This window comes from Salmonella sp. SJTUF15570 (assembly GCF_043357055.1).
Taxonomy (GTDB): Bacteria; Pseudomonadota; Gammaproteobacteria; order Enterobacterales; family Enterobacteriaceae; genus Salmonella; species Salmonella enterica.
Map to the genome: position 1 here is coordinate 613273 of NZ_JBEUKJ010000001.1, position 51781 is coordinate 665053.

At 53.7% G+C, this 51781-nt stretch carries 49 protein-coding genes, 1 tRNA gene and 1 pseudogene; 23 read left to right on the forward strand and 28 right to left on the reverse strand.

Features of this window, described 5'->3' with window-relative positions; translation table 11 throughout:
• Positions 1 to 283 precede the first annotated feature (283 nt).
• From galS to folE, 3 genes are all read right to left on the reverse strand, one after another.
• Positions 284 to 1306, reverse strand: coding sequence for an HTH-type transcriptional regulator GalS (gene galS, locus ABVN44_RS03205; RefSeq protein WP_000628631.1), 1023 nt, complete (start codon positions 1304 to 1306; stop codon positions 284 to 286).
• Between the two features lie 149 nt (positions 1307 to 1455).
• Positions 1456 to 2598: a DUF418 domain-containing protein YeiB gene (yeiB, locus tag ABVN44_RS03210; protein WP_001518079.1), complete on the reverse strand. Its 1143-nt coding sequence runs from the start codon at positions 2596 to 2598 to the stop codon at positions 1456 to 1458.
• 14 nt (positions 2599 to 2612) lie between these two features.
• Positions 2613 to 3281 carry a GTP cyclohydrolase I FolE gene (folE, locus tag ABVN44_RS03215; protein ID WP_001139611.1) on the reverse strand — a complete coding sequence of 223 codons (669 nt, stop codon included), beginning with the start codon at positions 3279 to 3281 and terminating at the stop codon, positions 2613 to 2615.
• A 329-nt stretch (positions 3282 to 3610) separates the two neighbouring features.
• Between folE and fghA the strand changes: the two genes are divergently transcribed.
• Positions 3611 to 4468: an S-formylglutathione hydrolase gene (gene fghA, locus ABVN44_RS03220; RefSeq protein ID WP_023232524.1), complete on the forward strand. Its 858-nt coding sequence runs from the start codon at positions 3611 to 3613 to the stop codon at positions 4466 to 4468.
• Here fghA and ABVN44_RS03225 read toward each other — a convergent pair.
• Both ABVN44_RS03225 and ABVN44_RS03230 read right to left on the reverse strand, forming a co-directional pair.
• Positions 4457 to 4846, reverse strand: a complete 390-nt coding sequence (locus tag ABVN44_RS03225) for a helix-turn-helix domain-containing protein (protein WP_000876817.1) — start codon at positions 4844 to 4846, stop codon at positions 4457 to 4459. The genes fghA and ABVN44_RS03225 overlap by 12 nt on opposite strands.
• 4 nt (positions 4847 to 4850) lie before the next feature.
• Positions 4851 to 6218 carry an L-serine ammonia-lyase gene (locus ABVN44_RS03230; protein ID WP_021000519.1) on the reverse strand — a complete coding sequence of 456 codons (1368 nt, stop codon included), beginning with the start codon at positions 6216 to 6218 and terminating at the stop codon, positions 4851 to 4853.
• 216 nt (positions 6219 to 6434) lie between these two features.
• Between ABVN44_RS03230 and serB the strand changes: the two genes are divergently transcribed.
• The gene (gene serB, locus ABVN44_RS03235; protein ID WP_000022914.1) at positions 6435 to 7322 is read left to right on the forward strand and encodes a phosphoserine phosphatase SerB; all 888 of its coding nucleotides are present in this window, start codon (positions 6435 to 6437) and stop codon (positions 7320 to 7322) included.
• A 32-nt stretch (positions 7323 to 7354) separates the two neighbouring features.
• Positions 7355 to 8677 (forward strand): MFS transporter, encoded by a 1323-nt coding sequence (locus tag ABVN44_RS03240; protein WP_000023806.1) that lies wholly within the window; start codon positions 7355 to 7357, stop codon positions 8675 to 8677.
• Between the two features lie 43 nt (positions 8678 to 8720).
• Here the strand turns inward: ABVN44_RS03240 and cirA are convergent, their stop codons facing one another.
• The 3 genes from cirA to yieE all read right to left on the reverse strand — a co-directional run bounded on the left by cirA (position 8721) and on the right by yieE (position 13581).
• On the reverse strand, positions 8721 to 10712 hold the full coding sequence (gene cirA, locus ABVN44_RS03245; RefSeq protein ID WP_000488255.1) for a catecholate siderophore receptor CirA: 1992 nt from the start codon (positions 10710 to 10712) through the stop codon (positions 8721 to 8723).
• Positions 10713 to 11058: 346 nt separating this feature from the next.
• Positions 11059 to 12528 (reverse strand): lysine-specific permease, encoded by a 1470-nt coding sequence (gene lysP, locus ABVN44_RS03250; protein ID WP_000534999.1) that lies wholly within the window; start codon positions 12526 to 12528, stop codon positions 11059 to 11061.
• A gap of 189 nt (positions 12529 to 12717) precedes the next feature.
• On the reverse strand, positions 12718 to 13581 hold the full coding sequence (gene yieE / locus ABVN44_RS03255) for a DNA-binding transcriptional regulator YeiE (protein WP_000548316.1): 864 nt from the start codon (positions 13579 to 13581) through the stop codon (positions 12718 to 12720).
• A 120-nt stretch (positions 13582 to 13701) separates the two neighbouring features.
• Between yieE and ABVN44_RS03260 the strand changes: the two genes are divergently transcribed.
• Together ABVN44_RS03260 and nfo are read left to right on the forward strand one after the other, a co-directional pair.
• Positions 13702 to 14751 carry a YeiH family protein gene (locus ABVN44_RS03260; protein ID WP_023232525.1) on the forward strand — a complete coding sequence of 350 codons (1050 nt, stop codon included), beginning with the start codon at positions 13702 to 13704 and terminating at the stop codon, positions 14749 to 14751.
• A gap of 78 nt (positions 14752 to 14829) precedes the next feature.
• Positions 14830 to 15687 carry a deoxyribonuclease IV gene (gene nfo, locus ABVN44_RS03265; protein ID WP_023232526.1) on the forward strand — a complete coding sequence of 286 codons (858 nt, stop codon included), beginning with the start codon at positions 14830 to 14832 and terminating at the stop codon, positions 15685 to 15687.
• A gap of 64 nt (positions 15688 to 15751) precedes the next feature.
• On the opposite strand, the gene fruA is transcribed toward nfo, so the two are convergent.
• From fruA to fruB, 3 genes are read right to left on the reverse strand one after another with little or no spacing between them, the layout of a single operon-like run.
• A complete protein-coding gene (gene fruA, locus ABVN44_RS03270) occupies positions 15752 to 17440 on the reverse strand; it encodes a PTS fructose transporter subunit IIBC (protein WP_023232527.1) in 1689 nt (562 codons plus the stop codon).
• 16 nt (positions 17441 to 17456) lie between these two features.
• Positions 17457 to 18395, reverse strand: a complete 939-nt coding sequence (gene fruK / locus ABVN44_RS03275) for a 1-phosphofructokinase (RefSeq protein ID WP_000091249.1) — start codon at positions 18393 to 18395, stop codon at positions 17457 to 17459.
• Positions 18395 to 19525, reverse strand: a complete 1131-nt coding sequence (fruB, locus tag ABVN44_RS03280; protein ID WP_000487287.1) for a fused PTS fructose transporter subunit IIA/HPr protein — start codon at positions 19523 to 19525, stop codon at positions 18395 to 18397. The genes fruK and fruB overlap by 1 nt, the downstream gene beginning before the upstream one ends.
• Positions 19526 to 19894: 369 nt before the next feature.
• Here fruB and setB point away from each other — a divergent pair, with 369 nt between their 5' ends.
• Complete coding sequence (gene setB, locus ABVN44_RS03285) at positions 19895 to 21076, forward strand: sugar efflux transporter SetB (RefSeq protein ID WP_000551926.1); 1182 nt, start codon at positions 19895 to 19897, stop codon at positions 21074 to 21076.
• Positions 21077 to 21140: 64 nt separating this feature from the next.
• Here setB and ABVN44_RS03290 read toward each other — a convergent pair whose 3' ends face one another.
• The 3 genes from ABVN44_RS03290 to ABVN44_RS03300 all read right to left on the reverse strand — a co-directional run bounded on the left by ABVN44_RS03290 (position 21141) and on the right by ABVN44_RS03300 (position 22572).
• Positions 21141 to 21806, reverse strand: coding sequence for a GNVR domain-containing protein (locus ABVN44_RS03290; RefSeq protein ID WP_023231328.1), 666 nt, complete (start codon positions 21804 to 21806; stop codon positions 21141 to 21143).
• Between the two features lies 1 nt (position 21807).
• Positions 21808 to 21930: a membrane protein gene (locus tag ABVN44_RS03295; RefSeq protein WP_001519564.1), complete on the reverse strand. Its 123-nt coding sequence runs from the start codon at positions 21928 to 21930 to the stop codon at positions 21808 to 21810.
• 387 nt (positions 21931 to 22317) lie between these two features.
• Positions 22318 to 22572, reverse strand: coding sequence for a YkgJ family cysteine cluster protein (locus ABVN44_RS03300; protein WP_001523448.1), 255 nt, complete (start codon positions 22570 to 22572; stop codon positions 22318 to 22320).
• Positions 22573 to 22895: 323 nt separating this feature from the next.
• On the opposite strand from ABVN44_RS03300, the gene yeiP reads away from it, so the two are divergent.
• From yeiP to yejF, 9 genes are all read left to right on the forward strand, one after another.
• Positions 22896 to 23468, forward strand: coding sequence for an elongation factor P-like protein YeiP (gene yeiP / locus ABVN44_RS03305; protein WP_001136822.1), 573 nt, complete (start codon positions 22896 to 22898; stop codon positions 23466 to 23468).
• Positions 23469 to 23680: 212 nt separating this feature from the next.
• Positions 23681 to 24667 (forward strand): GTP-binding protein, encoded by a 987-nt coding sequence (locus tag ABVN44_RS03310; protein WP_023231329.1) that lies wholly within the window; start codon positions 23681 to 23683, stop codon positions 24665 to 24667.
• Positions 24668 to 24696: 29 nt separating this feature from the next.
• Complete coding sequence (locus ABVN44_RS03315) at positions 24697 to 25416, forward strand: phosphatase PAP2 family protein (protein ID WP_000178091.1); 720 nt, start codon at positions 24697 to 24699, stop codon at positions 25414 to 25416.
• A gap of 413 nt (positions 25417 to 25829) precedes the next feature.
• Positions 25830 to 26402 carry a bifunctional murein DD-endopeptidase/murein LD-carboxypeptidase gene (gene mepS, locus ABVN44_RS03320; RefSeq protein WP_000241015.1) on the forward strand — a complete coding sequence of 191 codons (573 nt, stop codon included), beginning with the start codon at positions 25830 to 25832 and terminating at the stop codon, positions 26400 to 26402.
• 325 nt (positions 26403 to 26727) lie between these two features.
• Positions 26728 to 28284: a cyclic di-GMP phosphodiesterase gene (locus ABVN44_RS03325; protein WP_000957746.1), complete on the forward strand. Its 1557-nt coding sequence runs from the start codon at positions 26728 to 26730 to the stop codon at positions 28282 to 28284.
• 106 nt (positions 28285 to 28390) lie between these two features.
• The gene (locus tag ABVN44_RS03330; RefSeq protein ID WP_000561742.1) at positions 28391 to 30196 is read left to right on the forward strand and encodes an extracellular solute-binding protein; all 1806 of its coding nucleotides are present in this window, start codon (positions 28391 to 28393) and stop codon (positions 30194 to 30196) included.
• A 9-nt stretch (positions 30197 to 30205) separates the two neighbouring features.
• Positions 30206 to 31300 carry a microcin C ABC transporter permease YejB gene (locus ABVN44_RS03335; protein WP_000501623.1) on the forward strand — a complete coding sequence of 365 codons (1095 nt, stop codon included), beginning with the start codon at positions 30206 to 30208 and terminating at the stop codon, positions 31298 to 31300.
• Entirely contained in the window at positions 31300 to 32325 is a 1026-nt protein-coding gene (locus tag ABVN44_RS03340) for an ABC transporter permease (RefSeq protein ID WP_001137761.1), read from the forward strand. The genes ABVN44_RS03335 and ABVN44_RS03340 overlap by 1 nt, the downstream gene beginning before the upstream one ends.
• Position 32326: 1 nt before the next feature.
• Positions 32327 to 33916, forward strand: a complete 1590-nt coding sequence (yejF, locus tag ABVN44_RS03345) for a microcin C ABC transporter ATP-binding protein YejF (RefSeq protein ID WP_000203612.1) — start codon at positions 32327 to 32329, stop codon at positions 33914 to 33916.
• A gap of 3 nt (positions 33917 to 33919) precedes the next feature.
• Here yejF and ABVN44_RS03350 read toward each other — a convergent pair whose 3' ends face one another.
• The 3 genes from ABVN44_RS03350 to rsuA form a co-directional block, all read right to left on the reverse strand.
• On the reverse strand, positions 33920 to 34264 hold the full coding sequence (locus tag ABVN44_RS03350) for a YejG family protein (protein ID WP_001094639.1): 345 nt from the start codon (positions 34262 to 34264) through the stop codon (positions 33920 to 33922).
• Between the two features lie 390 nt (positions 34265 to 34654).
• Positions 34655 to 35845 carry a Bcr/CflA family multidrug efflux MFS transporter gene (locus ABVN44_RS03355; RefSeq protein ID WP_000213349.1) on the reverse strand — a complete coding sequence of 397 codons (1191 nt, stop codon included), beginning with the start codon at positions 35843 to 35845 and terminating at the stop codon, positions 34655 to 34657.
• 27 nt (positions 35846 to 35872) lie between these two features.
• Entirely contained in the window at positions 35873 to 36568 is a 696-nt protein-coding gene (gene rsuA, locus ABVN44_RS03360) for a 16S rRNA pseudouridine(516) synthase RsuA (protein ID WP_001234841.1), read from the reverse strand.
• A gap of 151 nt (positions 36569 to 36719) precedes the next feature.
• Here rsuA and ABVN44_RS03365 point away from each other — a divergent pair, with 151 nt between their 5' ends.
• Complete coding sequence (locus ABVN44_RS03365; RefSeq protein WP_052908375.1) at positions 36720 to 38480, forward strand: DEAD/DEAH box helicase; 1761 nt, start codon at positions 36720 to 36722, stop codon at positions 38478 to 38480.
• Positions 38481 to 38604: 124 nt separating this feature from the next.
• Positions 38605 to 38889 (forward strand): 50S ribosomal protein L25, encoded by a 285-nt coding sequence (gene rplY, locus ABVN44_RS03370; protein WP_000494192.1) that lies wholly within the window; start codon positions 38605 to 38607, stop codon positions 38887 to 38889.
• 108 nt (positions 38890 to 38997) lie between these two features.
• Here rplY and ABVN44_RS03375 read toward each other — a convergent pair whose 3' ends face one another.
• Positions 38998 to 39618: a hypothetical protein gene (locus tag ABVN44_RS03375; protein WP_023232375.1), complete on the reverse strand. Its 621-nt coding sequence runs from the start codon at positions 39616 to 39618 to the stop codon at positions 38998 to 39000.
• 27 nt (positions 39619 to 39645) lie between these two features.
• A complete protein-coding gene (gene yejK, locus ABVN44_RS03380) occupies positions 39646 to 40653 on the reverse strand; it encodes a nucleoid-associated protein YejK (RefSeq protein WP_000050806.1) in 1008 nt (335 codons plus the stop codon).
• A 179-nt stretch (positions 40654 to 40832) separates the two neighbouring features.
• On the opposite strand from yejK, the gene ABVN44_RS03385 reads away from it, so the two are divergent.
• The 5 genes and pseudogenes from ABVN44_RS03385 (at position 40833) to ABVN44_RS03405 (ending at position 43246) form a co-directional block, all read left to right on the forward strand.
• Positions 40833 to 41060 (forward strand): YejL family protein, encoded by a 228-nt coding sequence (locus tag ABVN44_RS03385; RefSeq protein ID WP_001135904.1) that lies wholly within the window; start codon positions 40833 to 40835, stop codon positions 41058 to 41060.
• Positions 41061 to 41091: 31 nt separating this feature from the next.
• Positions 41092 to 42852, forward strand: a complete 1761-nt coding sequence (gene yejM, locus ABVN44_RS03390; protein WP_000256150.1) for an LPS biosynthesis-modulating metalloenzyme YejM — start codon at positions 41092 to 41094, stop codon at positions 42850 to 42852.
• Between the two features lie 73 nt (positions 42853 to 42925).
• Positions 42926 to 43002, forward strand: a tRNA-Pro gene (locus ABVN44_RS03395).
• Positions 42958 to 43049 (forward strand): annotated as a pseudogene (locus ABVN44_RS03400) (hypothetical protein); the annotation flags it as partial. The gene ABVN44_RS03395 and the pseudogene ABVN44_RS03400, both read left to right, overlap by 45 nt.
• Entirely contained in the window at positions 43043 to 43246 is a 204-nt protein-coding gene (locus ABVN44_RS03405) for a DinI-like family protein (RefSeq protein WP_023232376.1), read from the forward strand. The pseudogene ABVN44_RS03400 and the gene ABVN44_RS03405, both read left to right, overlap by 7 nt.
• A 192-nt stretch (positions 43247 to 43438) precedes the next feature.
• Here the strand turns inward: ABVN44_RS03405 and pagL are convergent, their stop codons facing one another.
• A complete protein-coding gene (pagL, locus tag ABVN44_RS03410; RefSeq protein WP_077248379.1) occupies positions 43439 to 44002 on the reverse strand; it encodes a lipid A 3-O-deacylase PagL in 564 nt (187 codons plus the stop codon).
• Between the two features lie 818 nt (positions 44003 to 44820).
• Here pagL and narP point away from each other — a divergent pair.
• Positions 44821 to 45468 carry a nitrate/nitrite response regulator protein NarP gene (gene narP / locus ABVN44_RS03415; protein WP_001115498.1) on the forward strand — a complete coding sequence of 216 codons (648 nt, stop codon included), beginning with the start codon at positions 44821 to 44823 and terminating at the stop codon, positions 45466 to 45468.
• A 43-nt stretch (positions 45469 to 45511) separates the two neighbouring features.
• Here narP and ABVN44_RS03420 read toward each other — a convergent pair whose 3' ends face one another.
• From ABVN44_RS03420 to ccmA, 8 genes are all read right to left on the reverse strand, one after another.
• Positions 45512 to 46555: a cytochrome c-type biogenesis protein CcmH gene (locus ABVN44_RS03420; RefSeq protein WP_052895192.1), complete on the reverse strand. Its 1044-nt coding sequence runs from the start codon at positions 46553 to 46555 to the stop codon at positions 45512 to 45514.
• The gene (gene dsbE, locus ABVN44_RS03425) at positions 46552 to 47109 is read right to left on the reverse strand and encodes a thiol:disulfide interchange protein DsbE (protein WP_000828304.1); all 558 of its coding nucleotides are present in this window, start codon (positions 47107 to 47109) and stop codon (positions 46552 to 46554) included. The genes ABVN44_RS03420 and dsbE overlap by 4 nt, the downstream gene beginning before the upstream one ends.
• On the reverse strand, positions 47106 to 49037 hold the full coding sequence (locus ABVN44_RS03430) for a heme lyase CcmF/NrfE family subunit (RefSeq protein WP_001522061.1): 1932 nt from the start codon (positions 49035 to 49037) through the stop codon (positions 47106 to 47108). The genes dsbE and ABVN44_RS03430 overlap by 4 nt, the downstream gene beginning before the upstream one ends.
• Positions 49034 to 49513, reverse strand: coding sequence for a cytochrome c maturation protein CcmE (ccmE, locus tag ABVN44_RS03435; RefSeq protein ID WP_001053607.1), 480 nt, complete (start codon positions 49511 to 49513; stop codon positions 49034 to 49036). Before ccmE ends, ABVN44_RS03430 begins: the two co-directional genes overlap by 4 nt.
• Positions 49510 to 49722 (reverse strand): heme exporter protein CcmD, encoded by a 213-nt coding sequence (gene ccmD, locus ABVN44_RS03440; RefSeq protein ID WP_000074113.1) that lies wholly within the window; start codon positions 49720 to 49722, stop codon positions 49510 to 49512. Before ccmD ends, ccmE begins: the two co-directional genes overlap by 4 nt.
• On the reverse strand, positions 49719 to 50456 hold the full coding sequence (locus ABVN44_RS03445) for a heme ABC transporter permease (protein ID WP_000265997.1): 738 nt from the start codon (positions 50454 to 50456) through the stop codon (positions 49719 to 49721). The genes ccmD and ABVN44_RS03445 overlap by 4 nt, the downstream gene beginning before the upstream one ends.
• A gap of 51 nt (positions 50457 to 50507) precedes the next feature.
• The gene (gene ccmB, locus ABVN44_RS03450) at positions 50508 to 51167 is read right to left on the reverse strand and encodes a heme exporter protein CcmB (protein ID WP_000990033.1); all 660 of its coding nucleotides are present in this window, start codon (positions 51165 to 51167) and stop codon (positions 50508 to 50510) included.
• Positions 51164 to 51781: cytochrome c biogenesis heme-transporting ATPase CcmA (ccmA, locus tag ABVN44_RS03455; RefSeq protein ID WP_023242830.1), on the reverse strand; the 618-nt coding region annotated here is incomplete at its 5' end. The genes ccmA and ccmB, both read right to left, overlap by 4 nt.

The following is a 51781-nucleotide window of genomic DNA, read 5'->3' on the forward strand; positions in this document are numbered from 1 at the left end:
AGCGGCGTTCAAAACGCTAACGCGTTTTGGCGAGCACTGCCCAGGACCAAAATGGCAAGTAAAATAGCCCTAATGGGATAAGCTCTTATTCAACTCTTTATTTTTGTCCGGTAGTCGCGGGATATTGTGATAACGGTTTTTATAAGCGAAATACCCCAGCAAAACTGACAACTAGCTGTTACACGTTAGTTACAGTGCGACAAACGTTGTCATCATAGCTATCACAATGTTAATAAACTGTGAATTTACTCACAGATTGAAAACGGTTACATGCGGGGCGTAATCAGTTAGTGATCAGTACCGCATTCTGTCGCCATGCCACCGAATGGCGCCGTACCAGGGTCGGCATGAAGCAGTGCGTCGCCGTGATATCCAGCGTGCCTGCAGCCCCCTGTAACGCCAGCTCGGTCGCGATTTTCGCCATAGAAGCAATAGGATAGCGCACGGTAGTCAACTGAGGATCGGTATAACGAGCAATAGGGATATCGTCGAAACCGATGACAGACAGATGCAAGGGAATGGCGATGCCGTTATCTTTTAACGCCGTCAGCGCGCCCGCCGCCATGTTATCGTTATAGGCAAATACCGCCGTCAGTTGCAGATTGCGTCCCAGCAACTCAACCATTGCCGACTCGCCGCCTTGCATGTCCGGCGTGCCGGTGCCTATCCAGCTCTCCGACGCAGCAATCCCCTGCTCTTGCAGCGCGTGTAACCACCCTTCTCTGCGCATCGCGTCATCTTCAATACGGTGGCTGGAGGCCAGGTAGCCGATGCGTTGATGTCCATTATTCAGCAACATTCGGGTCGCCATTCTGGCGCCGCTCACATTGTCGAGACAGACACAACGATGCGCATAACCCGGCACGATACGGTTAATCAGCACCATACCGGGGATCTGATCCATAAAGTCGCTCAGCTCGCGATCGGTTAAGGCTTTTGAGTGAACAATCAATGCGTTACAACGCTGACGGATCAAGACTTCAATCGCATGGCGCTCTTTTTCCGCCTCATGATAACTGTTGCCAATGAGAACATATTTCTGGTGCTGCTGCGCGACCAGATCTACGGCTTTCACCAGAGCGCCGAAAAAGGCATCGGAAACATCCATGACCACGACACCGATGGTATCGCTCACCTGGGTGGCCAGCGCTTGCGCATTCGCATTTGGCCGATATCCCAGCAGGGTGACGGCCTGCATAACGGCGTCACGGGTGTCGGGACTGACCAACGCGCTGTTATTCAGTACGCGGGAAACGGTCGCTACAGACACGCCAGCCTGGCGCGCTACATCACGAATGGTGATCATATTCACTGCCCTGTTTGAGTTCAAAAATGCTCACAAATGCCCCGTTAGCAGGCGGCTATTTTGTCAGCACCCTGCCCAGGGCTGCGTGAGAAACATCACAGGGATGGAAACGGTTACAGCCATTTTGTTAATGAATGTGATCCAGATCGTTATCTGAGCGATCCTGACGCGCGCAACGTGAGTTGACGCCATAACCACTCGACCGGTCCCTGTCGCCAGAAACGTAGCCAGATGACGGAAAAGAGAAGGTTTATTGCCCATACCGGAACGACAAAGAACAAGAGTTCCAGTCGATTGAATTTCATAAATAAGCCAAACTGATAAAACAGCGTGGTACAGATGATCGTCTGCAGCAAATAATTGGTCAGCGCCATTCGCCCTACGCAGGCAATGGCAAGCGTCAGTCTGCATCGGCTAAGCTGCGGCCAGAAGCCAAACATCAGCGCGGCATAGCCCAGCGTTTGCAACGGCGCGCTCAGTTCGCGCGGCGCCTGCAATAAGAAGGCGCACCAGCGATACGCCCAGTCCAGCCGCCATTGTAAAATGACCGCAGGCAGGTTGATCATTAGCCCTAACGCCACCAGCAGAACCCCGGTACGACGATAGTGCCGCAGACTGTACTGACCTTTCAGCCAGCCGCTACGCATTAGCGCGGCGCCCAGCAGCATCATACCTGCCAGTTGCCAGCCATACTGCGCGCCGAGCGCCAGTAAACTATTCGACAGCATCTCTGCCCGGTTGCTGATAGCCTCCATGCCGCCGTTCAGCTTCCAGTATTTTTCATACAATATTGCCGACGCATCCGGCGTCCAGGCGCGGCTGGTTTCGCTACTCGATACCACGCCCAGCAGCAGTAGCACGCCAATCCCGACCAGATAAAGGAGTATGCCGGTATTGAACAGGCTTTTTACCGAAGGCGCGTCGCGTACCAGTCGCCAGCAAATTAATCCGACCAGACCGTAGGCCAGCAGAATGTCGCCGTCCCAAAAGAATAACGCATGGATAAAACCTAACAGTACCAATAGCGTCAAGCGCGATTGAATCCACTGTTTACCACGCGGAAGCAGCATTTGTAGCCCCGCGCCAAACAACAACGCGAACAGCGTAAGAAACTTAGCCTGCGCCACAATATCGAGAATCGCCCAGGACCAGGCGTCTTCGGGAACGATCGCGCCGTACCAGGCGGGATTGAGATAAGCCGCCTTCGGCAATCCAAAGGCGCTAATGTTAAGAAGCAGGATACCGAGGATAGCGACGCCACGTACAAAATCCAGCGTGACATTACGCTCCATCGTCTCCGCCTTAATCATGGATGATGGCGAACGGCACGCAGAAACTCCTGGCGCGTATTCTGGCTGGACTTAAACAATCCACCCAGCGACGTCGTCGTCGTGGCGCTGGTTGCGTCACGAATACCGCGCGCTTTCACGCAGTAATGCACCGCATCAATCGATACCGCTACATTATTGGTGCCGAGCAAGGTTTGCAGCGCCGTCAGAATTTGTTGGGTCAAACGTTCCTGAACCTGCGGACGCTGGGCGAAGAATTGCACGATGCGGTTAATTTTCGACAGGCCGATCACGGAATCTTTGGGGATATACGCGACGGTCGCTTTGCCATCAATGGTCACGAAGTGATGTTCACAGGTGCTGGTCAGCGTGATATCGCGGACGGTGACCATTTCATCCACCTTCATTTTATTTTCAATGAGGGTAATTTTCGGGAAATTGGCATAGTCGAGGCCAGCGAAAATCTCGTCAACGTACATCTTAGCGATACGATGCGGCGTTTCCATCAGACTGTCATCGCTCAAATCGAGATTCAGCAACTGCATAATCTCAGTCATATGCCCTGCGATAAGGCTTTTTCGCGTTTCATTATCCAGTTCATCCATAGGCGGGCGCAGCGGCGTTTCCAGCCCCCGGGCAACCAGCGCGTCATGAACCAGGGCCGCTTCTTTACTGAGTGATGGCATTAATCGTGTTCTCCTGCAGGTGTGGCGCCTCTGCCCTGCATGGGGCAAAGTTTGTCAATATTGTGACAGTGTGATTATTGTGCGTGAGGTAGCGCACATAATCCAGTATTCACGCCCATAATTGTTGAAATTGTCGCTGCCTTTCATGACATCTTTTCCGGTGCGAGAATGCTGGCAGGACAAAGGGCATATTTGTTAACGCAACGTTATTTAAATGATGAAGCATGTTTATGTATTACGGAAGTGAAAGTTACTCACAACGCGGTGAATAATCTGTATTATGAAGAATCTGCATACCTTATCAGGTTCACCATAAAAGGAGCCCCCGCATGGAAATGCTCGAAGAGCACCGATGTTTTGGCGGCTGGCAGCAGCGCTGGCGTCATCATGCCGCCACGCTAAACTGCGCCATGACATTCAGCATTTTTCTTCCGCCGACTCAGGATAATGAACCGCCTCCGGTACTGTACTGGTTGTCCGGGTTGACCTGCAATGATGAGAATTTTACCACCAAAGCAGGCGCGCAGCGTATCGCAGCAGAACTGGGCATTGTATTGGTGATGCCGGATACCAGTCCACGCGGTGAACAGGTCGCCGACGATAGCGGATACGATTTAGGCCACGGCGCCGGGTTTTATCTCAATGCCACACAGCCGCCCTGGGCCAGCCATTATCGCATGTACGATTACCTGCGCGATGAGCTTCCGGCGCTTATCCAGACACAGTTTAACGTCAGCGACCGTTGCGCCATCAGCGGGCACTCGATGGGCGGCCACGGCGCATTAATCATGGCGCTGAAAAATCCGGGCAAATACACCAGCGTCTCTGCTTTTGCGCCTATCGTCAACCCCAGCCGCGTGTCGTGGGGAATCAAAGCGCTTACCGCTTATCTCGGCGAAGATGAATCAGCCTGGACTGAGTGGGATAGCTGCGAATTAATGCTGGCCAGCCAGCCGCAGGACGCCATTCCTGTGCTCATCGATCAGGGCGACAGCGATCAATTCCTCGCCGATCAGCTTCAGCCCGCCGTACTGGCGGAAGCCGCGCGGCAAACCGCCTGGCCGATGACGCTACGAATCCAGCCTGGCTACGATCATAGCTATTATTTTATTGCGTCCTTCATCGAGGACCATCTGCGCTTTCATGCCCGGTATTTACGGGACGAGCGTGAGACGTCACCAACATAATGAATTTTCCAGCGCCGCGCTGTAGTTCACCTCCTCCGACTGCGGCGCGGAAGATTTATTATTTAAATCCGCGGCCTGCTGGCGTACCTGAAGGCGGCCGCTGCCCTCTCCGCCTTCATAACTTTCGTGAAAATTACGCAGCTCGGATTCAAACAGCACCGCATCAAGATTATGCAACTTATCCAGCGCCCGCAGGAGAGAAATTAACGTATCAAGATTGAGCCCTCCCCCCTTCTCGATACGCTTGATGGTGGCAATACCAACGTGCGCGCGATCGGCAAGCTGCTGCTGGGTCATCGAAAGAGACAGACGCGTCTCCTTTAAGCGGGCGCACAACGACAGGATAATCTCGTCGTTATTCATCGTATTGTATTTCACGCTGTTACCCTCTCTTGCGCGGCTGAATTTTCCCCAGCGAACCATGATACGTTTCACGGTATTTAGCGCTCATGTCTTTACCGGTCTCGTACATCGCAGCAATGATCTCATCGAGCGAAATACAGGGTTCGCTTACGCGACTCATCGCCATCGTCGCCGCGTTTATCGCTTTCACGGCAGAGATGGCGTTTCTCTCTATGCAGGGAATTTGTACCTGCCCGCCCAGCGGATCGCAGGTCAATCCCAGATGATGTTCCATGGCAATTTCAGCGGCGCTCAGCGTTTGCTCCACGGATGCGCCCATCAGTTCAGCCAGGCCCGCCGCCGCCATTGAGCACGCCACGCCGATTTCCCCCTGACAGCCAACTTCAGATCCCAGAATAGAGGCGTTTTGTTTAAACAACATCGCGATAGCGGCGGCGGTCAGGAAGAAACGGGTCAGAGCACCGGGCTCCAGCGGCGTGACAAATTTATCATACCAGCAGAGCGCTGCCGGAATGATGCCGCACGCGCCATTGGTTGGCGCGGTAACAATCTGTCCGCCGCTGGCATTTTCTTCGCTTACCGCAATCGCGAAGGCATTGACCCAGTTCAGCGCGGTTAAAAAATCGCTGGCGGAACGGTTCGCCTGTAACGTCTTATGTAACGCACAGGCGCGCCGCGGTACCTGATAGGGACCGGGTAATACCCCCTCAGTATGCAGGCCGCGATAAACCGCCTGCTGCATCACGTCCCATATTTGCGCCAGATAATTCTGCAACGTCTGTGGCGAGTGGCGGCACAGCTCATTTTTCATCATCAGCGCCGCCACGGACAGGCCATTACGTCGGCACAGCGCCAGCAACTGCGCGGCATGACTAAATTCAAAGGGCGACACTGTACGCAAAGGAAGCGATGGCGTCAGCGGCTCGCCATGTTTGCGAACTTGTCCGGCGCCGGTCGAAAACCAGGTCTCTTCATACACCGTGAAATAATCATCTCTGGCGCGAAACGTCATGGCATAAGGATGGCCTGGATGCGCCTGGTGATTGGCGATAATCTTGACTTTTATCGTGATTCCGCCCGCGTCGGAGAGCGGGAGTTCGATTTTGTTTTCATTTTCCGCACGCTTAATCACCGCCATATGCGAACGGAGATCGACATTCTCCGGCTGGCAACCCAGCAGCCCAAGATACAGGGCGGTATCCACATTGTGGCACTTGCGGCTTAACGATAACGCGCCATACAGCTCGATTTCAATTTCCCGAATTAGCGGCAACGTCTCTTGTTCTCTGAGCAATGAAATAAAGTGACAGGCGGCGCGCATCGGCCCTACGGTACGTGAGCTGGATGGACCTATTACTATTTTGAATATATCAAGGCAACTCTCCATCGTTATATCAATCCTTTCAGTCTCATTCGCGTTCAGTAATAAATAACATCCTCGCACAGTTGGCATATCAAAAGTGATACCTTTTGTGTCTGAACTTTACCTGGTATCAAAAACAACGCTTTTTTAGCCCTTTTCTGGCTGTGATATCTGTGATAGCACGAGATTCCACGCCGCAAAAGAGCCATTATAATACCCGTAAATTAAGGGAGTTATCATATGAGCATTATTTATTTTATTACTACACAGGATATCGATACGTTTCAGAAAAAATTACAGGAAACGTTATTTAATGCCGTCACCATGCCATTTCCGCTATTATTTGATAAACGTTATGCCGCGCTTATCAATACCGCTTATTTAAAGCTTACGCTGCCAGCGGAATGTCTGACGCCTGAATTTTATCGCTATTTACGCGAACTCTCATTGCAATGGCAGTTTGATTTTTTTATTAAGCCGCAGCCACTGCCTGCTAACGGTATTATCGCGTTTGATATGGACTCGACATTTATTGCGGAAGAAGGCGTGGATGAAATTGCCCGCGAGCTTGGCATGTCGACGCAAATCACCGCCATTACCCAACAGGCGATGGAGGGCAAGCTTGATTTTAACGCCAGTTTTACCCGACGTATCGGAATGTTGAAAGGCACACCGAAAGCAGTGCTGAACGCCGTATGCGATCGCATGACCCTTTCGCCAGGCCTGTTAACTATTCTGCCAGTCATCAAGGCCAAAGGATTTAAAACCGCGATTATCTCCGGGGGACTGGATATATTCACCCAGCGTCTAAAAGAACGGTATCAACTGGATTATGCCTTTTCGAATACGGTTGAAATACGCGATAACGTTCTGACGGATAACATTACCTTGCCGATTATGAACGCCGCAAACAAAAAACAGACGCTGGTTGACCTGGCTGCCCGGTTAAATATTGCCACGGAGAATATTATTGCCTGCGGCGATGGCGCCAACGATCTGCCGATGTTAGAACATGCTGGCACCGGTATTGCCTGGAAAGCGAAGCCGGTTGTACGGGAAAAAATCCACCATCAGATTAATTATCACGGTTTCGAATTGCTTCTTTTTCTTATTGAAGATGAATTATAACGCGACTCACCTCGCCGGAAGGGAATTTTAAAATGAGTATAAAAACATTTATTTTCAGCCAGCCCGATAAGCCGATTGTAAAAGAGAAAAAAGAGATAGACCAGACCTATAAAAAATTTCGTTTTGAGATTATCGCCTCGGTCTTTATCTCTTATGCCGTCTTTTATCTTACCCGTAAAAACTTCTCCGCCGCGATGCCGGCCATGCTGACGGAAACGTCGCTGACCGCAGAAGACTTCGCCATTATGTCTTCTATTTTTTACATTCTTTATGGCGCGATGAAGTTTGTCGGCGGGATGTTGGTCGATAAAATTAACCCGAAAGCCATGACCGGCCCAGTGCTGATTGGCGTGGGGATTGTAAATATTCTGTTCGGCTTTTCCGACAGCGTGGCGGCATTCTACGTGCTGTACAGTCTCAACGCGATCTTACAGGGCACCAGCTTTCCGCCGATGGCGAAAATTATGGCCTCGTGGTTTTCGAAAAACGAACGGGGACGCTGGTGGGCTATCGTTGAAGCGGCGCACAATATCGGCGGCAGCCTCGCGCCGCTGCTGACCAGTTTTGCTATCGCCTTTAGCGGTAGCTGGAAAATGGGATTTTATGTTCCCGGCGCCATTTCGCTGCTGATGGGGATAGTGGCGCTATTTACCATTAAAGATCGTCCCGGTACGTTAGGTTTGCCCAACGTGGGGCAGTGGCGTAACGACCCGACGGAACTGGCCCAGGTCAAGGCCAGCCCGGTCAACCTGAGCTTCTGGCAGATTTTTGTGAAATATATCCTGACCAATCCACTGGTATGGATCATTATTATCGGTGATATGTCGGTTTATATTGCGCGCACTATCCTTAACGACTGGCCGCAGATTTACTATTCGCAGGTTCACGGCTGGAGCCTGATAAAAGCGAACTCGATTATTTCCTGGTTTGAGGCGGGCGGACTGGCAGGTGGGTTGCTGGCAGGCTACTTGTCTGACTTTATGTTCAAAAGTAACCGCTGGATGACCGGATTAATCTTCGCGTTAGCGCTGTGCATATGCATCGTGCTGGTGCCGCTGGTTCAGGATACCTCTTACACCCTCACCGCGATTCTGTTCACCATCATGGGCTTCGCCTTATACGGACCGCATATGCTTTTTGCCGTCGGCTGTCTGGATGTAACCCATAAGGATGCGGCGGGATCGATTACCGGCTTTCGGGGATTGTTCAGCTATGTCGGCGCGGCAATGGCCGGTGTGCCGGTAATTATGGTGAAAAATAGCTGGGCGTGGTCGGGCGTTTATATCTATGCGTTAATCGCCATTCTGCTAACGACTCTGTCGCTGGCGCTGCTCTCCAGGCTGCATCGGTTATAACATTCTGGCGACAGCGGCAAAACGCGGCTGTCGCCAGTCTCTGTCAGAAACGGTAATCCACCGCCATAAAGTAACGACGTCCGTCTTCGGTATAACCGTAGTCGTCGCGTTTGAGATCTTTATCGCCCACGTTCAGAACGCCCGCACGCAGTTTAACGTTTTTCGTCGCCTGCCATGCCGCGCCGGTATCCCAGACCACGTACCCGCCCGGCGTTTTCGCTGTTGCGCTGTCGGCCCGCTTACGCCCGGTATAATTCCCTGATACGTAGAATGACCAGTCTTCGAGCTGCACCGGTTTCCAGTCCAGCGTACCGTTCGCGGTGTGGAACGGCAGATCGGAAAGCGGCTTGTTCCCGCCATTACTGACGTCGCGTCCGTCGTTATAGGTGTAATTCAACGACAGTTTCCACGCCTCGTTAAACGGAACTTTCAACTCGGTTTCCACGCCCTGAATACGCGCTTTATTCACGTTGTAATAACGGAAGACCGGAACGCGCTGTCCCCGACTGTTGGTTTCGAAACCGACAAAGTTGGAATAGCCGGGCGCGGCGTTAACGTCAGGGGTACGACTAATGCTGATGCGATTGTCCACATCGTTACGGAACGTAGTAACGCTCGCTTCCACGCCCTCCAGTATGCCTTCTTCGCCACGGTAATAAAGGCCGAGCTCCCAGCTTTCACTGGTTTCAGGTTTCAGATCCGGGCTACCGACAATGCGGCATCCGCCACGGCAGGAGTTGGTCGCCCAGTCCGGACTTAATTGCAATAGCGACGGCGCTTTAAAGGCCGTGGCCCACCCACCTTTCACCGTCAGGGTATCCGTTGCGTTATAGACCAGATAAGCACGCGGGCTCCAGTGATCGCCATAGGTTTCATGGTCATCCATACGAATACCGGTGGTCAGCGCCAGCGGTTCGAAGATGCGCCACTCATCTTCAAGGAACAGAGCATACTGGCTGGCGGAGGTTTTAGTACTGGAACCGCCGGTCAGGTTCACCGCATCGCTCAGTTTATCGTGACGCCATTCGCCGCCGAAGGTGAGGAACTGGTTGACAGACGCTAACGGCAGAACGTATTTCCCGTCAATCGAATTGCTTTCTGACGTGATAGGGCTACTGTTGCCGGGGTTTTTGTTTTCCACTTTTTCGCCGTAGAATTTGAGCTCACTATTGCCGAGATCCCAACGTCCGTTATGGCTCAACGCGTAGTTTTGCCGTTCCAGACGGTTTTTATCCAGCGAGTCGGAGTCCCGGTCCTGGCGATCAAAACCGTAGCCTGCGGTAACGTCATGATTTTCGTTTGGTGTCCAGGCAAACTCGACGTTTCCATCCCGGCTGGTAAATCCTTCAATACGCGGCGTTTCACCCGTAGCGGTGGTGGCGGAACTCTGCTGCTCGTCTTTTTCGCGTTTCGCCAGGCTACCGTAGGCTTTCATTCCCAGCACGCCGTCGATCAGCGGACCGCTGGTAAAGAACTGACCGTTATAAGTATCGCCACGGTCGCGATGTTCCTGAATAGTGGAGTCAACCGTGACGCTGCCGTGCCATTTCTGACCAATTTTTTTGGTGATAATGTTGACCACGCCGCCCAGCGCATCGGAGCCATACAGCGAGGACATGGGGCCACGCACCACTTCAATGCGTTCGATAGCGTCAACCGGTATCCAGTTCAGATCAAAATCATTATGGCGGAAGACCGCGTTACGGGAGTTAACGCGCTTACCGTCGATCAGGATCAGCGTATAACTGCTGTCCAGACCACGAATACTCACGCCTTTACGGTTATCCCCTTCGTTAGTGAGCTGTACGCCCGGCACCTCTTTCAGGACATCTTTCAGGTTTTGCACGGGCCTGCGCTGTAAATCTTGTTGGGTAATGACGCTGATACTTGCTGGCGCATCTTTCAGATTTTGTTCGATGGCGGACGCGGTAACGACCATGGTTTCACCATCATCCGTTGCCGCGGCAACCGGCCAGGCCAACGTAACTGCGGACATACAAAGCCCTACCCGAACGAAAGGGTTAAACCTAAACATTCCATTTCTCCATGAGGTAAATACGACAAAAAAAATCGGTTATCGCTCACAACGCATTACGTTTCGCCTGCGATAACGGTTATCACGGCGAACTCTTTTTATGCAGGCGAGTCGGGCTCATGAGTGACGGTCGCGCCCGAATCTTCATCCTTTCTGATTTCGAGCGTAACGATAAAGCAAACGATAATAATTATCAATTTAATTGTTAATAATTATGTCATTTGAACCAATCATAAAGAAAAAACAAAAAACCCTCTCGAATGAGAGGGTTAGAAGGGTCAGGTTCAGGCAGTCCGTGCCGGATGGCGGCATAAAGCCTTATCCGGCCTATGACGAGAATACTACGTTACTTTTTAACGCGTTCCGGGAAGTGCATTTCGCTATAGCGCACAAAATGCGTACCTTTTATCAGCTTGTAGCCGAACCAGATAAGCAGGAACAGCGGAATACCGATATAGGTCGCCGCGACGCCGCCCCAGTCGATGGTATCTTTCAGGAACGCTTCATAGTTCTGCCCCAACGTAATAATCAGGCACAGTACAAAGGCGAAAATCGGCCCCAGCGGGAAGAACCCGGAACGGTACGGCAAATCATTCACATCATACCCTTGTATCACGTAACCGCGACGGAAGCGATAATGGCTAATGGCAATCCCCAGCCAGGCGATGAAGCCCGTCATACCGGAGGTGTTCAACAGCCACAGATAGACCGTCTGGTTGCCGAACATTGAGGTCAAAAAGCAAAGACCGGCAATCACGGTGGTGGCATAAAGCGCATTGCGCGGTACGCCGCCGCGGGACAATTTCGCAAAAATACGCGGGGCCTTACCGTCACAGGCCAGGGTGTAGAGCATACGGGTCGAGGCATACATCCCGGAGTTACCCGCAGACAGTACCGCCGTCAGGATAACCGCATTCATTATCGCCGCCGCAGACAACAAGCCCGCATGCTGGAACACTAAGGTAAACGGACTGACGCTAATGTCTTTGACGTCGTTACGCAGCAGGTTTGGATCGGTATAAGGAATGATCAGGCTGATAATCAAAATCGCGAAAACATAAAACAGCAGAATACGCCAGAACACCTGACGCACCGCGCGCGGAATATTCTTCTCCGGGTTTTCAGATTCCCCGGCGGCAATACCAATCAGCTCAGTTCCCTGGAAAGAGAAGCCCACGATCATCGCGACGCCAATCATTGCCGCAAAACCGCCAGCAAAAGGCGCATCGCCCGTCGTCCAGTTGCTCCAGCCGACCGGCTCAACACCTTTAAAGATACCGATAATCATCGCTACGCCAACGATGATGAAGATAATAACGGTCGCGACTTTAATTAACGAGAACCAGTACTCCGCCTCGCCAAAACCGCGCACGGAAATGTAGTTCAGCAAGAAAATGACGCAGAGGAATAGCGCGCTCCAGATCCAGCCCGGCGTGTCCGGGAACCACCAGCCCATCACCAATTGTGCGGCAACCAGGTCAACAGCGATAGTCACCGCCCAGTTGTACCAGTAGTTCCAGCCTAGCGCGAAACCAAAGCCTTCTTCCACATAGTTCTGACCATATGTCGCAAACGAGCCAGATACCGGCATATAGGCCGCCAGCTCGCCAAGACTGGTCATCAGGAAGTAGACCATCAAACCAATCAGAATATAAGAAAACAGCGCGCCGCCTGGCCCCGCCTGAGAAATTGTCGCACCAGATGCAACGAAAAGACCTGTCCCGATGGAGCCGCCAATGGCAATCATCGTCAGGTGACGCGCCTTTAATTCGCGACGTAGCGCGGGCGCTTCTGTGGTTTTAGTTTTGGAACCCATGTGAAAATGCTATCCATCCAAAAAATGAGGCGCGATTGTAACAGACGAAATACTATCCTTCCGACACAAATGCGCGGTTATAAGAGACCTTCATGACCGGCCACGGATTATAAGTAAAGCAGAGAATAACGTATACGTAAGCGGATACTAAAAATGGCGATGCCGCCCGGGCAGCCCTCCTCTTCACCTTTATTCACAGTAACTCAAAAAACGCTGCAACGCGTTAGAAAGATGTTTCTGCCGATGATGAACACGCCACAACGTGCGCACAAGGCGCGGTAACGGCACCGCGACTTCGCCCAGGGTTCCCGCCTGGAGTTGTTCAGCAATCACCCGGCGCGATAAACAGCTTATCCCCAGTCCATGACGCACCGCATGTTTGATCGCTTCTGAATTCCCCAACTCCATCGCCATATGAAAGCGCGGCAAATGCGACAACAGCAAATAATCGACAATTTCCCGCGTACCGGAACCGCGCTCGCGTAAAATCCATGGGGATGCCGCAAGCTGTTCCAGCGTCACCGGCCCCTGCGTCAGCGGCGAGGACGGCGCGGCAAAGACCACCAGCTCATCTTCCAGCCACGGCTCAGAAATAATCTCTGTACTGTGACATGGTCCTTCAATCAGGCCGATATCAACCCGAAAATCCAGCACCGCGTTAATCACGTCCTGGCTGTTTCCCACGCTGAGTTCCAGCGGTAAGGCCGGATAATGCTGGCGATAGCGGGCAATCATGGCGGGTAAAATGTAATTGCCGATGGTGCTACTGGCATAAACCCGTATCGCGCCGTTATCTTCACGAAATAGCTGCTCAATTTCTACCGCTTGCTCCAGCAATGCCAGCGCGCGCGGGTATAACAAGCGCCCATGTTCGTTGACCACCAGCCGTTTCCCCACCCGATCAAACAACTGTACGCCGAGCTGACCTTCCAGATCGGTGAGTGCGGCGCTAACGGCGGACTGCGATAATGACAGCATGACCGACGCCTGGGTTGTTGAACCGCTTTTCAGTACTTCAGCAAACACTTCAAGTTGTCGTAGCGTAATATGCATAGTCGTATCCCACCGATAGCGTTTCACTTACCACTTATAAAGATTAATTATAAATATATAATCAATTTTATTTTTAAACCAGATCACCGTAACCTTATTGTCCATATACAGGAGAAGGTTATGACAGAACTCACCTTGCAGAATCATCGTCGTACAATGTGGCATTTTATACCGGGGCTCGCTCTGAGCGCCGTCATTACAGGAGTCGCCCTGTGGGGCGGCGCTATCCCTGCCGTTGCAGGCGCGGGGTTCAGCGCCCTGACCCTGGCTATCCTGCTGGGTATGGTTATCGGGAATACCGTCTATCCACAAATATGGAAACAATGCGACGGCGGCGTGCTGTTTGCAAAACAACATCTGCTGCGTTTAGGGATTATCCTTTACGGCTTCCGCCTTACCTTTTCACAAATCGCCGATGTGGGCATTAGCGGTATTGTGATTGACGTATTAACGCTTTCCAGCACGTTCATGCTGGCCTGCTTCTTAGGCCAAAAAGTCTTTGGTCTGGACAGGCATACCAGCTGGCTGATTGGCGCCGGTAGCAGTATCTGCGGCGCGGCGGCGGTACTGGCGACAGAACCGGTGGTAAAAGCGGAAGCCAGTAAGGTTACTGTAGCCGTCGCGACTGTCGTTATTTTCGGCACCATCGCTATTTTCCTTTACCCGGCAATGTATCCGCTGCTGGCGCGCTGGTTCAGCCCGGAAACTTACGGCATCTATATCGGCTCAACCATGCATGAAGTCGCGCAAGTGGTCGCCGCGGGTCATGCCGTTAGCCCGGATGCGGAAAATGCGGCAGTTATCGCTAAGATGCTGCGTGTCATGATGCTGGCGCCGTTCCTGATCATTCTGGCGGCGCGCGTTAAACAGCTTTCACCGGCGACCGGCGCGGAAAAAAGCAAAATTACCATTCCGTGGTTTGCTATTTTCTTCATCGTAGTGGCGATCTTCAACTCTTTCCACCTGCTGCCGAAAGCCGTGGTGGATATGCTGGTGACGCTGGACACGGTGCTGCTGGCGATGGCAATGGCGGCGTTGGGTCTGACCACTCACGTTAGCGCATTGAAAAAAGCGGGGGCGAAACCGCTGCTGATGGCGCTGGCATTATTCGCCTGGCTGATTATTGGCGGTGGCGCCATTAACGTCCTAATCCATAGCCTTATCGCATAAATTATTACGTTTCACGCCTGTTAACCCGTTATCATAGCGTTCGTAATGAACCGTTAGCGGGTTTAACAGGAGTCTTTTATGAAATACATCGGAGCGCACGTCAGCGCTGCTGGCGGTCTGGCTAACGCCCCTGCCCGCGCGGCTGAAATTGGCGCAACGGCCTTTGCGCTTTTCACAAAAAACCAGCGTCAGTGGCGTGCCGCCCCCCTTACTCCCCAGGTCATTGATGACTTTAAAATCGCCTGTGAAAAGTATCATTTCTCGGCGGCGCAAATTCTTCCCCACGATAGTTACCTGATTAATCTGGGCCATCCGGTCAGTGAAGCGCTGGAAAAATCACGCGATGCCTTTCTCGATGAAATGCAGCGCTGTGAACAACTCGGCTTAACCTTGCTTAATTTTCATCCCGGTAGCCATCTGATGCAGATTGCACAGGAGGATTGCCTGGCGCGGATCGCGGAATCCATCAATATTGCCCTCGCGCAGACCGAGGGCGTTACGGCGGTTATCGAAAATACAGCCGGTCAGGGCAGTAATCTGGGGTTTGAGTTTGAACAGTTAGCCGCCATCATCGACGGCGTGGAAGATAAGTCGCGCGTTGGCGTCTGTATCGATACCTGCCATGCCTTTGCCGCCGGATACGATCTGCGTACGCCAGAGGCGTGCGAAAAAACATTCGCCGGATTCGGGAAAATTGTCGGATTTCAGTATTTGCGCGGAATGCACCTGAACGACGCCAAAAGCGCCTTCGGTAGCCGCGTTGACCGCCATCACAGTCTGGGTGAAGGCAATATCGGCCACGATGCGTTTCGTTGGATTATGCAGGATGCGCGTTTTGACGGTATTCCGCTGATACTGGAGACCATCAATCCTGATATCTGGGCGGAAGAGATTGCGTGGTTAAAAGCCCAGCAAATTGCCGAAGCGATGGCCTGACGCTCAATGTTCTTCAGGCAATAAAAAAGGCAGAGCGCGCTCTGCCTTTTTTAGCGTGTTTCTCTTATGCCGCTTTTGCCGCGACTTCCGTCTCCGGACGTTTCAGGACGGCATAAGCCAGCCCTGCCACCAGCGTACCGGCCACAATTGCCAGCAGGTATCCCAATACCGGCGTAATTGCGCCAGGGATTAACAGCACAAACAGACCGCCGTGTGGCGCCATCAATTTTGCGCCTACCGCCATAGAAATGGCCCCGGTCAACGCGCCGCCAACGATACAGCACGGCAGTACACGCATCGGGTCGCGTGCCGCAAACGGAATAGCGCCTTCAGTGATAAAGCACAGCCCCAGCACCAACGCCGCTTTACCGCCTTCCTGCTGCGCTTTGTCGAACTTACGACGCGCCACCATCGTTGCCAGACCCAGCGCTAACGGCGGTACCATACCTGCGGCCATGATCGCCGCCATCGGCGCGTAAGTTTGCGTACTCAGCAGACCAACGCCAAACGCATACGCCGCTTTGTTCACCGGGCCGCCCATATCGGTACACATCATCCCGCCGAGAATCGCGCCCAGCAGCACCGCGTTTGCCGTCCCCATGGTTTGCAACCAGTGGGTGAGCCCTTCCAGAATCCCGGCAACCGGTTTACCGATCAGGTAAATCATCGCCAGCCCCACCACCAGACTGGAAATTAACGGGATGATCAGGATTGGCTTCAGCGCTTCCATACTTTGCGGAAGTTTCAGTTTGGTACTGATAAGCTTCGCCATATACCCGGCAAGGAAGCCGGCAATGATCCCGCCGATAAAACCGGAACCGGTGCTAACCGCCAGCATACCGCCAATCAGACCTGGCGTAAGGCCTGGGCGATCCGCGATGGAGAAAGCGATATAACCCGCCAGTACCGGCACCATCAGCGCAAACGCCGAACCGCCGCCAATCTGCATCAGCGCCGCCGCCAGCGTGTCCGGCACCTTAAAGGCTTCAATACCAAAAGCGAAGGAAAGCGCAATACACAGTCCCCCGGCAACCACCATAGGCAGCATGTAAGAAACGCCCGTCAACAGATGCCGGTATGCGCCAGCGCTCTCTTTCTTCCCTTCGGTCGCCGCTTGCGATGCCTTACCCGCCGGTTGATACGGCGTCGCTTCCGCTACGGCTTTATCCAGCTCCTGCGCCGTCTTTTTCAGCGCCAGGCCGGTCGACGTGCGGTACATCGGGAGACCGGCAAACTTCGCCAGATCCACTTCGATATCCGCCGCCACAATCACTAAATCCGCTTCCGCCACCTCTTCCGGGGTGATGGCATTGCCGGCCCCCACGGAGCCGCGCGTTTCGACTTTTACCCACCAGCCGCGTTTTTTCGCTTCTGTTTCAATGGCTTCAGCCGCCATAAAAGTATGAGCGACGCCGGTCGGGCAGGCCGTTACCGCGACCACGCGTTTCGGACCGCCGCTCGCCGCAGGAACAGCCGCAGCAGGGGCGCTGTAAGGGGTCGCATGGCTTTTGGCTTCACTCAGAAACAGTTCCGGATGCGCGACGGCGCGACCAATATCCCCCAGCCAAACCTTTTTGCCGTTCAGAGCATTGTCGTGCGGCAGAGATTCGCCCAGCACGATCGCCAGCTCAGCATCATTCGGATTGTCGATAATTTCCAGATTTGCTTTATGCGCCGCCGCTCCAAGCAGGGTTTTCGCCATGTAAGCGCGAGCCTGGCCGAGATTAGCGTCAATTATCAGCAGCGTTTTCATTATGCCTCTCCTGCTGTCAGTTAAACGGTTGTAAGTCGACACGCGCCATCATTGCGGCCAACTGAGGACGATCGGTAATACCCACATTGCTCTGGCTGACCGCCAGCGCGGCAACCGCCGTCGCCAGACGCAGCGTATGTTCGCTGGACTCGCGCATCAGCAGGCCGTAAATCAATCCGCCAACCATGGAATCGCCTGCGCCGACGGTACTTACCACGTCCACTGCCGGTGGTTTAGCGATCCATTCTCCTGAGGCGTTAACCCACAGCGCGCCTTCCGCCCCCAGCGAAATCACCACATGAGCGATACCCTGTTCGCGTAACGCGTGCGCCGCATCAATTACATCTTTCATTTCCGGGAGCTTACGACCCGCCCAAATTTCCAGTTCGCGGCGATTCGGTTTCACCAGCCACGGCGCAGCTTTAAGACCGGCGACTAACGCTTCACGGCTACTATCAAAGATAATGCATGGACACTGGCTGCGCAGACGCGTCATCCAGTCGGTGAACGCTTCCGGACTCACGCCAGCCGGTAAGCTACCGCTGACGCAGACCATATCGAACTGGCCCAGCCAGCTCAGGGAGTCGTTAACAAAGCGTTCCCAGTCTGCGGGGGTCACGTCAAAGCCGGAAAAGTTGAAGTCGGTCACTTCGCCATCTTTTTCCGTCAGCTTCACGTTGATGCGGGTCCGGCCCTGAACCACCTGAAAGCGGTTAGCGATGCCCAGTTCGCTGAACAATTGCTGAAAACCGTCCTGGTTATCTTTACCGAGAAAACCGCCGACGGTGACGTCGATGCCTAAGTCTTTCAGCACTTTGGCAACGTTAATGCCTTTGCCCGCCGCGTGCAGACCCGTGGTTTTCACCAGGTTCACTTCGCCGCGTTCGATTTCAGGGCAAAACCCAACCAGATCGTAAGCCGGATTAAGGGTAATGGTGGCGACACGCCTGCTCATTATGCGCCCTCCCCGAGACCGGCGGCGATCGCATCGCCAATCGCTTTCAGCGCCTGTTCAGCATCTTCACCCTGCGCGGTAAAGCGCAGACGATGGCCTTTCTTCACGCCTAATGCCACCACTTTCATCAGACTACGTCCGTTTGCCGGTTTGCCGGTTCCATCAAGGTTTGTCACGGTAATTTCACTGTTAAATTGTTTAATCGTATTCACCAGCATGGTGCCCGGACGGGCATGGAGACCATGCTCATTACGCACTACAAATTCCGCGCTCAGTACGTCATCCGTCAGCGCATCATCACTGGTCAGCAACGCCAGCAGCGTCGCGGCGTCAGCGCTCAGCAGACGATCGGCTTTATTGTTCAGCAACAGGTCGCCGAGGCGTTTTAGCACGGCAATCGGCTGCTCATCGTTCATCGCGACAGTGACTAATAAGGCTGCTTTTTCACCCTCTACGTCAAACGCCTGGGTCGCACGGCTTACCGCAACAGCGCTGCGCAAATTGCCTTCCGCGCTGTCGTTCAGCCAGATGCCTTGTCCCAGATTCATCGGACTATCGTTAATCGTTTTTGCGACGAACGCCGCATCAACCGCTCCCGCCTCTTTCAGACGCGCCGCATTTAGCGCCTGCAATGTGACCAGCGAGCTGGCGATGACATCCAGCGTCATCGTCTCATTATCAAGTTTTAATTGTTCACTTTGCTTCTCGCCCATCAGCAATGCGCGCAGCTCTTCCGCCGTTGTCGCGGATTTCAGCTGTTCAGCCACGGAGTCATCGCTCAGCACATGCGTCAGCTGACGCAGCAGGCCGAGGTGTTCATCCGAACTGGCGGCAATACCAATCGCCACGTAGGCGACCTGGCCTTCTCCCCAGGTAACGCCCTGCGGAAATTGAAAGACCTGGACGCCGGTTTTCAGCACCTGATCGCGCGTGTCTGTTGTGCCATGGGGAATCGCAATACCATTGCCAAGAAAGGTCGAGGTTTGCTGTTCGCGCGCCAGCATACCGTCAACATAGCCGCCCGCCACATTCCCCGCCTGCGCTAACGCAGCGGCGATTTGCCGAATGGCCTCTTCTTTATTTCCGGCCTGCTCGCCCGGATGAATGTCCTGAACCGATAACTGGAACATGTGTCTCCTCTCTTGCTGAATTGAAACGATTCAGCCACTATGAGAAAAAAAGCGCCAATCTGAGTTATCAAAAAAACCAGATCGCGCTGAAACGTTTCAAGAAGTCTGGATCTTTCTGCTTCAGCACGCAAGAAAAGTTACCGGTTTTGTAGCAATTTTTTGAGGTGAAGCACATTTTTTCTCCAACAGACCCTCAATAGCTGACGCATAAAAGGCTTCAGCTTTTTTCTTTCAGCTTGCGTCAGCACCCCCCTGGTAACAAACTGGAATGCTATTTTGATTTTTCGTGTCGATTTTGATTCAGACGCCTGTTTATTTTCTGACGGGCAGCGTAAACTCCGCCTCTCTTCACACCACTGATATAGAAACATGCACAACAGTCCCGCCGCCGCTGCGCCTAAATCGTTTGACCTGGCGTCTACCGCCTTTTTGATCGTCGCTTTTCTCACCGGTATTGCCGGTGCGCTACAGGCGCCGACGCTCAGTATTTTTCTGACGGATGAGGTTCACGCCCGTCCCGGCATGGTGGGATTCTTTTTTACCGGCAGCGCGGTTATCGGCATTATCGTGAGCCAGTTTCTGGCGGGTCGCTCAGATAAAAAAGGCGATCGCAAAAAACTGATCGTTTTCTGTTGCGTGCTGGGCATGTTGGCCTGCGTGCTGTTTGCCTGGAACCGCAACTACTTTATTTTGCTGTTTATCGGCGTCTTTCTCAGTAGCTTCGGCTCTACCGCCAACCCGCAGATGTTTGCGCTCGCCCGTGAACATGCCGATCGTACAGGTCGTGAAGCGGTGATGTTCAGCTCAATCCTCCGCGCCCAGGTCTCATTGGCCTGGGTCATTGGGCCGCCGCTGGCCTATGCGCTGGCGATGGGTTTTAGCTTTACGGTGATGTATTTGAGCGCGGCGGTAGCTTTTATCGTCTGCGGCGTCATAGTGTGGTTCTTTTTACCGTCAATGCGCAAAGATGCGCCGCTGGCGACCGGCACGCTGGAAGCACCGCGTCGTAATCGCCGCGATACGCTGTTGCTGTTTGTCATCTGTACGTTAATGTGGGGAACTAACAGCCTGTATATCATTAATATGCCGCTGTTTATCATCAATGAGCTGCATCTTCCGGAAAAACTTGCAGGCGTGATGATGGGCACCGCCGCCGGGCTGGAGATTCCCACAATGCTGATTGCAGGTTACTTCGCCAAACGGTTGGGAAAACGCCTGTTAATGTGCATCGCCGTTGTCGCCGGACTGTGCTTTTATGCGGGGATGTTGCTGGCGCACGCACCGGCGACGTTGCTCGGCTTGCAGTTGCTGAACGCGATTTACATCGGCATTCTTGGCGGGATTGGCATGCTCTATTTTCAGGATCTCATGCCAGGCCAGGCGGGTTCAGCCACCACGCTGTATACCAATACCATTCGCGTCGGCTGGATCATTGCCGGTTCGCTGGCGGGAATCGCCGCAGAAATCTGGAATTATCATGCGGTCTTCTGGTTTGCGTTAGTCATGATTGTCGCCACCATGTTCTGCCTGGCGCGTATTAAAGATGTTTAACTTGCAAGCCTGATACTTTTACTCTTCGACACATTTCAGCGCAGAGTTTATCTCTGCGCAATGTTCATGCGCGGTCATTCATTGTCTTTTTCTCAATACGATATTCTGTAAGCGCCCTCCTACATAAAAGACCGGTTATTGAGAAAATTACGCCCATCAGCCCGCAAAGGACCAACACCAGCCGCATCTTATATTTTGGTGTGACAGCAACATCTATCACTTCAATGTTAGCATTATTTTTAACCGCCTCCGACAACAATGATAGCTTTGCATATGTTTCCGTTTGTAACATATTTTTATGCACACTATAACGTTTAATGTCACCATCATCGATATACCATGCTGCCATTTTATCGACACTATTTTTCAGGGTGGAAATAATATTATTGACGCTTTCTTCCCTCCCCTGCGCCTTAAAAAGAACAAGCTGATTTTTCGCGTCAAAACTTATTTTATTTTTATATTCCGCAGGCAAGAAACGGCTAAACTGGTTAAGGATAACCGTTGTTTTACATTGAATATCATTAGTATAGCCACATAACGCATAGGTAGCAGGCGTATCCAGATTAGGTTTGATTGTCATACTCACAACCTTTGTATCATGCTGCACGCTCACAAAAACATAGCCAATGGCAACAAAAATAAAGGTAGCGATCATGATACTTAGCCATTTTCTTATAAGGAATAAGGAAACGTCGACTAAATCAATCTCACTATTTTCTCCCCGCATTTCACATCCCTTTTAAAACGCTAATAGTCAACCCGAATACTGAAATAACAAAAAGCAACACCAGCGTAAAAATAAACGCCCTGGCTGCGAACGTATATTTCTTCATAAGATAAAACCCACACATAAGAATTCGAGTATTTTAAAGGAAAATAACAATACATTCACACTGGTTATATCGATCGGTAAATACATCAATGATAGATATAAACTATCAAATTCATGATATCGATCGTTATAAATAATTAAAATCGATCAAAATCCCTCTTTTTAATAGACAAAAACTATCATATAAATAAAATTGATCGTTTTTGTTTTATGTGACGGTTCATTCGGTACACGTTCAGGCACCAACGGGGTTGAGCGGCGACATCTACCGCTTCAGAAGCCACGAAATAAGGGAATCATGTATTACGCTATTTAATGGTAAAAGGAGGTAATTTGATGCGCAGCTTTTGCAGACTATTTCGGGATATAACGTAAGCCCCTGCACGTTTATCAAAAACGGCATAGCTCATGGTAAGGTTTTCTGTTCGAGTTCCAGCAAATAAATAATGGCCTCTTCCCGGGTCGTTAAACACATGTCCCCTGTCGGTTGCAAACCAGAGCACACTTTTGGGCGTAAAGGCGAGCCAAAGATAAGGCACAAGTTATCTTCCGAAAGCTGCACGCATCTGGTATTCATCGGCTTGCCATTCGGCATTCCGGGTATCGGCGACGAAATTGAAGGCGCAATACAGCAAGCGCCACAACCGCTACGACAGTCCATGCTCAGCCCTCTATTTATAACCAAATGAAAGATAACAGAATTTGTCCAAAGAAAAATCCAGATTTAAAATGTGGACGTCATCATGATCAGGCCTGCCCTCAGACATTCCGAAGACAAGGCTGGAAACAGAAGGGACAACACAGCACACATCCCCCCTCCGGGCGACATGCCATCGCGTATTCTCGTTGAACGCGGAGCGGAAAGCGGGCGAACAGTATCACCTTTTTTGCACCAGCAAAAGTGACAATTCCACTTGCCTGGACGGCCCGGCGCGAGTAGTTTTACGCGATATTTTAGATAATCTCTACAACAGGATCTCCTCGATGCCAAGAGCGAACGAAATCAAAAAGGGTATGGTACTGAACTACAACGGCAAATTGCTGATTGTGAAAGATATCGACATTCAGTCGCCTACCGCCCGTGGCGCCGCCACACTGTATAAAATGCGTTTTTCCGATGTCCGCACCGGTCTGAAAGTGGAAGAACGTTTCAAAGGCGACGATATCGTTGATACCGTCACCCTGAGCCGTCGCGGCGTTGACTTTTCTTATGTCGATGGCAACGAATATGTGTTCATGGATAAAGAAGACTATACGCCGTATACCTTCACCAAAGATCAGATTGAAGAAGAGTTGCTGTTTATGCCTGAAGGCGGAATGCCGGATATGCAGGTTCTGACCTGGGACGGCCAACTGCTGGCGCTAGAGCTTCCGCAGACTGTGGATCTGGAAATCGTCGAAACCGCGCCGGGTATTAAAGGAGCGTCCGCCAGCGCACGTAACAAACCCGCGACATTAAGCACCGGTCTGGTGATTCAGGTTCCCGAATACCTGAGCGCAGGTGAGAAAATCCGCATTCATATCGAAGAGCGCCGTTATATGGGGCGCGCGGATTAAGTTTCGCATTTTTCGGCTGCGCCCCAGGGCGCAGTCTGACCCTTTTCTTTATTGATTGTTCTGCACCAGGCAAGAGAAACGTTAAAAATTTAACATTTTCTGCTCTTAAGATGGCAGAAGCACGACTTCGTCAACTCAGCGCTTCTCTTTTTCACGTTTATTCGCCAGGATTATTAAAAGTTGTTATGTTGTATCAATATTCTGGAGCTGACGTGACCAAAACCAATCTTATTACTGGATTTCTCGGTAGCGGAAAAACCACCTCTATCCTTCATTTATTAGTTCATAAAGATCCGGCTGAAAAGTGGGCCGTCCTGGTCAATGAATTTGGCGAAGTGGGTATTGACGGCGCGCTGCTTGCCGACAGCGGCGCACTGCTAAAAGAGATCCCCGGCGGCTGCATGTGCTGCGTCAACGGATTGCCTATGCAGGTGGGGCTCAACACGCTGCTACGCCAGGGCAAACCTGACCGGTTGCTGATTGAACCAACCGGACTGGGGCACCCAAAACAGATTCTGGATTTATTAACTGCGCCGGTTTATGAGCCGTGGATTGATTTACGCGCCACGCTCTGCATCCTTGACCCTCGTCTGCTGCTGGACCAACAGAGTGTCGCCAATGAAAATTTCCGCGATCAGCTCGCCTCAGCCGATATTATCATCGCCAATAAGACCGATCGCGCCACGGCGCAGAGCGATGCCGCCCTGCAACAGTGGTGGCGACAGTACGGCGGCGATCGTCAACTGATTCATGCCGAACATGGACAGATAGACGGTAAGCTTCTGGATTTACCACGACAAAATCTGGCGGAACTGCCGGCCAGCGCCGCGCATTCTCACACTCATGCCAGTAAAAAAGGACTCGCCGCGCTAAATCTGCCCGCCCAGCAGCGCTGGCGACGCAGCCTCAATAGCGGACAAGGTCATCAGGCCTGCGGCTGGATTTTCGATGCCGATACCGTGTTTGACACCATTGGCCTCCTCGAATGGGCGCGTCTGGCGCCGGTGGGCCGGGTGAAAGGCGTTATGCGCATACAAGAGGGGCTGGTACGCATCAATCGCCAGGGCGATGACCTGCACATCGAAACACAGAGTGTCGCGCCGCCGGACAGCCGGGTTGAACTTATCTCAAACACAGAAACCGACTGGAATACGTTACAGACGGCCTTGTTGAAGCTTCGTTTAGCGACGCACGCGTAAGGTTGCCACCGTTTAAAAACTATGGCGAAATGACGATGAAAACCCGCTATTCCTTGATAATTCTGCTTAATGCCGCCGGTCTGGCGCTGTTTTTGTCATGGTATCTTCCCGTCAATCACGGCTTCTGGTTCACCATTGATTCCGGCATATTCCACTTCTTTAACCAGAAACTGGTGGAAAGCCACGCGTTCCTCTGGTGGGTCGCTATTACCAATAATCGGGCGTTTGACGGCTGTTCGCTGCTGGCGATGGGGGGACTGATGCTCAGTTTCTGGCTAAAAGAAGACGCGTCGGGTCGGCGGCGCATTGTGATAATCGGATTGGTCATGCTGCTAACAGCGGTGGTGCTTAACCAACTCGGTCAGGCGCTGATCCCCGTCAAGCGCGCCAGCCCAACGCTCTCTTTTGAGCATATTTATCGCGTCAGCGAGTTGCTGCACATCCCGACAAAAGACGCGTCAAAAGACAGTTTCCCAGGCGATCACGGTATGATGCTGCTGATATTTTCCGCCTTTATGCTGCGTTATTTCGGCAAAACGGCGGGGATTATCGCCCTTATTATATTTGTGGTTTTCGCGTTTCCGCGCGTTATGATTGGCGCTCACTGGTTCACCGATATTGTGGTCGGGTCACTCACGGTTATTTTGATTGGCCTCCCCTGGTGGCTGATGACCCCGCTCAGCGACCGGGCGATAGCGCTTTTTGAGAATTATCTCCCGGGCGGAAATAAACAAATTTTAAACAAATAACCCATACAATTAACATTACCTTCAGCGATAGTTTTACATCGTTGAAGGTAATTTATGATGATATTCCCCCAGCCCATCATTTTTCGGTCATATTATTCCTCTGCAAAATGAACAGTTTGCCCGATTTTTAAACGATTTGCGCTTAATTTGACCCGTGCTGATAGTTCACTTTTCGTATCATAAATTCTTATAAAAAATCACGCGAAATCGCTCGCAATGACAGCAACAATCGGGTAATCTCAAACTCGTTTTGCCTCGCCAGATAATTATTCTCATTGCGAATAAATTTGTGCGTTCCGCCACAGATTTGTGCACAAAGAATTGTCTCAAGCTGTGCAGGTAATTAGTCTCATCACGTTTGGCATTTTTATAACGATATTTATCGTTAAGGACTTCAAGGGAAAACAAACAACATGGTCAAATCTCAACCGATTTTGAGATATATTTTGCGCGGGATTCCTGCGATTGCAGTTGCGGTTCTGCTTTCTGCTTGTAGCACAACCACCAATACCGCAAAGAATATGCATTCTGAGACGCATGCTGTGGGCAATAGCGATAGCTCTTCACTGCAAGCCTCTCAGGATGAATTTGAAAATATGGTGCGTAACCTTGACGTTAAGTCGCGGATTATGGATCAGTATGCTGACTGGAAAGGCGTGCGTTACCGCCTGGGCGGCAGCACTAAGAAAGGCGTCGACTGTTCCAGCTTTGTACAGCGCACCTTCCGTGAACAGTTTGGTTTAGAGCTTCCGCGTTCAACCTATGAACAGCAGGAAATGGGCAAAGCAGTTTCACGCAATAACCTGCGTACGGGCGATCTGGTTCTGTTCCGCGCCGGCTCCACTGGTCGTCATGTCGGTATTTATATCGGCAATAACCAGTTTGTCCATGCGTCTACCAGTAGCGGCGTCATTATCTCCAGTATGAACGAACCGTACTGGAAAAAACGCTACAATGAAGCGCGTCGAGTTCTGAGCCGCAGTTAATCTTCATCAGGCAGCACCTCCCTTGGCTTACCTGATGAGACGACATAAAAAGCACTGCTTCGGCAGTGCTTTTGCTTATTATCCCTTCTGAACCCGTTTTATCGAATAGCGACGTGTGGCCTCTTATCCAGCCTACAACACACGAACGTAGGCCTGATAAACATAGCGCCATCAGACATTCAGGTCGTTTCCGCCAACGACTACTGCGACAATACGCTTTCCTGCGCATCACAGAAAAGCATGACTATCCGGGGTAATCCAGGCTATAGTCTTATAAATCAACCAGTTTAACCGGCATCCGCCTTTTCAGGTCACACCAGGAATTATGCTTACACGCGACTCCTCTTCCGGTCGGAAAATCCTGCTTACCTGTATCATTACGGGGATAGCGGCAGCATTACTTATTGGTAGCCTGCAATTTTTCCTGTCGTGGCATAAACGGGATGTTAAATACAATACGCTCCTTTCTGATGTACAACATTACCTGGCCAGCTATTTCGCCGACCTGAAAGCCACCACCGATATTCTTCAACCGTTGACGATCAACACCTGTCAGCAGGTTGGCGCAGAACTCACCTCAAGAGCCGCTTTTAGCCTTAATGTCCGCGCCTTCTTATTGATTAAAGATAAAAAAGTGTTCTGCTCTTCCGCCACTGGCGCCATGAATATGCCGCTTCAGCAACTGGTACCGGATATAGATATCCGCAAAGACGTTGCTATGGCGATTCTGCCCGGCACGCCAATGATGCCCAACAAACCGACAATGGTGATTTGGTATCGAAACCCATTATTAAATGACAGCGGCGTATTCACATCGCTGAATATTAACCTGACGCCCTACTTACTCTATACCACGCGCCAGGACGATTTTAACGGCATCGCGCTGATTGTCGGCAATACCGCTCTGTCGACCTTTTCTTCGCGTCTACTGACCGTCGCGGAGCTGCCGGGCACGCCATCACGACTGGCAACTATCAACGGCCTGCCGCTTAAAATACGGCTTTATGCCGATAGCTGGACCTACAATGACTTGTGGTATGCGTTGATGCTGGGCTGCATTAGCGGCATCGTAGCGGGGTTTATCTGTTACTTTATCTATGCCCTCCGGACGCGACCGGGCAAAGAGATTTTAACGGCGATCAAACACGAGCAGTTTTATGTGGTTTATCAGCCCGTCGTCGATACTCGTACGCTAAGCGTCACCGGGCTTGAAGTCTTACTGCGCTGGCGTCACCCTACGGCAGGCGAGATTCCGCCGGATGCCTTTATCCACTATGCCGAAGCGCAGCAACTTATCGTACCGTTAACGCAGCATCTGTTCGAGCTGATCGCCCGCGACGCACCCACGCTACAGAAGGTGATGCCCGTCGGTGCCAAATTTGGCATTAACATCGCGCCGGAACATCTGCACAGCGACAGTTTTAAAGAGGATATGCACCGGCTCAGGGACGCCCTGCCCGCGCACCATTTTCATATCGTGCTGGAAATCACTGAACGCGATATGCTCCAGCAGTATGAAGCGGCCAAACTGTTCGAATGGCTGCATTCCGCCGGGTTTGAAATCGCTATAGATGATTTCGGTACAGGCCATAGCGCCCTGATTTATCTGGAGCGATTTACTTTAGATTATCTGAAAATCGATCGCGGTTTTATCCAGGCGATCGGCACGGAAACCGTCACGTCTCCAGTTCTGGATACCGTGCTGACGCTCTCCAGACGCCTGAATATGCTGACGGTGGCCGAGGGCGTTGAAACGCCGGAGCAGGCCCGTTGGCTACGCGATCACGGTGTTAATTACTTGCAGGGGTACTGGATTAGCCGTCCTTTACCCCTTAAAGATTTCGTGCTGTGGATGTCGGCGCCTTCCGTGCCTGAATGGTAGTCCCCTTACGGTTTTAACGGATTCACATCAGACGCAACGTCACTTATTATTCAGCGAAACGCCTGCCGGTTTGCAGCGGGCAATACGATAAGGAAACCGCCTTCAGATGATTGCGCGCGTAATGCTTCTGCTTGTCGCACTGGTTAGCGCTGGCGCCCAGGCCCAGGAAATCAAAGAAAGCTACGCTTTCGCCGTACTCGGCGAACCTAAGTATGCTTTTAACTTTGATCACTTTGATTATGTGAATCCTGCTGCGCCGAAAGGCGGTCAGATGACGCTTTCCGCCATTGGTACGTTCGATAATTTCAATCGCTATTCGCTGCGCGGCAATCCCGGCGTACGTACCGAAGCCCTTTACGATACGCTTTTTACCACCTCGGATGATGAGCCCGGAAGCTATTATCCGCTGATTGCCGACCATGCCCGCTATGCCGCCGACTATTCCTGGGTGGAAATCTCGATTAACCCCCGCGCTCGTTTTCACGATGGCACGCCCATTACCGCCCGCGATGTGGCCTTTACCTTTCATAAGTTTATGACCGAAGGCGTACCGCAGTTCCGTCTGGTCTATAAAGGTACTACCGTGAAGGCGATTGCGCCTTTAACCGTGCGAATTGAGCTGGCGAAGCCTGGTAAAGAAGACATGCTTAGTCTGTTTTCACTACCGATCATGCCCGAAAAATTCTGGAAAAATCACAAACTCAGCGATCCGCTTTCAACGCCGCCCTTAGCCAGCGGGCCATACCGGATTACTCAGTGGAAAATGGGCCAGTACATTGTCTATTCACGCGTCAAAAACTACTGGGCGGCTAATCTGCCGGTCAATCGTGGACGTTTTAACCTCGACACTATCCGCTACGATTACTACCTTGATGACAATGTCGCTTTCGAGGCGTTTAAAGCGGGCGCATTTGATCTACGGCTGGAAAACGACGCTAAAAACTGGGCAACGCGCTATATCGGTAAAAATTTCGATAATCATTACATCATTAAAGAAGAGCAGAAAAACGAGTCGGCGCAGGACACACGCTGGCTGGCCTTTAATATTCAGCGCCCGGTATTTAAAGACCGGCGGGTACGTGAAGCTGTCACCCTGGCCTTCGATTTTGAGTGGATGAATAAAGCGCTGTTCTATAATGCCTGGAGCCGAACCAACAGTTACTTCCAGAATACCGAGTACGCCGCCAGAAATTACCCTGACGCCGATGAGCTGGTATTACTCGCGCCGATGAAAAAAGATCTTCCTCCTGAAGTCTTCACCCAGATCTATCAGCCGCCGGTCTCTAACGGCGACGGCTACGATCGCGAAAATCTTCTTAAAGCTGACGCCTTGTTGACGCAGGCCGGATGGGTGATCAACGGACAGCAACGGGTCAATAGCGTCACCGGTAAGCCTCTGACGTTTGAACTTCTCCTTCCTGCCAGCAGTAATAGCCAGTGGGTTCTACCCTTCCAGCATAATCTTCAGCGTCTGGGCATTACGATGACTATCCGTCAGGTTGATAATTCTCAACTCACCAACCGGATGCGTAGCCGCGACTATGACATGATGCCGAGGCTATGGCGGGCGATGCCCTGGCCCAGCTCCGATCTACAAATCTCATGGGCGTCGGAATACATTGACTCCAGTTATAACGCTCCCGGCGTACAAAGCCCGGTGGTGGATAAACTGATCGCGCAAATTATCGCAGCGCAGGGTGATAAAGCGAAACTGGTGCCGCTGGGACGGGCGCTGGATCGCGTGCTGACCTGGAACTATTACATGCTGCCGATGTGGTATATGGCGCAAGACAGGCTCGCCTGGTGGGATAAATTCTCCCATCCGGCGATTCGCCCGGTATATACCATCGGGTTAGATACCTGGTGGTATGATGTCAACAAAGCCGCCAAACTACCGGCAGCCAGGAGGTAGTAAGAATCAATGGGCGCCTATCTTATCCGCCGTCTGTTACTGGTGATCCCCACGCTATGGGCCATTATTACCATTAACTTTTTTATCGTGCAGATCGCTCCCGGCGGCCCTGTCGATCAGGCGATTGCCGCGATTGAATTTGGCCAGGGCGGCGCGTTGCCCGGCGCCAGCGGCGAAGGCGTTCGCGCCAGTCATGCGCAAACCGGCGTCGGCAATATCAGCGACAGCCATTATCGCGGCGGCCGGGGACTCGATCCGGAGGTGATCGCGGAGATCACCCATCGCTACGGCTTCGACAAACCGCTGCATGAGCGTTATTTCAAGATGCTACGGGACTATCTCTCTTTTGACTTCGGCGACAGTCTGTTTCGCAGCGCATCCGTGCTGACGCTGATCAAAGATAGCCTTCCCGTCTCCATTACCCTGGGATTATGGAGCACGCTGATTATTTATCTGGTGTCTATCCCGCTGGGGATTCGCAAAGCCGTCCATAACGGCAGTCGCTTTGATGTGTGGAGCAGCGCGTTTATCATTATTGGTTATGCGATCCCCGCCTTTCTGTTCGCTATTTTATTAATCGTCTTTTTTGCCGGCGGCAGCTACTACGATATCTTTCCGCTACGTGGCCTGGTCTCCGCCAACTTTGACACATTACCGTGGTACCAGAAAATCACCGATTATTTGTGGCATATTACGCTACCGGTGTTGGCGACCGTCATCGGCGGTTTTGCCGCCCTGACGATGCTGACGAAAAATTCGTTTCTCGACGAGGTGCGTAAACAGTATGTCGTTACCGCTCGCGCTAAAGGCGTGAGTGAAAAAAACATTCTCTGGAAACATGTTTTTCGTAACGCCATGCTGCTGGTGATCGCCGGGTTTCCCGCCACTTTTATCAGTATGTTTTTCACCGGCTCGTTGCTAATTGAAGTCATGTTCTCGCTCAACGGCCTGGGGCTGCTGGGTTATGAAGCAACCGTTTCGCGCGACTATCCGGTGATGTTCGGCACGCTTTATATCTTTACCCTGATTGGCTTATTACTGAATATCCTGAGCGATATCAGCTATACGCTGGTCGATCCACGCATTGATTTTGAGGGACGATAATGCCGCGATTAAGCCCGGTCAATCAGGCCCGCTGGGCGCGTTTCCGCCATAATCGCCGGGGCTACTGGTCACTATGGATTTTCCTGGTCGTGTTCAGCCTGAGCTTATGCGCGGAACTGATTGCTAACGATAAGCCATTGCTGGTGCGCTATGAAGGCCAGTGGTATTTTCCGCTGGTAAAAAATTACAGCGAGCGCGATTTCGGCGGCCCGCTGGCGACAACGGCAGACTATCAGGACCCCTGGCTACAACGGCAGCTTGAGAATCGGGGCTGGGTGTTGTGGGCCCCCGTACGCTTTGGCGCCAATACCATTAATTTTGCCACCACGCAGCCTTTCCCCTCCCCGCCTTCGGCGAAAAACTGGCTGGGCACCGATGCGAATGGCGGCGACGTTTTCGCCCGCATCCTGTACGGCACCCGCATTTCTATTTTATTTGGCCTGATGTTAACGATTTGCTCCAGCGTCATGGGTGTACTGGCGGGCGCGCTACAGGGCTATTATGGCGGCAAAGTCGATTTATGGGGGCAACGTCTCATCGAAGTCTGGTCGGGGATGCCGACCCTGTTTCTGATTATTTTACTTTCCAGCGTAGTGCAGCCTAACTTCTGGTGGCTGCTGGCCATAACCGTGCTGTTTGGCTGGATGAGTCTGGTGGGCGTGGTGCGCGCCGAGTTTTTACGGACCCGCAATTTTGACTATATCCGCGCCGCGCAGGCGCTTGGCGTCAGCGATCGTGACATTATCCTGCGCCATATGTTGCCTAATGCAATGGTCGCTACCCTGACATTTTTACCGTTCATTTTATGTAGCTCCATCACCACCCTGACGTCGCTGGATTTTCTGGGATTTGGTCTGCCGCTTGGCTCCCCTTCTCTCGGCGAACTTCTTTTACAGGGGAAAAACAACTTACAGGCTCCCTGGCTGGGGATCGCCGCCTTTCTGTCTGTCGCCATTCTGCTATCGCTGCTGATTTTTATCGGCGAAGCGGTACGCGACGCCTTTGATCCTGCTAAGGCGGTATAAGATGACATCTCCATTGCTTGCAATTGAAAATTTATCGGTAGGTTTCCGTCAGCAACAGCACGTGCGCCCTGTCGTTAACGCCATTTCGTTACAGGTGAACGCCGGGGAAACGCTGGCGCTGGTCGGCGAGTCCGGGTCAGGAAAAAGCGTGACGGCGCTTTCCATTCTGCGTCTTTTGCCTACCCCTCCCGCCGTCTACCTCTCCGGCGATATTCGCTTTCACGGCGAATCATTGCTTCATGCCAGCGAGCAGACGCTACGCGGCGTGCGCGGCAATAAAATCGCCATGATTTTTCAGGAACCGATGGTTTCACTTAACCCGCTGCATACGCTGGAAAAACAGCTCTATGAAGTGCTGTCGCTCCATCGGGGAATGCGTCGGGAGGCAGCAAGGGCGGAGATGATCGGTTGTCTGGATCGGGTCGGTATCCGCCAGGCGAGCCAGCGTCTGCGCGATTATCCGCATCAGCTTTCCGGCGGCGAACGCCAGCGCGTCATGATAGCCATGGCGCTGTTAACACGGCCGGAATTACTGATCGCCGATGAGCCGACCACCGCCCTCGACGTCTCCGTACAGGCGCAGATCTTATCTCTACTGCGGGAACTCCAGCGTGAGCTCAATATGGGATTGCTGTTTATCACCCATAACCTCAGCATTGTAAAAAAACTGGCGGATTCAGTGGCGGTAATGCAACACGGCAAGTGCGTAGAGAACCAACGCGCCGACACGCTGCTCTCCGCGCCGACCCATCCGTACACGCAAAAACTACTCAACAGCGAACCCACTGGCGATCCGGTTCCGCTCCCCGCCGGGCAGGCGCCGTTGCTGGAAGTGGACAAGCTGCGCGTCGCCTTCCCGATCCGCAAAGGCATTCTGAAGCGCGTCGTGGATCATAATGTGGTGGTTAACAATATCAGTTTCACCCTGCATCCAGGCGAAACGCTGGGTCTGGTCGGCGAGTCAGGATCGGGAAAAAGTACCACCGGTCTGGCGCTGTTACGGCTTATCCGCTCCGAAGGCCGCATCGTGTTTGACGGTCAATCGCTGGATACGTTAAACCGCCGCCAGCTTTTACCTGTTCGCCACCGTATCCAGGTCGTATTCCAGGACCCAAACTCATCGCTAAACCCGCGTTTAAACGTGTTGCAAATTATCGAAGAAGGCCTGCGCGTCCACCAGCCTACGCTTTCAGGCGCGCAGCGCGAACAGCAGGTGAAAGCGGTCATGATGGAAGTCGGCCTGGACCCGGAAACGCGGCATCGTTACCCCGCTGAGTTTTCCGGCGGCCAGCGTCAACGTATCGCCGTCGCCAGGGCGCTGATTTTAAAACCGTCGCTTATTATTCTGGATGAACCGACCTCATCGCTGGATAAAACCGTTCAGGCGCAGATTCTTGCCCTCCTGAAATCGCTCCAGCAAAAGCACCGTCTGGCCTATATCTTCATTAGCCACGATCTGCATGTAGTACGCGCGCTGTGCCATCAGGTTATTGTGCTGCGGCAGGGGGAGGTGGTTGAACAGGGGCAATGCGAGCGCGTGTTTACCGCACCGCAACAGGCCTATACGCGTCAGCTACTCGCGTTAAGCTGACGCCTAAAAAGGATTATTGTTAGAAAAAGGTTCCGCTATCGCCACGCCGAAATTTTTCAGCCGACAGGTGGCGGCAAACTCATCCTGACGATTAACGAACAGGCACGGTTCCCCTTCGCACTCCAGCACGGAGCAAGGAACTTCAATATCGCTTAGCGCCTGACTGAGCTTATGCATCACTGACCACGCGCTATCGCCTGCCGGACTCAACAGTTTAAGCGCCACCAGACTATTCTCGGTGCTCTGCCCGTTTTGCGGAATCGGTTCAACCTTTGACCCCGCAAAACCCGCCGACCAGCGATAGTTTTGCGGCAGACGGTGAACAATTGAGAGCTGTAATGTATTCACTTTCTTTCCCCGGAAGCACAATTACTTCACAATTTACTTACATTTATATTAACACATCATTGACAACCCGTCCTTAAACAGATTGCTAACGCCCTTCTCTCCGTCAGTGGCTCTACAGCAAGCGGGAGTTAAAATAGTTTTACCGACGCGGAGATAGCGGCGGGCTATATGTACCCGTTTCTGCGATCTAACTCAACCTTTTTAACTACAATGATGTGACTTTTTACATAAATGGATTTTACATAAAATAAACATAAAGGAGGAAAATGATGAATTGATAATTGATATACATCAACTATGAAAGCCGTTTGGCTTTGCCATCGTGTAGCGGATAGCGTCCCCCAACGCCGCCTGCGCATTCTTCGGCGCCATTGAGGGACAGCGCGCCCGTCACCGTTTTTTGGGACGGCTGGCGTAGAGATAAAACAGAATGGAACAGGCGGCGCAAAGCGCAATCGACCAGATCATCGGCCACGCACTGGTAAAGGTAGCCAGCGACAGCAACGCGCCGACGATAGCGCCAATACCAAAGCGGAAAGTGCCCGCCAACGAAGACGCCGTTCCGGCCATATGCGGAAACTCATCCAAAATGACCGCCATCGCATTGGACGAAACCATCGACACACAGCCGACAAACGCCGCAACGCCGACCACCAGCGCCCAGAATCCAATGCCCATCAGCGCGCTGAAAACCATCCACACCGCCATCGCAAACTGAATCCATAGCCCGGCCCGAAACATGTTTAGCGCCCCTACCCGTCTGACAAAACGGCTGTTGATAATCGTCATCACAAACAGAAATACGATGTTCAACGCGAAGTAGTAGCCGAAATCCTGCGGCGGAACATGATTAATTTCGATATAGACAAACGGCCCCGCGCTCAAAAAAGAGAACATACCGGCAAAACTAAACCCGCTCGCCAGCATATAGCTCAGTACGCGTTTGTGGCGAAACAACGCAGCAAAGTTACCTATTGTGGTACGAATATGAAAAGGCTGACGCCGCTCAACGGGCAGCGTCTCTTTAATCAAAGCAAAGATCATGACTGACGCCAGAATCGCCGCAATGGCCAGTATCCAGAAGATATAGTGCCAGCTTAACCATACCAACACCCAGCCGCCAACAATGGGCGCCATTAACGGCGCTATCGTAGTGACCAGCATGACAAATGACATCATGCGCGAAAACTCTTCCTTTGGATAAATATCCCGCATCAGCGCATTGATGACGACGCTTGCCGCCGCAGCCGCCAAACCGTGAAAGAAACGCATCACGATCAGTTGATCGATAGTCTGCGCCAACGCACAGGCGACCGCCGCCGCGGCAAATACCAGCGTCCCGCCCAGGATGACCGGCTTACGCCCGAGGCTATCCGCCATCGGTCCATAGATAAGCTGACCCAGCGCAAACCCCAGAATATAGGTGCTGAGCGTCATCTGCGCGCTACCGGCAGGCACGCCGAATTGCGCAGAAATCACCGGCAGCGCTGGAAGATACATATCAATCGACAGCGGCATTAACATGGCCAACAGGCCAAGGATAAAGACAATGGCAAAGGAAGAGTGCTGCCGGGTGGTCACATCGAACTCCTGAATTTAACGAGATAGTTAGCCGACGCTGGCGATTTCTTCTTCAGTCAACGGGCGGTACTCGCCGGGAGCCAGATTCTCATCCAGCGTAATGGCGCCAATCCGTTCGCGGTGCAGTTCCACAACGCGATTGCCTACTGCGGCAAACATCCGCTTCACCTGATGATAACGGCCTTCGCTGATGGTCAGACGGACCTGCACAGGCGTTATCACCTCCAGCGTAGCGGGTTTAGTGAGATCTTTTTCATTATGCAACTGCACGCCTTTCGCAAATTGCGCTACCGTATCGTCGGCCACCGGCGACTCCAGGGTCACCAGATAGGTTTTTTCACAGTGATGGCGCGGCGACGTAATGCGGTGCGACCACTGACCGTCATCTGTCATTAACACCAGACCGGTAGTATCGATATCCAGACGTCCTGCGGCATGCAGCTTATACGCCACCGGCTCATCCAGGAAATACAGTACCGTTGGATGATCGGGATCATCGGTTGAACAAACGTATCCCTGCGGCTTGTTAAGCATAAAATAGCGTGGCCCGTGTTGCTGCGCTAAGGGATTGCCGTCATACGCAACCGCATGTTCCGGGAGCAGTTTGAAGGCCGCATTTTTAATGATGTCGCCATCGACGGTAACGCGGTTACCACGAATTTCACGCCCGGCAATAGCGCGGCTGACGCCAAGCTGCTGAGCGATAAATTTATCAAGTCGCATGTGTGTGATTTAGCCTGTAATAATACGGAAATCGGGCATTCTACCCGAAAAAAGGGAATTGCTATCCGCTCAGTATAGCGGGCTAACTATATCCCTCAAGGGAAATGATTCATGGCATACTATTCCCGGAACCGTTTAACGTAGTGAGACCATGATTTTTACACTCCGCCCCTACCAGCAAGAAGCCGTAGACGCCACGCTCAGCCACTTTCGCCGCCACCGTACGCCCGCCGTGATTGTTCTGCCGACCGGCGCAGGTAAAAGCCTGGTGATCGCCGAACTGGCGCGCGTCGCCCGCGGACGGGTACTGGTGCTGGCGCATGTGAAAGAGCTGGTCGCGCAGAACCACGCCAAATATTGCGCGCTGGGGCTGGAAGCAGATATTTTCGCCGCCGGACTCAAACGTAAAGAGAGTCAGGGCAAAGTCGTGTTCGGCAGCGTACAGTCGGTGGCGCGTAATCTTGACGCCTTCCAGGAGGAGTTTTCGCTGTTGATTGTCGATGAATGCCACCGCATCGGTGACGATGAAGACAGTCAGTATCAGCAAATCCTCACTCACCTGAGTAAAGTTAATCCTCACTTACGTCTGCTTGGGCTAACCGCCACGCCCTTCCGCCTCGAAAAAGGCTGGATTTATCAATTTCATTACCACGGTATGGTGCGCGGCAACGACAACGCGCTGTTTCGCGACTGTATTTATGAACTGCCGCTGCGCTATATGATTAAACACGGCTATCTGACGCCGCCTGAGCGGCTTGATATGCCAGTGATCCAATACGATTTCAGCCGCCTGCAGGCCCAAAGCAATGGGCTGTTCAGCGAAGCCGACCTGAACCGTGAGCTGAAAAAGCAGCAGCGGATTACGCCGCACATCATCAGCCAGATTATGGAATTTGCGCAAACGCGCAAAGGCGTGATGATTTTCGCCGCCACGGTCGAACATGCGAAAGAGATTGTCGGTCTGCTTCCGGCGGACGACGCGGCGCTGATTACCGGCGATACGCCAGGGCCCGAGCGCGACGCGCTGATTGATAATTTCAAGGCGCAGCGTTTTCGCTATCTGGTTAACGTCTCGGTGCTGACCACCGGCTTTGACGCCCCACACGTTGATCTCATCGCGATTCTACGTCCCACGGAGTCAGTTAGTCTTTACCAACAAATTGTCGGGCGTGGTCTGCGCCTTGCGCCGGGAAAGACCGATTGCCTGATTCTTGATTACGCAGGCAACCCGCACGACCTGTATGCCCCGGAGGTCGGTAGCCCGAAGGGAAAAAGCGATAACGTCCCTGTCCAGGTATTTTGCCCGGCCTGCGGCTTTGCCAACACCTTCTGGGGGAAAACCACTGCCGACGGCACGCTGATTGAACACTTTGGCCGTCGCTGCCAGGGCTGGTTTGAGGATGACGACGGCCATCGCGAGCAGTGCGATTTTCGCTTTCGCTTCAAAAACTGCCCGCAGTGTAATGCCGAAAACGATATTGCCGCCCGACGCTGCCGGGAATGTGACGCTATTCTGGTCGACCCGGACGATATGTTAAAAGCGGCGCTCAGGCTCAAGGATGCGTTAGTCCTGCGCTGTAGCGGAATGACGATGCAGCATGGGCAGGATGAGAAAGGCGAATGGCTGAAAATCACTTACTATGACGAGGACGGCGCGGATGTCAGTGAGCGCTTCCGCTTGCACACGCCCGCCCAGCGTACCGCTTTCGAACAGCTATTTATTCGCCCGCATACGCGCACGCCCGGCGTCCCTTTACGCTGGATCACGGCGGCGGATATTGTCGCGCAGCAGGCGCTGTTGCGGCATCCCGATTTTGTGGTCGCGCGGATGAAAGGCCAGTACTGGCAGGTGCGTGAAAAAGTGTTCGACTATGAAGGCCGCTTCCGCCGGGCGCACGAATTACGTGGTTAATTGTACTTTTCATTGATGTAACGGCGATTTGAGTATAGAATCCCGCCCGCCTTTGCATACGCAAAGCAGATCACTTACCTGTTGCTGGGTCGCCTGTAGCAGGAATTATTAAAGAGAGATTTAAATGTTTACTATCAACGCAGAAGTACGTAAAGAGCAGGGTAAGGGTGCGAGCCGCCGCCTGCGCGCCGCTAACAAGTTCCCGGCAATCATCTACGGCGGTTCTGAAGCCCCGATTGCTATCGAACTGGACCACGACCAGGTGATGAACATGCAAGCTAAAGCTGAATTCTACAGCGAAGTTCTGACCCTCGTTGTTGACGGTAAAGAAGTAAAAGTTAAAGCTCAGGCTGTACAGCGTCACGCTTACAAACCGAAGCTGACTCACATCGACTTCGTTCGCGCGTAATCGCCTGGAAGTTGAAGAAAAACCCCGCCCCGGCGGGGTTTTTTTATGCGTTTAATTGAATTTGACGACATGCAGAGCAACGAGAACCCACTTTGCTTTTCTGCTTTCTTACACCTCGCCACATTCAATTAGCGCCTCCCCTAATCGAGGATCTGTAGTTTCCGACGCGGTATTCATACCTTTAAGCCGATTGAATAATGCCCGTTGACGAACGCTGGCACTTTCCGGTTTCCATGGCAGAATTCGTATTGGTATCGTTTGCCCGTCATTCAACGCATCAAATACCTTTTCATTGGTCAGTAAGTCGCCGCAGCTCCATGTCTTGCTATCAAACTGAAAATCAAATAAGACATGGAGCTCCAGTTCATCTACACGCACTTGACGCTTTGCATTATCGATGCATATTTCCACCTTCTCTTTATGCGTCAAAGTTGCATCAAGATTGAGTCCATACCGTTTCAACTGCCCCTTGTCGTAATAGTAACGTATGCTGGACCAGGTTGATTTAAAAGCAAATCCAGTAATGAATAAACCACTTAACAAGAACAGCGGGCATATGAACAAGCTCAGTAACCAGTTGGCGCCATAAGTATAAAACAGTACCAACGAGAGAACGGTGAACACCATGCCGAGCACCAACATCATCAAAAATGCGACAATGTGCGCATACAAAACCTGCCGAAATAAACTGAAATTAACAGGCGGCTTCTGACGTATTCCTTTACTCACTACGGCGTCCTTTTATGTCGTATGCCTTTATTTCCCGCCCGACGTGCGTCGCTGCAACTGGTCGCGCAGATTCGGCGGCGTCCCTTTGATAGTCAGGGTATCGGTCGCCGGGTCCCAGAAAATCCGCTCGCCCAGCAGCATCGCATCAAAGTTAATCGTTAACCCGCCGCCGCTGCCGGCATATTTGGTTAGCTGGCGCAGCGTACTGCGATCCGCCGGAAAGCTCTCTTCCAGCTCATAGCCTTTTTCGGCGGTAAATTCGCTGAAGCTGACTTCACTGACGCCGGAAAGCTCTTTAGACAGCGATTCCAGCTCAATCTCTTCCCCGGCTTGTAACTGCTCGTTGCAGTAGCTGTACACCTGCTGACGCACGTTCTGACGTTCTGCTTTATCCAACTGCGCTTCTGCGGTGAAATCATCCACTGCCTGCAACAGGCCGCGATTCTGCGCTTTGGCGTTCAACCCTTCGCTGGCGCCGAGGAAATCCATAAAGAAGTCAGCGACCTTGCGCCCTACCCGACCTTTCAGGAACGTCAGATAGCGGGTCGATTGCGGATTAGTTTCCCACTCGGTAAGATCGATACGCGCCACGATATCCGCATGGTTAATATCAAGATAATGCGTCGGGTTAATGTCCAGATTTTCATTGACCCGCATACTGCTCAGGTTGTTCAGTACCGTAACCAGCAGATACTCCACCGCCAGGTAACGATAATGGCAGAACAATACAATGCCGCCGTCCGCAAAGGGATATTTCGCCAGTTCGTCACGCAGGCGTCCGGTCGCCGCCCGGCTAAAGGCAAGAAAATCTTCTTCCCCCTGACGTTGCAACCGCAGCGCTTGCGCCAGTTCACTCTCTTCATTAAACAGGCCATACGCCTTATTCTTGGCGCTATAGACCCGATGCAGTTCAGCCACCATCTCGACAACGGTGGTTGTCGGCTCCAGCAATGAATCGCGCAAGACCAGCTCAAGATTTTGCTCATCGCGCTTGATAAGCTGGTGCAGGGCAATCTGGTTGATATCCAGACTCATGATAAACTCTCCTTTAAGACCGGGCGGTATTCAACCACCGCCTGCCGGAAGACGCAAGCAATCGCCCTGTCATTTCAGGCGTTATCCGTAACGCGAATGATTTAGGGGATAAAAATGCAGAAAAAAAACTGTTGCTACGGTAATATGTTGCCCTTTCATGAACAAACAGATTTTGATTTATGCCACAACTCTCCCGCTATAGTGATGAACATGTTGAACAACTGCTGAGCGAACTGCTCAGTGTACTGGAAAAACATAAGGCGCCGACCGATCTTTCCCTGATGGTGCTGGGAAATATGGTCACCAACCTTATCAACACCAGCGTTGCGCCGGCTCAACGCCAGGCGATTGCGAACTCTTTTGCCCGCGCCTTGCAGTCTTCGATTAGCGAAGACAACGCGCACTAAAAAGCCGACTCCGGAGAAACAAGCGACAGGTATGGTAACTCATCGTCAGCGCTACCGTGAAAAAGTCTCCCAGATGGTTAGCTGGGGGCACTGGTTCGCTCTGTTCAATATACTGTTGGCTACGTTGCTCGGCAGCCGTTACCTGTTTGTCGCCGACTGGCCGACAACGCTTGCGGGTCGCATATACTCCTACCTGAGCATTGTCGGGCACTTTAGCTTTCTGGTGTTCGCCACCTATTTGCTTATTCTTTTTCCGCTCACGTTTATCGTGATGTCCCAGCGGCTGATGCGGTTTTTATCAGCCATTCTGGCGACCGCGGGTATGACGTTGTTGCTTATCGACAGCGAAGTCTTTACCCGTTTTCACCTGCATCTTAACCCCATTGTCTGGGAGCTGGTCATCAACCCTGACCAGAACGAAATGGCGCGCGACTGGCAGCTTATGTTTATTAGCGTGCCGGTTATCTTATTGATTGAGATGCTATTTGCGACATGGAGTTGGCAAAAGCTGCGCAGTCTCACGCGCCGCCGCCATTTCGCAAGGCCGCTTGCGGCATTCTTTTTCGTCTCCTTTATTGCATCGCATCTTATCTACATCTGGGCAGACGCTAATTTTTACCGGCCGATTACCATGCAGCGGGCAAACCTGCCGCTCTCTTATCCGATGACGGCGCGACGTTTTCTTGAAAAACACGGTCTGCTGGATGCGCAGGAATATCAGCGCCGTCTGGTAGAGCAAGGCAATCCGGAAGCGGTCTCCGTTCAGTACCCGCTCAGCAATTTGCACTATCGCGATATGGGCACCGGTCAGAATGTGCTGCTCATTACCGTAGACGGCCTGAACTATTCTCGCTTTGAGAAGCAGATGCCGGAGCTGGCTACATTTGCCGAGCAAAACATCGACTTCACCCGTCATATGAGTTCAGGGAATACCACTGATAACGGTATTTTCGGCCTGTTCTATGGCATATCGCCAGGCTATATGGATGGCGTGTTATCCACCAGAACGCCTGCGGCGCTCATTACCGCGTTGAATCAGCAAGGCTACCAACTGGGACTGTTTTCTTCGGATGGCTTCGCCAGCCCGCTTTATCGTCAGGCATTACTGTCCGATTTCTCGATGCCGGCAGCGCAAACGCAGTCTGATGCGCAAACGGCCAGCCAGTGGATAGACTGGCTTGGGCGCTACGCACAGGAAGATAACCGCTGGTTCTCATGGATATCGTTTAACGGTACTAATATTGATGACAGTAACCAGAAAAATTTTGTTAAGCGTTACGCCAGTGCCGCCAGCGACGTGGATGCGCAAATCAATCGGGTTCTGAACGCGCTGCGAGAGGCCGGTAAATTCGACAATACTGTCGTGATCATTACCGCAGGACGCGGCATACCGTTGACGCCGGAAGAAAATCGCTTCGACTGGTCGCAAGGTCATCTGCAAGTACCGCTGGTGATCCACTGGCCGGGGACGCCTGCGCAGCGTATTAATGTGCTTACCGATCATACCGATGTGATGACCACGTTGATGCAACGCCTGTTACATGTCAGCACGCCAGCGAACGAATATTCACAGGGCCAGGACATCTTTACCGTTCCACGTCGTCATAACTGGGTAACGGCGGCAGACGGCAGTACGCTGGCAATCACGACGCCGCAAATGACCCTGGTGCTCAATAATAACGGTCATTATCAGACCTATGACTTACACGGCGAGAAGATCAAAGATCAGAAGCCGCAGCTCAGTCTGCTGCTGCAAGTGCTAACAGAAGAGAAACGTTTTATCGCTAACTGATTAATTATAAATCAGTTAGCACCGTTTCCCCTTGCATTCGCGTTGGAAAGAGGTAGTATTAGCACCCACAAGTCGGCACGTAGCGCAGCCTGGTAGCGCACCGTCATGGGGTGTCGGGGGTCGGAGGTTCAAATCCTCTCGTGCCGACCAAAATTCCCCTTAAAACCAGCCTCTCAGGGCTGGTTTTTTTATGCCTGCAATTAAAAAGTTAGCTGATGCCAGAGACGTTATTTTGCATGAACTGATTTTGCATAAACTGATCGGACACTTTTCCCGTGCAGTGGTCAACGTAAAGTCAATGCAGGCAAATAACGTAAACCATTTTTGTACTAAAACAGAAAAAGCGCATCTATACCCTATGCTGGAAGAAATGTTTGCAGTGGCAGGTAAATGAGTAAGCAATCTGTCGCAGCAATAATAAAACGTTCTGGTAAGGTAAACGGCCTACCACTTCTTTGTCACTAACAATTAGCCTCCCTGTCGCCATAGGGCCGATAATGATCGGCTAGTCACAACACGTTTTTGTAGACAACGTACGGTGATTAATTACTCCTTCAGCCAGCAACTCGCTAATTGTTATTCAACTTCAGAAATTATAACTAATTGAAGCACCTACAAAATTATGCCCTGAATTTTTATCCGTGAGTGATCCATTCGAGAAATGCCGGATATAAGCTTCTGTAGAAAAAGAGCCAAAGTTCCAGCCAAGAAACGCTTTTTCTCCAAAGGTAAATGCAGAATTGACACGCATATCATCTCGCGACTTAGATTTTATATAAGCCCCCAGACCAATACCGGTATAGATACCAGCGAAATGAACCAGCGCCACATCCTTCGAGATACCCAATACGCCCTGGTTATATTTATTACAGGGAACGCTGCCAGAATGTTTACTGCAATCATCGCTACCCTTAGCCTTAAATCCTCCTAACTCCAGATTATTTCTTGCCTGTAAAAAGAAAAAATCGCTGGGTTCACTGTATGTCAGAAAAGCGGTATATAAGTGCTCAACCCCTCCTCTTCTTATACTTTCTCCCGCAGCAAAAGAGATCTGATGCTTGTTGCCCTTGCCAAAAAAAACATTATCATTAGCAGAACATGCGAATGCACAAGGTAATAATAGATATATAAATATTCTCTTCATATACACTCCACCACCATTTCAATGTCAATAGTTATTTTTAACCGGCTAACATATTTAAAATTTTCTACGCCACGCTTACGCTCACAGAAACGGCTGATATAGCATCCAGTATTAATATTATTTTCATAATTACTCCAACCAGCATTTTTGATGCAAACAGGCTGGACATGGACTGTGTGCAGAAATCAAAACATACTCACTACGCTCTCCCCTTGAGTCGCCCCAACGGGTGCTCAAAACGCCGCGAGTGTTGTTCAGGCACATCCAGGATAAGTTATAAGTGAATGACACTCATTTCTGACCACATTTTCATTTATGATAAGAATATCGTCAGAATCTCTTTATCGCATAAAAATACCTCTGCTATTGACTTAATATTTAATTTAACAGATGTCGCGGTTTATTCGTTCTGCTCAGATGTATTTCATTGACATTAATAAAACCATAAATAAATTCAGTTAAAATAATTTGTTAATAATGACAAGCTTTAGACGCTATGACTTTTAATAAGGAATTTCCTGCCAGTAAAGATAGTCTGGACTTACGGGGGCAAGGGCGCAGCAACATATGCCACACTTCTGTTATGTCACATTGTCCGAAAAAAGCGTCCAGACCAGTATTCAACTTCAGGGAGTATTCTGTTTTCTCTCACAACGGGTTGTTTTATCCTTTCTATCGTTCAGCTAATGACTCGCCTGTCACAGGTTTTACTACTTACCCATGCACTAATTAGGGTAAAATTTACGCGCTTGACAATGTGGCAAATCTGGACGATTTCCGCGCTGAAAACAATAATCATTCTAATAAAACTCAGGAGATATAGCATGCCTGAAGTAACACCTTTTCAGGTGCTTATTGTGGACGACCATCCACTTATGCGGCGAGGTATTCGTCAATTACTGGAACTGGACCCGGCTTTTCATGTCGTTGCCGAAGCGGGTGACGGGGCGAGTGCGATCGATCTGGCGAATCGCATTGAGCCCGATCTGATCCTGCTGGATCTGAATATGAAAGGTCTGAGCGGGTTAGATACCCTGAACGCGCTACGCCGGGATGGTGTGACGGCGCAAATTATTATTCTTACCGTCTCGGATTCCGCCAGCGACATCTACGCGCTGATCGACGCCGGCGCCGACGGTTATCTGCTCAAAGATAGCGATCCGGAAGTGCTGCTGGAGGCCATTCGCAAAGGCGCTAACGGCGGTAAAGTCTTTAGCGATCGGGTCAATGAATATCTGCGTGAGCGCGAACGGTTTGGCGCGCAGGAAGATCCCTTTAGTATCCTGACCGAACGAGAGTTAGATGTCTTGCATGAGCTGGCGCAGGGGCTTTCTAACAAACAAATTGCGTCAGTACTGAATATTTCTGAGCAGACGGTTAAGGTGCACATTCGTAATCTACTTCGCAAGCTAAACGTGCGCTCGCGCGTCGCGGCGACCATTCTATTTTTACAAACACGCGGAATGCAGTAACAAGCCAGGCCCGGTGGCGCCACGCCACCGGGCCGTCAGGGCATTATTTCTCCTGCGCCAGCCGGATACTGCGCTCTATCACCGCCCGCCGGGCGTCACCCGCCGGCAGCAGTTTCAGCATCATCTCCCAGGCCGCCACCGCCTCGCCAAAGCGCTGCTGCTCAAAGGCGTTAAACGCATACAGGCTTAACACCCGGATATCCGTGTGGTCGCGGCTCACCAGCCGGCGCAGCAGCTCCCCGCCGCGGCGGTTATCCTCCGGGTCGGACGAGCGCGTCAGCGCCTCCGCGTAGCCCAGCGCCGCATCGCTGTTTTTCGGGTCCAGGCGGTAGGCGTTCGCATACGCCCCGGTGGCGGTACCGGCATTACCCAGTACCATACCGGTGCGCCCCAGCATGAGCCAGCCCTCAACATTGCCGGCATCATTCTGCAGGCGGGTGCGCAGCCCCAGCGCCAGCCGCGCCATCTCCTCTTCATTCAGCGGCTGCGCCTGCGGGTCCAGCGCCCGCGCCAGCAGCCCGGGCGTCTGCGCCGTCGCCTGCTGCCAGACCCTGACCTGCTGATAGCTGCCGGTCAGGGCGTAGCTGCCGGCGCCGACCGCCAGCGCAATGACGGCCCCCGGCACGTAAACGCCCCACCCGGCGCGCGCGCCGCAAACCGGGGTGTCTGCCGGCAGCGGCTCCCGGCGCAGGCGCACCCGCCGGCGCGTGCGGGCGACGATTATCCACCCGCCCGCCACGATGGCGGCCAGCGGCAGCACCCACAGCAGCACCGTCAGCGGGGTCAGCGGCGGGTCGTAGGTGACAAAGTTGCCGTAGCGCGCCACCATGTAATCGATGATTTCCTGGCGGCTCTTCCCCTCCTGCATCAGGTCATACACCCTGCGGCGCATGTCAGTGGCTATCATCGCGTTCGAGTCCGCAATGCTGTTGTTCTGGCATTTCGGGCAGCGCAGCTGCTCCGTGAGCTGGCGGAACTGCTGCTCCTGCGCTTCATCTTTAAACGGCATCACGTCGGTGGTTGCCCGCGCTGACCCGGAGATAACCAGCACCAGCATCAGCATCACCATGCCCGGTAACAGTCTCATTGCGCCGCCTCCCGGCTGTATCTGTCCCACAGTGGTTTCAGTTCACTCTCCCATACCCGGGCATTCAAATCGCCCGCATGGCGGTAGCGGATAATCCCGTTGCCGTCGATGAGGAAGGTTTCCGGCGCGCCGTACACGCCCAGGTCCAGCCCCAGCATCCCGTCGCTGTCCGATAAACTCAGCGCATACGGGTTGCCCAGTTCCTTTAACCAGGCCACCGCCTTCGCCCGGTCGTCCTTATAGTTCAGCCCGACCACCCGGATACCCTGCGCAGAAAGCTGGTTCAGGTACTGATGCTCGGCGCGGCAGGTCGGGCACCAGGTGGCCCAGACGTTAAGCAGCACCGGTTTCCCCTGCGTCAGCACCTCCGCCTCATAGTACTGACCCGGCGTCTCCAGCGATTCCAGGCGGAACGCCGGCACCGGCTTCCCGGTCAGCGCCGATTCGAGATTCGTCGGGTCATCCCCCTGCGCGTTGCGCGTCAGCTGCCACAGCAGCGCCGCGGCAATCAGCAGAAAAATCAGCAGCGGTAATAACAGTACGTTGCGTTTCATCCGGCCTCCGGCAATGGTTTACGGCGGCGGTAGCGCGGGTCCGCCAGGCACAGCAGCCCGCCCAGCGCCATCAGCAGTCCCCCGGCCCATATCCAGCGGACAAACGGTTTGTAGTACAGGCGCACGGCCCACGCGCCGTTGTCCAGCTCCTCCCCGAGCGCGGCGTACAGGTCGCGGGTCAGCCCGCCGTCAATCGCCGCCTCGGTCATCACCATCCGGCTGGTGTTGTAGAGCCGTTTCTCCGCGTGCAGCACCGCCTCCGGCTCGCCGTGGCGCGTCACCCCGATGAGGGCCACCCCGCCGCGGTAGTTGGGGCCGGTGATGTCCCGCACCTCCCGGAAGGTGAAGCGGTAGTCGTGAATGGTCACGCTGTCGCCCGCCCGCATCCGCACGTCACGCTCCACGCTGTAATTCTGGCTGAAGGCGATGCCGGTAATCGTCACCGCCAGCCCGAGGTGCGCCGCCACCATTCCCCAGTAGCTGAGAGAGGTTTTCGTGCCGCGGGACACGCGCTGTACGGCTTCGGCCACCGCCAGCACCGCAATCCAGCAGGCCATCGCCATCCCCACCGCCGTCATGGCGATGATTTTATCTTCCAGCAGCCATGGCAAAAGTACCGACAGCACCAGGGTGGAGACCAGGGCGGTGAGCAGCAGCGTCCTGATGTTACGCGGCCGGTCCCGGCCCCAGCGCACTAAAGGCCCCACCCCCAGCAGCAGGGCAAAGGGGACCATCAGCCAGGTGAACATGGTGTTAAAGAACGGCTCCCCCACCGAAATGCTGCCCAGCCCCAGCTGTTTGTGCACCAGCGGCAGCAGGGTACCCAGCAGCACCACCAGCATGGCGGCCATCAGCAGGACGTTGTTGCCGAGCAGCAGCGACTCGCGCGACCACAGCGTGTTGTTCACCCGCGAACGCACCCTGTGCCCGCGCACGGCGAACAGCAGCAGCGAGCCGCCGGTGACCAGCACCATAAAGGCGAGGATAAACATTCCGCGCGCCGGGTCGGAGGCGAAGGCGTGCACCGACACCAGCACCCCGGAGCGCACCAGGAAGGTGCCCAGCAGGCACAGCGAGAAGGCGCAGATGGACAGCAGCAGCGTCCACGCCTTAAAGCCGGCGCGCTGTTCCGTGACCGCCAGCGAGTGCAGCAGGGCGGTGCCCGCCAGCCACGGCATAAAGGAGGCGTTCTCCACCGGGTCCCAGAACCACCAGCCGCCCCAGCCCAGCTCGTAGTAGGCCCACGCCGAGCCGAGCACGATGCCCAGCGTCAGGAACACCCACGCCGCCAGCGTCCACGGGCGGGCAAAACGGGTGAACGCGCTGTCCAGACGCCCGCTCAGCAGCGCGGCGATGGCGAAGGCGAAGGCCACCGAGAAGCCGACATAGCCCATGTACAGCAGCGGCGGGTGGAAAATCAGCCCCGGGTCCTGCAGCAGCGGGTTCAGGTCGCGCCCCTCCACCGGAAAGGCCGGCAGCGTGCGGGCGAACGGGCCGGAGGTGAACAGGATGAACGCCAGAAAACCGGCGCAGACCATCCCCATCACCGCCAGCACCCGGGCGACGATATCCGCCGGCACCTGCCGGCTGAACACCGCCACCGCCAGGGTCCAGCCGCTCATCAGCAGCACCCACAGCAGCAGCGAGCCCTCGTGCGCCCCCCAGGTGGCGGCCACCCGGTACCACACCGGCAGCTGCGTGTTCGAGTTGCCGGCGACATAGGCCACGGTGAAGTCGTTAACCACAAAGGCGTGCACCAGCACGAAAAACGCGCCCGCCACGCAGATAAACAGCAGCCAGGCGAACACCCCGGCCGACGCCATCATCCGCGCGTCGCCGCGCGCCACGCCCCACAGCGGGTAAACGGACAGCAGCAGCGCCACGCCGAGCGCCAGGCACAGCAGTGCGTGGCCGTATTCAGGCATCATGATGAGGTGTCCTTATCAGCGCGTTGCGGGCGGCGGTGGTTTTCCTGCATCGCCTTTTCCACTTCCGGCGGGGTGTAGTTCTCGTCATGCTTGGCCAGCACCTCGTGCGCCAGGACGTGGTTGCCCTTCTCCAGGGTGCCCTGCACCACCACCCCCTGCCCCTCGCGGAACAGGTCCGGCAGTATCCCCTCATAGCTCACCGTCACCGACCCTTCGGCGTCGTAAAGGCTGAAGTTCACCTTCAGCGAGTCCGGGTCGCGCCTGACGCTGCCGGGCATCACCATCCCGCCGACGCGCAGGCGCTGGCCCACCGCCGGCAGCTGCTGCGTCTCGCGCTTGCCGTAGAGGATTTCGCCGGGGGTATAGAACAGGTCGATATTCGCGCGCAGCGCGTACAGGACCAGGGCGGTGGTCAGCGCCAGGCCCGCCAGCACCGCGCAGACCACCCATAGCCGGTTTTTACGTCGCAGGTTCACGCCGCCTCCTGTTGCGCCTGTGCGGCACGCATCCGCGCCTCTCGCGCCCGCTGCTGCGCCACGCCGCGCAGAATGGCCCGGCGCTGCAGCACCGTGTGCAGCGCCAGCAGCACCAGCGGCGCCACGGTCATCGCCACCGCCAGCCAGACAAAAAAGGCGTACCCGCCCATGGCGAAAAAATCGCTCCACGATGAAAATGCCGGACTCACCGGTGCCCCCTTTTCAGTATCAGTTCGCTCACCCACGGGCGGCGTTTTTCCATCAGTAAAATCAGGTTGCGCATCCGCATCAGCGAAAGCGTCATAAAGAGCAGCAGGTAGCCGGCGATGGCCCAGCGCAGCGGCGAGCGCATCGCCGGGTCGATACTCTGCTGCATCCGCGTCGAGCCCTGGTGCAGGGTGTTCCACCACTCGACGGAATAGTGGATAACCGGCAGGTTCACCACGCCGACCAGCACCAGAATGCCCGCCGCGCGCCCGGCCATTTTACGGTCGTCAAAGGCGTGCCACAGGGCGATGACCCCGGCGTAGAGAAACAGCAGCACCAGCTCCGAGGTCAGACGCGCGTCCCACACCCACCAGGTGCCCCACATCGGTTTGCCCCACGCCGCGCCGGTGACCAGCGCGATGAAGGTGTACACCGCCCCCACCGGCGCCATCGCCGCGACGGCAAGGCTGGCCATTTTCATCTGCCAGACCAGCCCGGTAAACGCCGCCACCGCCATCGCCGCATAGATACCCATTGACCAGATGGCCGCCGGGACATGCAGGTACATAATGCGGTAGCCCTCCCCCTGCTGGTAGTCCGCCGGGGCGAAACCAAAGCCCCGGACCCAGCCGGTGGCCAGCGCGATGATGCCGGCTGCCGCCAGCCACGGCACGAGCCTGCCGCAAATCTGATACAGCCGGGGCGGCGCCGCCAGCTGATGAAGGGTTTTCCACATCGTTGTCACCTGACCTCCTGAAACCAGTAAAATGTCCGTCGCGCCGGGGCGCTACTGCACGCTGAGGCGCAGCGCCGCCGCAGTGGCGAAGGGGCTTAACGTCGCGCTGCCCGCCAGCAGCGCCCCCAGCACCGCCAGATAACCGTCAGCGGGTAAATGCATCGATGCCGCGTCCATCGCCGCGGCGGCGAAAATCAGCACCGGGACACTCAGCGGCAGCACCAGAATGCCCAGCAGGACGCCGCCGCGCCGCAGGCCGGCCGTCAGCCCGACGCCCGGCGCGGCGAGAAACCCCAGCGCCGGCGTGCCGAGCAGCAGCGTCAGCGCCATGATTTTCCAGCCGTACACGTCCATCCCCAGCAGCAGCGCCACCAGCGGGGAGAGCATAATCAGCGGCAGGCCGGTCACCGCCCAGTGGGCCAGCACCTTCGCCAGCACCACCGCCGGCAGCGGCACCGGCAGCAGCATCAGCTGCTCCAGGCTGCCGTCCTGCAGGTCGTCGCGAAACAGCCGCTCCAGCGCCAGCAGCGAGGCCAGCAGCGCCGCCACCTGGATGATGCCCGGCGCGATACGCGCCAGCAGCTGCGGCTGCGGCCCGACGCTTAACGGAAACAGGGTGATGACCATCAGGAAGAACCACAGCGGGCCGGCGATGTCCGCGCCGTGGCGGAACGCCACGCGCAGCTCGAGACAGAAGACACGCCACATCACAGCCCCGCCTCCCCGCCGGTCAGCGCCAGACGGCGGACGGTGTCCGCGGCCCCCGGCAGCGGCTGGTGGGTGGTGAGAATGACCATCCCGCCCTGCGCCGTGTGCGCCGCCATCCGCCGGGTGAGGCGCGCCACGCCGTTAACATCAATGGCGGTGAACGGTTCGTCGAGCACCCACAGCGCGGCGCGGGTCAGCCACAGGCGGGCCAGCGCCACCCGGCGCTGCTGCCCGGCCGAGAGCCGGGCGACCGGCACGTCCTCAAATCCCGCCAGCCCGGCCTGCGCCAGCGCCTCCGGGAGACGCGCGCCGTCGCCGGGGTGGAAGAAGTGCAGGTTCTCCCGCGCCGTCAGGCGGGTTTTAATCCCCGGCTGGTGCCCTATCCACAGCAGGCTGCGATGGAAGCTGTCGCGCACGCGGCGCAGGGGCTCGCCCTGCCAGTACACCTCGCCGCCGTCCGGGCGCGCCAGCCCGGTCAGCAGGCGCAGCAGGGTGGTTTTTCCCGCGCCGTTGCCACCGGTGACCTGCACCCACTCCCCGGCCTCCACGGTGAACGACAGCCCGCGAAACAGCGTCCTCTCGTCCCGCTCGCAGTACAGATCTCTGGCTTCAAGCAT

Bases quoted from the DNA above. Each gene is read 5' to 3' on its own strand.
- yeiB (WP_001518079.1), bottom strand. From the start codon at position 2,598: ATGGAGCGTAATGTCACGCTGGATTTTGTACGTGGCGTCGCTATCCTC.
- ABVN44_RS03315 (WP_000178091.1), top strand. From the start codon at position 24,697: ATGACGATGAAAACCCGCTATTCCTTGATAATTCTGCTTAATGCCGCC.
- yejK (WP_000050806.1), bottom strand. From the start codon at position 40,653: ATGAGTCTGGATATCAACCAGATTGCCCTGCACCAGCTTATCAAGCGC.
- galS (WP_000628631.1), bottom strand. From the start codon at position 1,306: ATGATCACCATTCGTGATGTAGCGCGCCAGGCTGGCGTGTCTGTAGCG.
- fruK (WP_000091249.1), bottom strand. From the start codon at position 18,395: ATGAGCAGGCGTGTCGCCACCATTACCCTTAATCCGGCTTACGATCTG.
- ABVN44_RS03240 (WP_000023806.1), top strand. From the start codon at position 7,355: ATGAGTATAAAAACATTTATTTTCAGCCAGCCCGATAAGCCGATTGTA.
- setB (WP_000551926.1), top strand. From the start codon at position 19,895: ATGCACAACAGTCCCGCCGCCGCTGCGCCTAAATCGTTTGACCTGGCG.
- yeiP (WP_001136822.1), top strand. From the start codon at position 22,896: ATGCCAAGAGCGAACGAAATCAAAAAGGGTATGGTACTGAACTACAAC.
- mepS (WP_000241015.1), top strand. From the start codon at position 25,830: ATGGTCAAATCTCAACCGATTTTGAGATATATTTTGCGCGGGATTCCT.
- ABVN44_RS03335 (WP_000501623.1), top strand. From the start codon at position 30,206: ATGGGCGCCTATCTTATCCGCCGTCTGTTACTGGTGATCCCCACGCTA.
- cirA (WP_000488255.1), bottom strand. From the start codon at position 10,712: ATGTTTAGGTTTAACCCTTTCGTTCGGGTAGGGCTTTGTATGTCCGCA.
- dsbE (WP_000828304.1), bottom strand. From the start codon at position 47,109: ATGAAACGCAACGTACTGTTATTACCGCTGCTGATTTTTCTGCTGATT.
- ABVN44_RS03260 (WP_023232525.1), top strand. From the start codon at position 13,702: ATGACAGAACTCACCTTGCAGAATCATCGTCGTACAATGTGGCATTTT.
- ABVN44_RS03430 (WP_001522061.1), bottom strand. From the start codon at position 49,037: ATGATGCCTGAATACGGCCACGCACTGCTGTGCCTGGCGCTCGGCGTG.
- fghA (WP_023232524.1), top strand. From the start codon at position 3,611: ATGGAAATGCTCGAAGAGCACCGATGTTTTGGCGGCTGGCAGCAGCGC.
- ABVN44_RS03295 (WP_001519564.1), bottom strand. From the start codon at position 21,930: ATGTGTGGGTTTTATCTTATGAAGAAATATACGTTCGCAGCCAGGGCG.
- ABVN44_RS03325 (WP_000957746.1), top strand. From the start codon at position 26,728: ATGCTTACACGCGACTCCTCTTCCGGTCGGAAAATCCTGCTTACCTGT.
- folE (WP_001139611.1), bottom strand. From the start codon at position 3,281: ATGCCATCACTCAGTAAAGAAGCGGCCCTGGTTCATGACGCGCTGGTT.
- yejF (WP_000203612.1), top strand. From the start codon at position 32,327: ATGACATCTCCATTGCTTGCAATTGAAAATTTATCGGTAGGTTTCCGT.
- nfo (WP_023232526.1), top strand. From the start codon at position 14,830: ATGAAATACATCGGAGCGCACGTCAGCGCTGCTGGCGGTCTGGCTAAC.
- ABVN44_RS03330 (WP_000561742.1), top strand. From the start codon at position 28,391: ATGATTGCGCGCGTAATGCTTCTGCTTGTCGCACTGGTTAGCGCTGGC.
- ABVN44_RS03420 (WP_052895192.1), bottom strand. From the start codon at position 46,555: ATGAGACTGTTACCGGGCATGGTGATGCTGATGCTGGTGCTGGTTATC.
- serB (WP_000022914.1), top strand. From the start codon at position 6,435: ATGAGCATTATTTATTTTATTACTACACAGGATATCGATACGTTTCAG.
- ABVN44_RS03405 (WP_023232376.1), top strand. From the start codon at position 43,043: ATGCCTGCAATTAAAAAGTTAGCTGATGCCAGAGACGTTATTTTGCAT.
- ABVN44_RS03230 (WP_021000519.1), bottom strand. From the start codon at position 6,218: ATGGAGAGTTGCCTTGATATATTCAAAATAGTAATAGGTCCATCCAGC.
- yejM (WP_000256150.1), top strand. From the start codon at position 41,092: ATGGTAACTCATCGTCAGCGCTACCGTGAAAAAGTCTCCCAGATGGTT.
- fruB (WP_000487287.1), bottom strand. From the start codon at position 19,525: ATGTTCCAGTTATCGGTTCAGGACATTCATCCGGGCGAGCAGGCCGGA.
- ABVN44_RS03340 (WP_001137761.1), top strand. From the start codon at position 31,300: ATGCCGCGATTAAGCCCGGTCAATCAGGCCCGCTGGGCGCGTTTCCGC.
- ABVN44_RS03365 (WP_052908375.1), top strand. From the start codon at position 36,720: ATGATTTTTACACTCCGCCCCTACCAGCAAGAAGCCGTAGACGCCACG.
- lysP (WP_000534999.1), bottom strand. From the start codon at position 12,528: ATGGGTTCCAAAACTAAAACCACAGAAGCGCCCGCGCTACGTCGCGAA.
- ABVN44_RS03300 (WP_001523448.1), bottom strand. From the start codon at position 22,572: ATGGACTGTCGTAGCGGTTGTGGCGCTTGCTGTATTGCGCCTTCAATT.
- fruA (WP_023232527.1), bottom strand. From the start codon at position 17,440: ATGAAAACGCTGCTGATAATTGACGCTAATCTCGGCCAGGCTCGCGCT.
- rsuA (WP_001234841.1), bottom strand. From the start codon at position 36,568: ATGCGACTTGATAAATTTATCGCTCAGCAGCTTGGCGTCAGCCGCGCT.
- yieE (WP_000548316.1), bottom strand. From the start codon at position 13,581: ATGCATATTACGCTACGACAACTTGAAGTGTTTGCTGAAGTACTGAAA.
- ABVN44_RS03290 (WP_023231328.1), bottom strand. From the start codon at position 21,806: ATGCGGGGAGAAAATAGTGAGATTGATTTAGTCGACGTTTCCTTATTC.
- ABVN44_RS03385 (WP_001135904.1), top strand. From the start codon at position 40,833: ATGCCACAACTCTCCCGCTATAGTGATGAACATGTTGAACAACTGCTG.
- narP (WP_001115498.1), top strand. From the start codon at position 44,821: ATGCCTGAAGTAACACCTTTTCAGGTGCTTATTGTGGACGACCATCCA.
- ABVN44_RS03445 (WP_000265997.1), bottom strand. From the start codon at position 50,456: ATGTGGAAAACCCTTCATCAGCTGGCGGCGCCGCCCCGGCTGTATCAG.
- rplY (WP_000494192.1), top strand. From the start codon at position 38,605: ATGTTTACTATCAACGCAGAAGTACGTAAAGAGCAGGGTAAGGGTGCG.